The organism is Streptomyces sp. NPDC048417, assembly GCF_040651615.1.
GTDB lineage: Bacteria > Actinomycetota > Actinomycetes > Streptomycetales > Streptomycetaceae > Streptomyces.
In genome coordinates, this window is record NZ_JBEZKI010000027.1 from 111,664 (window position 1) to 169,090 (window position 57,427).

45 protein-coding genes and 3 pseudogenes are annotated in these 57,427 nt (G+C 71.3%); 28 read left to right on the top strand and 20 right to left on the bottom strand.

Annotation, left to right across the window (positions count from 1 at the left end):
• Window positions 1-285 precede the first annotated feature (285 nt).
• On the top strand, window positions 286-1,344 hold the full coding sequence (locus AB0D59_RS36300) for a hypothetical protein (protein WP_362574887.1): 1,059 nt from the start codon (window positions 286-288) through the stop codon (window positions 1,342-1,344).
• Window positions 1,345-1,350: 6 nt separating this feature from the next.
• On the opposite strand, the gene AB0D59_RS36305 is transcribed toward AB0D59_RS36300, so the two are convergent.
• The 3 genes and pseudogenes from AB0D59_RS36305 to AB0D59_RS36315 form a co-directional block, all read right to left on the bottom strand.
• The gene (locus AB0D59_RS36305) at window positions 1,351-1,884 is read right to left on the bottom strand and encodes a YbjN domain-containing protein (protein ID WP_362574797.1); all 534 of its coding nucleotides are present in this window, start codon (window positions 1,882-1,884) and stop codon (window positions 1,351-1,353) included.
• A gap of 219 nt (window positions 1,885-2,103) precedes the next feature.
• Window positions 2,104-4,680 (bottom strand): annotated as a pseudogene (gene clpB / locus AB0D59_RS36310) (ATP-dependent chaperone ClpB); the annotation flags it as partial.
• A gap of 591 nt (window positions 4,681-5,271) precedes the next feature.
• Window positions 5,272-5,607: a hypothetical protein gene (locus AB0D59_RS36315; protein WP_020941262.1), complete on the bottom strand. Its 336-nt coding sequence runs from the start codon at window positions 5,605-5,607 to the stop codon at window positions 5,272-5,274.
• Between the two features lie 294 nt (window positions 5,608-5,901).
• Here AB0D59_RS36315 and AB0D59_RS36320 point away from each other — a divergent pair, with 294 nt between their 5' ends.
• Window positions 5,902-6,933 carry a helix-turn-helix transcriptional regulator gene (locus AB0D59_RS36320; protein WP_362574799.1) on the top strand — a complete coding sequence of 344 codons (1,032 nt, stop codon included), beginning with the start codon at window positions 5,902-5,904 and terminating at the stop codon, window positions 6,931-6,933.
• Window positions 6,930-7,636, top strand: a pseudogene (locus tag AB0D59_RS36325) (helix-turn-helix transcriptional regulator). The gene AB0D59_RS36320 and the pseudogene AB0D59_RS36325 overlap by 4 nt, the downstream one beginning before the upstream one ends.
• Here the strand turns inward: AB0D59_RS36325 and AB0D59_RS36330 are convergent.
• Entirely contained in the window at window positions 7,599-8,651 is a 1,053-nt protein-coding gene (locus AB0D59_RS36330) for a helix-turn-helix transcriptional regulator (RefSeq protein ID WP_362574801.1), read from the bottom strand. The pseudogene AB0D59_RS36325 and the gene AB0D59_RS36330 overlap by 38 nt on opposite strands.
• A gap of 395 nt (window positions 8,652-9,046) precedes the next feature.
• On the opposite strand from AB0D59_RS36330, the gene AB0D59_RS36335 reads away from it, so the two are divergent.
• The 3 genes from AB0D59_RS36335 to AB0D59_RS36345 are packed head-to-tail and all read left to right on the top strand — an operon-like array spanning window position 9,047 to window position 12,367.
• A complete protein-coding gene (locus tag AB0D59_RS36335; protein ID WP_362574803.1) occupies window positions 9,047-10,594 on the top strand; it encodes a circularly permuted type 2 ATP-grasp protein in 1,548 nt (515 codons plus the stop codon).
• The gene (locus tag AB0D59_RS36340) at window positions 10,591-11,523 is read left to right on the top strand and encodes an alpha-E domain-containing protein (protein ID WP_362574805.1); all 933 of its coding nucleotides are present in this window, start codon (window positions 10,591-10,593) and stop codon (window positions 11,521-11,523) included. Before AB0D59_RS36335 ends, AB0D59_RS36340 begins: the two co-directional genes overlap by 4 nt.
• A 1-nt stretch (window position 11,524) precedes the next feature.
• Window positions 11,525-12,367, top strand: a complete 843-nt coding sequence (locus tag AB0D59_RS36345; RefSeq protein WP_362574807.1) for a transglutaminase family protein — start codon at window positions 11,525-11,527, stop codon at window positions 12,365-12,367.
• Window positions 12,368-12,567: 200 nt separating this feature from the next.
• Here the strand turns inward: AB0D59_RS36345 and AB0D59_RS36350 are convergent, their stop codons facing one another.
• On the bottom strand, window positions 12,568-13,680 hold the full coding sequence (locus AB0D59_RS36350) for a substrate-binding domain-containing protein (protein ID WP_362574809.1): 1,113 nt from the start codon (window positions 13,678-13,680) through the stop codon (window positions 12,568-12,570).
• A gap of 292 nt (window positions 13,681-13,972) precedes the next feature.
• On the opposite strand from AB0D59_RS36350, the gene AB0D59_RS36355 reads away from it, so the two are divergent.
• Window positions 13,973-16,390: a PA14 domain-containing protein gene (locus AB0D59_RS36355; protein ID WP_362574811.1), complete on the top strand. Its 2,418-nt coding sequence runs from the start codon at window positions 13,973-13,975 to the stop codon at window positions 16,388-16,390.
• A 58-nt stretch (window positions 16,391-16,448) separates the two neighbouring features.
• On the opposite strand, the gene AB0D59_RS36360 is transcribed toward AB0D59_RS36355, so the two are convergent.
• The 5 genes from AB0D59_RS36360 to AB0D59_RS36380 form a co-directional block, all read right to left on the bottom strand.
• A complete protein-coding gene (locus tag AB0D59_RS36360; protein ID WP_362574813.1) occupies window positions 16,449-16,910 on the bottom strand; it encodes a helix-turn-helix domain-containing protein in 462 nt (153 codons plus the stop codon).
• 5 nt (window positions 16,911-16,915) lie between these two features.
• Window positions 16,916-18,091, bottom strand: a complete 1,176-nt coding sequence (gene dnaJ, locus AB0D59_RS36365) for a molecular chaperone DnaJ (RefSeq protein ID WP_362574815.1) — start codon at window positions 18,089-18,091, stop codon at window positions 16,916-16,918.
• A 36-nt stretch (window positions 18,092-18,127) separates the two neighbouring features.
• A complete protein-coding gene (gene grpE / locus AB0D59_RS36370; RefSeq protein ID WP_362574817.1) occupies window positions 18,128-18,787 on the bottom strand; it encodes a nucleotide exchange factor GrpE in 660 nt (219 codons plus the stop codon).
• Window positions 18,784-20,628: a molecular chaperone DnaK gene (dnaK, locus tag AB0D59_RS36375; RefSeq protein WP_362574819.1), complete on the bottom strand. Its 1,845-nt coding sequence runs from the start codon at window positions 20,626-20,628 to the stop codon at window positions 18,784-18,786. Before dnaK ends, grpE begins: the two co-directional genes overlap by 4 nt.
• A 94-nt stretch (window positions 20,629-20,722) precedes the next feature.
• Window positions 20,723-21,742 (bottom strand): MraY family glycosyltransferase, encoded by a 1,020-nt coding sequence (locus AB0D59_RS36380; protein ID WP_362574821.1) that lies wholly within the window; start codon window positions 21,740-21,742, stop codon window positions 20,723-20,725.
• Between the two features lie 243 nt (window positions 21,743-21,985).
• Between AB0D59_RS36380 and AB0D59_RS36385 the strand changes: the two genes are divergently transcribed.
• Window positions 21,986-24,268 (top strand): (Fe-S)-binding protein, encoded by a 2,283-nt coding sequence (locus AB0D59_RS36385; RefSeq protein ID WP_362574823.1) that lies wholly within the window; start codon window positions 21,986-21,988, stop codon window positions 24,266-24,268.
• A gap of 69 nt (window positions 24,269-24,337) precedes the next feature.
• Here AB0D59_RS36385 and AB0D59_RS36390 read toward each other — a convergent pair whose 3' ends face one another.
• Window positions 24,338-24,553 (bottom strand): DUF4177 domain-containing protein, encoded by a 216-nt coding sequence (locus AB0D59_RS36390; protein WP_351740622.1) that lies wholly within the window; start codon window positions 24,551-24,553, stop codon window positions 24,338-24,340.
• A gap of 173 nt (window positions 24,554-24,726) precedes the next feature.
• Here AB0D59_RS36390 and AB0D59_RS36395 point away from each other — a divergent pair.
• Window positions 24,727-24,855: pseudogene (locus tag AB0D59_RS36395) on the top strand (CGNR zinc finger domain-containing protein); the annotation flags it as partial.
• Here the strand turns inward: AB0D59_RS36395 and AB0D59_RS36400 are convergent.
• A complete protein-coding gene (locus AB0D59_RS36400; protein ID WP_362574825.1) occupies window positions 24,800-25,441 on the bottom strand; it encodes a TetR/AcrR family transcriptional regulator in 642 nt (213 codons plus the stop codon). The pseudogene AB0D59_RS36395 and the gene AB0D59_RS36400 sit on opposite strands and share 56 nt — an antisense overlap.
• A 137-nt stretch (window positions 25,442-25,578) precedes the next feature.
• On the opposite strand from AB0D59_RS36400, the gene AB0D59_RS36405 reads away from it, so the two are divergent.
• The gene (locus AB0D59_RS36405; RefSeq protein ID WP_362574827.1) at window positions 25,579-26,349 is read left to right on the top strand and encodes an SDR family oxidoreductase; all 771 of its coding nucleotides are present in this window, start codon (window positions 25,579-25,581) and stop codon (window positions 26,347-26,349) included.
• A gap of 393 nt (window positions 26,350-26,742) precedes the next feature.
• Here the strand turns inward: AB0D59_RS36405 and AB0D59_RS36410 are convergent, their stop codons facing one another.
• A complete protein-coding gene (locus AB0D59_RS36410; protein WP_362574889.1) occupies window positions 26,743-27,849 on the bottom strand; it encodes a substrate-binding domain-containing protein in 1,107 nt (368 codons plus the stop codon).
• Window positions 27,850-28,324: 475 nt separating this feature from the next.
• Between AB0D59_RS36410 and AB0D59_RS36415 the strand changes: the two genes are divergently transcribed.
• Complete coding sequence (locus tag AB0D59_RS36415) at window positions 28,325-29,209, top strand: carbohydrate kinase family protein (protein ID WP_362574829.1); 885 nt, start codon at window positions 28,325-28,327, stop codon at window positions 29,207-29,209.
• Window positions 29,210-29,353: 144 nt separating this feature from the next.
• Here AB0D59_RS36415 and AB0D59_RS36420 read toward each other — a convergent pair whose 3' ends face one another.
• Both AB0D59_RS36420 and AB0D59_RS36425 read right to left on the bottom strand, forming a co-directional pair.
• The gene (locus AB0D59_RS36420) at window positions 29,354-30,295 is read right to left on the bottom strand and encodes an AraC family transcriptional regulator (RefSeq protein ID WP_362574831.1); all 942 of its coding nucleotides are present in this window, start codon (window positions 30,293-30,295) and stop codon (window positions 29,354-29,356) included.
• 4 nt (window positions 30,296-30,299) lie between these two features.
• Entirely contained in the window at window positions 30,300-31,166 is an 867-nt protein-coding gene (locus AB0D59_RS36425) for a phytanoyl-CoA dioxygenase family protein (protein ID WP_362574833.1), read from the bottom strand.
• 267 nt (window positions 31,167-31,433) lie between these two features.
• Between AB0D59_RS36425 and AB0D59_RS36430 the strand changes: the two genes are divergently transcribed.
• The 10 genes from AB0D59_RS36430 (at window position 31,434) to AB0D59_RS36475 (ending at window position 45,927) form a co-directional block, all read left to right on the top strand.
• Window positions 31,434-32,696 carry a substrate-binding domain-containing protein gene (locus AB0D59_RS36430; protein ID WP_362574891.1) on the top strand — a complete coding sequence of 421 codons (1,263 nt, stop codon included), beginning with the start codon at window positions 31,434-31,436 and terminating at the stop codon, window positions 32,694-32,696.
• Window positions 32,693-33,619 carry an ABC transporter permease gene (locus AB0D59_RS36435; protein WP_362574835.1) on the top strand — a complete coding sequence of 309 codons (927 nt, stop codon included), beginning with the start codon at window positions 32,693-32,695 and terminating at the stop codon, window positions 33,617-33,619. The genes AB0D59_RS36430 and AB0D59_RS36435 overlap by 4 nt, the downstream gene beginning before the upstream one ends.
• Complete coding sequence (locus AB0D59_RS36440) at window positions 33,619-34,500, top strand: ABC transporter permease (RefSeq protein WP_362574837.1); 882 nt, start codon at window positions 33,619-33,621, stop codon at window positions 34,498-34,500. Before AB0D59_RS36435 ends, AB0D59_RS36440 begins: the two co-directional genes overlap by 1 nt.
• A gap of 49 nt (window positions 34,501-34,549) precedes the next feature.
• Window positions 34,550-36,088 carry an ABC transporter substrate-binding protein gene (locus AB0D59_RS36445; protein WP_362574839.1) on the top strand — a complete coding sequence of 513 codons (1,539 nt, stop codon included), beginning with the start codon at window positions 34,550-34,552 and terminating at the stop codon, window positions 36,086-36,088.
• On the top strand, window positions 36,085-37,119 hold the full coding sequence (locus tag AB0D59_RS36450; RefSeq protein WP_362574841.1) for an ABC transporter ATP-binding protein: 1,035 nt from the start codon (window positions 36,085-36,087) through the stop codon (window positions 37,117-37,119). Before AB0D59_RS36445 ends, AB0D59_RS36450 begins: the two co-directional genes overlap by 4 nt.
• Entirely contained in the window at window positions 37,116-37,952 is an 837-nt protein-coding gene (locus AB0D59_RS36455) for a dipeptide/oligopeptide/nickel ABC transporter ATP-binding protein (protein WP_362574843.1), read from the top strand. The genes AB0D59_RS36450 and AB0D59_RS36455 overlap by 4 nt, the downstream gene beginning before the upstream one ends.
• The gene (locus AB0D59_RS36460) at window positions 37,949-40,162 is read left to right on the top strand and encodes a trehalase family glycosidase (protein WP_362574845.1); all 2,214 of its coding nucleotides are present in this window, start codon (window positions 37,949-37,951) and stop codon (window positions 40,160-40,162) included. Before AB0D59_RS36455 ends, AB0D59_RS36460 begins: the two co-directional genes overlap by 4 nt.
• Window positions 40,159-41,772 carry an FAD-dependent oxidoreductase gene (locus AB0D59_RS36465; protein ID WP_362574847.1) on the top strand — a complete coding sequence of 538 codons (1,614 nt, stop codon included), beginning with the start codon at window positions 40,159-40,161 and terminating at the stop codon, window positions 41,770-41,772. The genes AB0D59_RS36460 and AB0D59_RS36465 overlap by 4 nt, the downstream gene beginning before the upstream one ends.
• 248 nt (window positions 41,773-42,020) lie before the next feature.
• Window positions 42,021-42,917: a dihydrodipicolinate synthase family protein gene (locus AB0D59_RS36470; RefSeq protein WP_362574849.1), complete on the top strand. Its 897-nt coding sequence runs from the start codon at window positions 42,021-42,023 to the stop codon at window positions 42,915-42,917.
• Window positions 42,918-43,794: 877 nt separating this feature from the next.
• Window positions 43,795-45,927 carry an exo-alpha-sialidase gene (locus AB0D59_RS36475; RefSeq protein ID WP_362574851.1) on the top strand — a complete coding sequence of 711 codons (2,133 nt, stop codon included), beginning with the start codon at window positions 43,795-43,797 and terminating at the stop codon, window positions 45,925-45,927.
• Between the two features lie 112 nt (window positions 45,928-46,039).
• Here AB0D59_RS36475 and AB0D59_RS36480 read toward each other — a convergent pair whose 3' ends face one another.
• The 4 genes from AB0D59_RS36480 to nac all read right to left on the bottom strand — a co-directional run bounded on the left by AB0D59_RS36480 (window position 46,040) and on the right by nac (window position 49,857).
• Complete coding sequence (locus AB0D59_RS36480) at window positions 46,040-47,071, bottom strand: L-idonate 5-dehydrogenase (RefSeq protein WP_362574853.1); 1,032 nt, start codon at window positions 47,069-47,071, stop codon at window positions 46,040-46,042.
• 20 nt (window positions 47,072-47,091) lie between these two features.
• Window positions 47,092-47,859, bottom strand: a complete 768-nt coding sequence (locus AB0D59_RS36485) for an SDR family oxidoreductase (RefSeq protein WP_362574855.1) — start codon at window positions 47,857-47,859, stop codon at window positions 47,092-47,094.
• Complete coding sequence (locus AB0D59_RS36490; protein ID WP_362574857.1) at window positions 47,856-48,851, bottom strand: D-glycerate dehydrogenase; 996 nt, start codon at window positions 48,849-48,851, stop codon at window positions 47,856-47,858. The genes AB0D59_RS36485 and AB0D59_RS36490 overlap by 4 nt, the downstream gene beginning before the upstream one ends.
• A gap of 88 nt (window positions 48,852-48,939) precedes the next feature.
• Window positions 48,940-49,857: a nitrogen assimilation transcriptional regulator NAC gene (gene nac / locus AB0D59_RS36495; RefSeq protein ID WP_362574859.1), complete on the bottom strand. Its 918-nt coding sequence runs from the start codon at window positions 49,855-49,857 to the stop codon at window positions 48,940-48,942.
• A gap of 266 nt (window positions 49,858-50,123) precedes the next feature.
• Between nac and AB0D59_RS36500 the strand changes: the two genes are divergently transcribed.
• From AB0D59_RS36500 to AB0D59_RS36530, 7 genes are all read left to right on the top strand, one after another.
• Complete coding sequence (locus AB0D59_RS36500; RefSeq protein WP_362574861.1) at window positions 50,124-50,909, top strand: 5-oxoprolinase subunit PxpA; 786 nt, start codon at window positions 50,124-50,126, stop codon at window positions 50,907-50,909.
• Window positions 50,906-51,619, top strand: coding sequence for a carboxyltransferase domain-containing protein (locus tag AB0D59_RS36505; RefSeq protein WP_362574863.1), 714 nt, complete (start codon window positions 50,906-50,908; stop codon window positions 51,617-51,619). The genes AB0D59_RS36500 and AB0D59_RS36505 overlap by 4 nt, the downstream gene beginning before the upstream one ends.
• A complete protein-coding gene (locus AB0D59_RS36510; RefSeq protein ID WP_362574865.1) occupies window positions 51,612-52,592 on the top strand; it encodes a biotin-dependent carboxyltransferase family protein in 981 nt (326 codons plus the stop codon). Before AB0D59_RS36505 ends, AB0D59_RS36510 begins: the two co-directional genes overlap by 8 nt.
• A gap of 75 nt (window positions 52,593-52,667) precedes the next feature.
• Window positions 52,668-53,978, top strand: a complete 1,311-nt coding sequence (locus AB0D59_RS36515; RefSeq protein WP_362574866.1) for an MFS transporter — start codon at window positions 52,668-52,670, stop codon at window positions 53,976-53,978.
• 73 nt (window positions 53,979-54,051) lie between these two features.
• The gene (locus AB0D59_RS36520) at window positions 54,052-54,795 is read left to right on the top strand and encodes an SDR family oxidoreductase (protein ID WP_362574867.1); all 744 of its coding nucleotides are present in this window, start codon (window positions 54,052-54,054) and stop codon (window positions 54,793-54,795) included.
• A 1-nt stretch (window position 54,796) separates the two neighbouring features.
• On the top strand, window positions 54,797-56,029 hold the full coding sequence (locus AB0D59_RS36525; protein WP_362574869.1) for an aspartate transaminase: 1,233 nt from the start codon (window positions 54,797-54,799) through the stop codon (window positions 56,027-56,029).
• Between the two features lie 41 nt (window positions 56,030-56,070).
• The gene (locus AB0D59_RS36530) at window positions 56,071-56,745 is read left to right on the top strand and encodes a 4-carboxy-4-hydroxy-2-oxoadipate aldolase/oxaloacetate decarboxylase (protein ID WP_362574871.1); all 675 of its coding nucleotides are present in this window, start codon (window positions 56,071-56,073) and stop codon (window positions 56,743-56,745) included.
• 45 nt (window positions 56,746-56,790) lie between these two features.
• Here AB0D59_RS36530 and AB0D59_RS36535 read toward each other — a convergent pair whose 3' ends face one another.
• Window positions 56,791-57,300: a DinB family protein gene (locus tag AB0D59_RS36535; protein ID WP_362574873.1), complete on the bottom strand. Its 510-nt coding sequence runs from the start codon at window positions 57,298-57,300 to the stop codon at window positions 56,791-56,793.
• Between the last annotated feature and the right edge of the window lie 127 nt (window positions 57,301-57,427).

Sequence of the window (57,427 nt, forward strand, 5' to 3'; positions counted from 1 at the left end):
GGGTGCCGGCGGCACGACTTCACGGCCCGTCCGGCGGCGCGCACCACGCCAGCGGCCGTGGCCCTCCGCTACCCCATCGGGCGCATATTTCTCGCACTTCGTCCCGGCCCCCCGCAGGGTGCGAATGTGAGCCACGCCAGCACCACCGCCAGTTCGGCCACCGGCACGACCACCGGCACCGCCGCTCTCGCCCCGTCCCTCGCACAGCGACCCGGCACCCGGTTGTCCGTCCTCACCGCGGGCGGCGTCGCGGTGGGGCTGTTCGCGGCGGCCCGGCTCACCGGCATGGCCGTGGTCGCGCTGGCCGCCTGGGCGGCCGGCAGGCACCCGCTGACCCTGCTCGGCCGGTCCTGGGACTCGGTCTGGTACCTGGGCATCGCGGCGCACGGCTACGGCCGCACCCTGTACTTCCGCCCCGACGTCATCCACAGCGACCTGGCGTTCTTCCCGCTCTACCCGGCCCTGGTCCGCATCCTCACGGCTGTCACCCCGCTGAGCGGCGCGGGTGCCGGCCTGCTGGTGTCCTGGACGGCGGCCGCCGTGGCCGCCGCCGGCATCTACGCGGTGGGCGCCCGGCTGCACGGCCGCGCGGTGGGCACGGCCCTCGTCCTGCTCTGGGGCCTGCTCCCGCACTCCGTGGTGCTGTCCATGGCGTACACGGAACCGGTCCTGACCGCGTTCGCCGCCTGGTCCCTGTACGCGGTCCTGGCCGGGAACTGGCTGTGGGCGGGCGCGCTGGCCGCCCTGGCGGGCCTGTCCCGGCCGAACGGCTTCGCGGTCGCGGTGGCCGTCCTGCTCACCGCCGGCCGCGCGATACACCGCTCCCGCGGCCGGGTTACCCACAGGCTGTGGACGGGCGCGGCACTCGCCCCGCTCGGCTGGCTCGGGTACGTCCTGTGGGTGGGCCGCCGCACCGGCGATCCACTCGGCGGCTACTTCGGCGTGCAGCGCCTGTGGGGCTCACGCTTCGACTTCGGCCGGGGCTCGCTCCGTTTCGTCCGCGACCTGCTGCTGCGCGGCGACCGCTTCGTCTTCCCGATGGCCCTGGTGATCGTGGCGACGGCGGTGGTCCTCTACGCGCTCCTGCTGCTGGACCGGGCCCCGCTGCCGCTGCTCGCCTACACCGCCGTACTCCTGCTGATCACGCTCGGCGGCTCGGGCTTCTTCGAGTCCAAGCCGCGCTTCCTCCTGCCGGCCTTCCCGCTCCTCCTCCCCCTGGCCCGGGCACTGGTCCGCACGGCGAGAGCCCGGCCCTGGCACGCGTCCGTGGTGGTCGCGGCCCTGGCCGGGCTCTCGTTCGGCTACGGCGCGTACCTGGTCGTCCTCGCCGGCACGCCCCTGTAGGGCTGCTTACTCCTCGTCGTCGCCCTCGGGCTGGTCGGCCCCGTTGACGGCCTCCTCCAGGCCGAGCTGCTCGACGAGCCACTTGTCGAACTCGATCGCGGCCCGCACCCAGCTGACCGTGGACGACACGAAGTGGTTGATGTCCACGCCCATGCCGATCAGCATCTGGGCCTCACCGATGAGACGGACGGTGCCGTCGTCATGGGTGTGGGTGTAGACCTTGGGCCACAGCGTCCGACGGTTCCAGTCGTCGATGGACTCCAGGAGCTGGGGCTTCTCGTCGATCTTGTGGGGACGGTCGTAGAACGTCCGCACCGAGAAGACCGACTGCTCGTCCTCACCACGGAACATGAAATACGTACGGAACTGCTCCCACGGCGCCGCGAGGTCACCCTCGTCGTCGACGACGTACTTCAGCTCCATCTGGTCGAGGAGCTGCTTCACAAGATCCTGATCCGGGACGACGGGGCCCGCCGGTCCTTGGGGCTGCGGCTCGGGCTGGCCCCCGAAGTTCGGAATCGAGGACGGGTCGATGGTCACCGTGATTTTCCCTTCATACGGATCCCGCCATCCTCCCCCATCCGGGGAGGGGGGTGGCAACCCCCGCCCCGGCGGGTTCATCTCCCGTTGGCGGAATTCCGCTCAGAGCGTCTTTCCGGTCTCCTGACCGGTGCTTTCGACGGCTTCCCCGGCCAATTCACCGGCCGATTCACCGGCCGGTTCGACCACCGGTTCCCCGGCCGCATCGTCCGCCGTCACCGGGCCCACGATCAGGCCCTCGCCGAAGGCGTCCACGCGGATCGTGTCGCCGTCCTTGACCTCGCCGGACAGGATCTCCTTGGCCAGGCGGTCGCCGATGGCGGTCTGGACCAGGCGGCGCAGCGGCCGGGCGCCGTACGCCGGGTCGTTGCCCTCCTCGGCGAGCCAGGCCAGAGCCTCGGGAGTGATCTCCAGGGCGAGGCGGCGGTCGGCCAGCCGCTTGGCCAGCCGGTCGATCTGGAGCCGGGCGATCCGGGCCAGCTCGTCCTTCGCCAGGGCGGAGAAGACGACCAGGTCGTCGAGGCGGTTGAGGAACTCCGGCTTGAAGGACTGCCGGACCGTCTCCAGAACCTGCCGCTTCTTCTCCTCCTCGCCGAGCACCGGGTCGACCAGGTACTGGCTGCCCAGGTTCGACGTCAGCACCAGGATGGTGTTGCGGAAGTCGACGGTGCGGCCCTGGCCGTCGGTGAGCCGGCCGTCGTCCAGCACCTGGAGGAGGATGTCGAAGACCTCGGGGTGGGCCTTCTCCACCTCGTCCAGGAGGACCACGGTGTAGGGCCTGCGGCGGACCGCCTCGGTCAGCTGGCCGCCCTCCTCGTAGCCGACGTATCCGGGCGGGGCGCCGACCAGCCGGGCCACGCTGTGCTTCTCGCTGTACTCCGACATGTCGATCCGGACCATCGCCCGCTCGTCGTCGAAGAGGAAGTCGGCGAGGGCTTTGGCCAGTTCCGTCTTGCCGACACCGGTCGGGCCGAGGAAGAGGAAGGAGCCGGTGGGGCGGTCCGGGTCGGCGATACCGGCACGGGACCGTCGTACGGCGTCGGACACGGCCCGTACGGCCTCGGTCTGGCCGATGAGGCGGCGGCCCAGCTCGTCCTCCATGCGGAGCAGCTTCTGGGTCTCGCCCTCCAGGAGACGCCCGGCGGGGATGCCGGTCCAGGCGGCCACCACGTCCGCGATGTCGTCGGAGCCGACCTCGTCCTTGACCATGGTGTCCCGGGAGGTCTCCACCTCGGCCTCGGACGCGGCCTCCAACTCCTTCTCCAGCTGCGGGATCTCGCCGTACAGCAGCTTGGAGGCGGTGTCGAAGTCGCCGTCGCGCTGGGCGCGTTCGGCGGTGCCGCGGAGTTCGTCGAGCTTCTCCTTCAGCTCGCCGACCCGGTTCAGCGACTGCTTCTCGCGCTCCCAGCGGACGTTGAGGCCGCGCAGGTCCTCCTCCTTGTCCGCGAGGTCGCGCCGCAGCTTCTCCAGGCGCTCCCGGGAGGCCGGGTCGGTCTCCTTCTCCAGCGCCAGCTCCTCCATCTTCAACCGGTCGACGGAGCGCTGGAGTTCGTCGATCTCGACGGGCGAGGAGTCGATCTCCATACGGAGCCGCGAGGCCGCCTCGTCGACCAGGTCGATGGCCTTGTCGGGGAGGAAGCGGGAGGTGATGTAGCGGTCGGAGAGGGTCGCGGCGGCCACCAGCGCGCTGTCGGCGATCTGGACCTTGTGGTGGGCCTCGTACCGGCCCTTGAGGCCGCGCAGGATCGCGATCGTGTCCTCGACGGTCGGCTCCGCCACCAGCACCTGCTGGAAGCGGCGCTCCAGCGCCGGGTCCTTCTCGATCCGCTCCCGGTACTCGTCGAGAGTGGTCGCGCCGACCATGCGCAGCTCACCGCGGGCCAGCATCGGCTTCAGCATGTTGCCGGCGTCCATGGCGGAGTCACCGCCGGCTCCGGCGCCGACGACCGTGTGCAGCTCGTCGATGAAGGTGACGATCTGCCCGTCGGAGTCCTTGATCTCGGCGAGTACGGTCTTCAGCCGCTCCTCGAACTCGCCCCGGTACTTCGCGCCCGCGACCATCGCGCCCAGGTCCAGCGCCACCAGCCGCTTGTCCTTCAGCGACTCCGGCACGTCCCCCTTCACGATCCGCTGGGCGAGCCCTTCGACCACGGCGGTCTTGCCGACGCCCGGCTCACCGATGAGCACGGGGTTGTTCTTGGTACGGCGGGACAGCACCTGCACGACCCGCCGGATCTCCTGGTCCCGTCCGATGACGGGGTCGAGCTTGCCGTCCCGGGCGGCGGCTGTGAAGTCCGTCCCGAACTTCTCCAGCGCCTTGTACTGGCCCTCCGGGTCGGCGGTGGTCACCCGGCGTCCGCCGCGCGCCTTCTGGAAGGCCCCCACCAGCTTCTTCGCGGTGGCCCCCTGCCGATCGAGCACCTCGCCGGCCGCGCCGCCCTTCGCGGCGATGCCGATGAGCAGGTGCTCGGTGGAGAGGTAGTCGTCGCCGAGGTCCCGGGCACGGTCGGCCGCGTCGGCGAGGACCGCGAGCAGTTCGCGGTTGGGCTGCGGAGGCGCGACCGTGGAGCCGGTCACGCTGGGCAGCGCGGCCAGCGCGCGCTCGGCGCCCTGGCGTACGGCGGCCTGGTCGGCGTCGACGGCCGCGAGCAGGTCGGTGATGTTCTCGTTGTCCTGCCCGGCAAGCAGAGCCAGCAGCAGGTGAACAGGCGTCAGGTCCGCATTCCCCTCGGTCACGGCCCGGCTGCTGGCCGCGTTGATCGCGTCCCGGCTCCTGTTGGTCAGCTCGGCGTCCACGTTCGCGTTCTCCTCCTCGGCATCGTTCGGCTGACTCAGCCAACGTACACAAAGTTGAGTCTATTCCACTCAAGGTAGAGACGGGGGCCTTTCCCGGGACCAGCTTCGGGGGCGTGAGGGCCCCTCGGCGCGGCAAGGGGGTTGGGGAAGGGAGGGCGGCGAGGGGCCGGGAGGAGGGCGGGCCGGGAACGGGCACGGGCAGGCGGTCGGGAAGCGGCCCGGGCGGTCAGCCGGACAGAGGGGGGAGAGGCAGCGGATGGCCGGGAGGGGCGGCAACGGCTGTCGGAGGAGGTGCGGGGAATCGGGTGGGAGAGCGCTCTGGGCGAGAGGGCACTCTCCGTGGCGGGCAGCGGAGGCACGGCGGCGTGGACCCCGAGACACAGGGGGCGGGATCAAGTCGGCGCCCCCGGGGTGACCGCCCTGTTCTATCGGCGTTCCATCGACGGATTTCAGCCACCGTAAACCTGGCCGAAACCGGCCGATACGCCGAAATGTCCCCAGAAAACTGCAGCGGCGTCACCGTGTTCAGGTCACGGTGACGCCGCTGCGGGGGGAAGCACCTGAGCGATCTTTTACGACGGGGGAATCGCGTCAGGCACTGCGGGGGGTGGCCGAGATGGTCCTCACGTCCGGTACCTCCGGCTCAGCCAGCCGGTGGTCCCGTTGGTCCAGATTCACAAAAATCATTCCGTAGCGGACGGCACACCGCACGGGCTGCGGCGCACCCCGGGGCTTGCGCAGACACCGGTAGGCCCGTACGTCCTCTTCGTCGTCCCGCGTCACGACGACCGGCTCACCGAAGACGGTCACCATCAGCGAGTCACCGCTGTGGGGGATGGCGGTGACCAGATCGATGAAGTGCCAGCCGGAGCGGTAGGCGGTGGCCATCTCGCGTCGGAAGGATCGGTCGTCGGGTGGGGTGGTCACTTCAGCTCCCGGCTCCATCGGTCACGGAATCAGCAGTGCCAGTAGTCTCGGAGTCCGCGGCCACCGCCGGCCAGCTGCTGTTCGCACGAACCTCACTCTTCCCAGTGGACGAAAAGCCACTGAGCGCTCCGAAGGCTGCGACGACGGAGAAGGCGGCGACAAGCACCGAGCGAAGCAATTTGTTACGCATCTTCGGCTTCGTCCTCACTTGAAAGTCCCCTTTCCCCCCGTCAGGTACGACGATGGCTCATTCGGGCACGTCGTGGCCACACAATCGGTGCATCATGTTCCTGCATGTTCAGGACCCTGGGGGGTGGAGTTTTGGTAACAAGTCACTCAAATACGACACATCCCCACGCCTTGAACGAGTTGTGCACGGAGGGTAATCGCCTGTATGCGGCCGCACTCCGCGCGGGACGGATCGCTCGCGCGGACGCGGAACCGGCTCCCTGCCTGATGGATTCTGCCCTGCTGCACCCCGACCCCGACGATCCGAACTGGTTGCGTCCGGTGCCGCCGGCGATCGCACTGGCCCAGCGTCTCAATCCCATCGAGCGTGAGATCAGCGCACGCCGTCAGCTGGCCACCGACATCGCCGGCGCCTTCGAGCCCTTCCTGTCCATCGGCGGTCAGTCGGAGTCGGGCGGCGGTTCGATCACGGTGCTGGAGGGCGGCGAGCGCATCAACGCCGCGCTCAACCTGGCCACGGCCCAGTGCCATACGGAGATGCTCACCGTCCAGCCGAGCGACCGGATGCCCGAACGCAGCATGCTGCGCGGACTGGAACGCGACAAACCGCTCATAGAGCGGGGCGTACGGATCCGCACCCTGTATCAGCACACCGCCCGCTACAGCCAGGAGAAGCTGGCCTACGCGGCACAGCTCGCCGACGGCAAGGTGGAGTACCGCTCCATAGACGAGCTGGTGGAGCGCCTGATCATCTGTGACGAGACGGTCGCCTTCATCCCCATCCGGGACGACCAGCAGGTCGCTCTGGAACTGCGTCATCCGGGCCTGGTCCGCTACCTGGTCAAGGTGTTCGAGTTCATGTGGACCCGAGCGGTCCCGCTGAGCGCCGGCGCCCCCTACGAAACCGCTCCCGACGGCATCACCGACATCCAGCACTCCATCGCGAAGCTGCTCGTCGAGGGCCATGTCGACGAGGCCATCGCTCGCCGCCTGGGCATGAACGTCCGCACCTGCCGTGCCCACATCGCCAAGCTGGCCCAGGTGCTCGGCAGCGGCAGCCGCGCACAGCTCGGCTACCTGATCGCCCAGTCCGGGATCCTGGACCACAGGCTCCCCGAGGAGGGCGGTGTCGGGTGACATCGGCTCCGCACACCGAGCACGGCATCGAGAGCCTGTGCGCCGCGGGGACCGAGCTGTACGAACGGGCCCTGGGCAAGGGGCACATATCGGCCGGAGAGGCCGCCGAGGCACCCTGTCTCGTCGACCTCGGTCTCCTGCACCCGGCGCTGGACGGTCTCGGCCGACTGGAGCCCGTGGCGCCCGCCATCGCCCTGAACCGGCTGCTGCGCGCCACCCGCGCCGACATCGCGGACGCCCACCGCCGCGAGAACCTCCTGGTGGACACGTGGGAGCCACTGCTGCGGCTGGGCCTCCGCCCGATCGCGGACACGAGCACCGACATCCCGCTGCTGCTCCTGCACAGCGGCACCGCACGGATCAATGACGCCATCACCGCGGCACGCTCGCCCTCGAAGTCCGGCACCCCGCCTTGATCCGCTACCTCGTCACCACCTTCGACCGTCTCTGGCGCCTGGCCACCCCGATGTTCCCCAAGGCCGAGCAATGCCCCACCGTCAACGGCATCACCCCCCGCCAGCAAGCCATCGCCGCCCTCCTCGTAGAAGGCCACACCGACGCCGTCATCGCCGAGCGCCTCGGCATGAACATCCGCACCGCCCGCGACCACATCGCCAAGCTCGCCACCACTCTCGGCAGCGACAGCCGCGCCCAGCTCGGCTACCTCATCGGACGCTCGGGGATCCTTGATCAGGAAGGCTGATCACGGTCGGCGTCCCGCTCGCCTCGCCCGGCGGCCGGTCCAGCCCCACCTGCGCTATCCGCACGCCCAGTTGGGTACGGCTGGCCGCGCCCAGGGTCTCCGAGAGGCGGGCGATGTGGGCGCGGCAGGTACGGACGCTGATGCCCAGGCGCTCGGCGATCACCGCGTCCTGGTGCCCCTCCGCAAGGAGCGCAGCGATGGACTGCTCCCTGTGCGAGATGCCCTCGATACCGGTGTCGGGGAGCGGGGCGGTGAGGGGGATCGCGAGGCGCCACAGCCGTTCGAAGACGGTGACGAAGTACGCGACCAGGGCGGGGTGACGCAGCTCCAGGGCCATCGTGCGGTCGGCGTTCGCGGGAATGAACACCACCGTGCGGTCGAAGAGGATGAGGCGGTCGATGACCTCGTCGAGCGTCCGGGCCTCCACCGCGTCGCCCATCAGCTCCAGGTAGTTGAGCAGCCCCTGGCCGTGCCGGGCGACATGCGTGTACAGGTCCCGCATGCGCACGCCCCGGCCGCGCAGGGCGACCGCCCGGTGCAGTCCCTCGGTCAGCTCCGACTCACGGCGGATACCGCCCGGCTGCACGGTCAGCACCTCGCTGGTGCACGCCTCCGTCGCCTGGTCCATCGCCGCCTGGATCCGTGACAGCCCGTCCAGGACCCGGATCGCCGCCGTGCCCTCGGCGGAGGCCGACACGGCCTGCAGCTGCCGGCCCAGACCGGCGTACCACTCGAAGGCCTCGACCGCCGAGCCCACCCGCCGCTGGCTGTCGGTGACCTCGTCGTAGACCCCGCGCAGCAGCCGGGTCATGACCTCCTGCGGGGAGGTCGGCACCAGCCAGTCCATGTCGTCGGGGTCCGGGTGCAGCAGTGCCAGCTCCAGCAGACAGGGCACCGCGTCGGCGTCCGTGCGCGGTACCCGGCCCCGGCGCACGGCACGGGAATACACGCGATCCCCGGCGGCGCACAGTCGGTCGGCACCGTGTGGATGCTTCTCCGTCCCGTGCCCGGCCATCGCCCATTCCACCCCCGGTTTGCTGCCTCTTCCGCAGCGCAACTATGAGCGGTCCGTGCCGGGTCCGCAACACGGCTCTCCTCGCACCGGGCGTCGTAATCCACGCATACGCCCTGCTATCTCCCGGCCTCCGCAGCCCGCACTGCAACAAGATGACGGTGGTGGTGGAGGGGCCACCGGGGCATCGTGGAGATCGCTTCCCACGGGTGTTCGCCGGACACCCGGAGGGGCCCCGGTCCGCCCTCCCCCGATCGGTTCCGGGGCCCCCGCAACGCGCTCACGGGGATGGCGCGTTGCGAGGAGGGCCGCTCGCGGACACGTCACGCGGGGGACCTGGCGGATCCCCGAAATCCGCCGGTGATCACCGTGTTACGTGCCCGCTCTAACGTCCCTTCATGGCGGACATATTTGACGCGTACGCGTTGGCCGACGCGTGGGACGAGATGTTTGTGCGGCCGGGGGAGGTCAGGACCGCCTACGAGCCGGTACTGGCGGCACTCCAGCCGATCGAGCCCGGTGAACTGCGCTTCCGGGCCGACCAGATGGCCCGCGCCTTCACCGACCGCGGCGTGACCTACGCCTTCGCGGGCGAGGAACGGCCCTGGCCGCTGGACCTGGTGCCCAGGATCCTCGACGCCCTGGAGTGGGATCTCGTACGAAGAGGCGTGGCTCAGCGGGTCAGGGCCCTGGAGGCCTATCTCGCCGACGCCTACGGGCCCGCCCGGGCCTTCGAGGACGGGGTGGTGCCCTGGCGGCTGCTGCTGTCCTCGCCCCACTTCCACCGGGCGGCGCACGCGGTGGAACCGCCCGGCGGGGTACGCGTCCACGTGGCCGGAATCGACCTGGTGCGGGACGAGGCCGGGGAGTTCCGGGTGCTCGAGGACAACGTGCGGGTGCCGAGCGGGGTGTCGTACGTCATCGAGAACCGGCGGGCGATGACCCGGATCTTCCCCTCGCTCTTCGCCGAGCAGCATGTGCTGCCGGTGGACGGCTACGCCGGGCGGCTGCTCGCCGCGCTGCGCGCCGCCGCGCCCGGCGGAGCGGCGAGCGATCCCCGGGTCGTGGTGCTCACTCCGGGGCCCGGCAACGCGGCCTACTTCGAACACGCCCTGCTGGCCCGGCTGATGGGCGTGCAGCTGGTGGAGGGCCATGACCTGGTGTGCCGCAACAACCGGGTGTGGATGCGGACGACGCGCGGCGAGGTGCCCGTGCACGTCGTATACCGGCGCCTCGACGACGACTTCCTCGACCCGCTGCACTTCCGCCCCGACTCGGTGATCGGCTGCCCCGGCATCCTGAACGCCGCCATCGCCGGTCACGTCACACTCGCGAACGCCGTGGGCAACGGCATCGCGGACGACAAGCTCCTCTACACCTACGTCCCGGATCTCATCCGCTACTACCTCGGCGAGGAACCGATTCTCCCCAATGTGGAGTCCTACCGACCTGATGAACCCGGCCAGTTGGAGGCGGTCCTCGACCAGCTCGACCAGCTGGTCGTGAAGCCCGTCGACGGGGCCGGCGGACAGGGCATCGTGATCGGGCCGAAGGCCGACGCCGAGACCCTGGAACGCACTCGCAAAGCCGTTGTCGCCGATCCGCGCGGCTACATCGCGCAGCGTCCGGTCGCCCTCTCCACCTCTCCCACCCTCGCGGGTGAACGCATGGCACCCCGCCACATTGACCTGCGCCCGTTCGCCGTGAACGACGGCGACGACATCTGGGTGCTGCCCGGCGGACTGACCCGGGTCGCCCTCCAGGAGGGCAACCTGATCGTCAACTCCAGCCAGGGCGGCGGCTCCAAGGACACCTGGGTGCTCGCCGAGGGCCCCGCCGAGCGGCCCGCACCGGCCCCGGCCGGCGCCGTCCCGGAGATCGTCCCGCGCCTCCTGGGCCCCGACGGCACCCGTCCCGACGTACCGGAAGGAGCGCACCAGCAGTGAACGACGTGATCCTCTCCCGCATCGCCGAGGCACTGACCTGGACCGGACGGTACGTCGAGCGTGCCGACGCCACCGGCCGCATCCTCGACGCCTACCTGCACCGGATGCTGGAGGACCCCTGGCGCGACGAGGACACGGCCTGCCGGTCGCTGTACGCGATCCTCGGCGTCGACGCCGGCCCGGAGCCCGTGGACATGCAGCAGGTCCTCGACCAGCTCGCCTTCGACGCCCGCTCGACCGGGGCGATCGAGGGGGCGCTGGGCGCCGCCCGCCGGAACGCGCGCAGCGCCCGTGAGGCCGTCTCCTCCGAGATGTGGGAGTGCCTCAACTCCACCTGGCACGCCCTCGCCGGGCAGCGCCTGGCGGCCCGCCGCACCGGCCCCTACTCCTACCTGGAGCTGGTACGGCGCCGGGCCGCCCTCTTCTTCGGTCTCGCCGACTCCACCATGAGCCGCGACGACAGCTGGCGGTTCGTCGTCCTCGGCCGGAGCCTGGAGCGGGTGGACATGACCGTACGGCTGCTGTCGGTGCGCGTGCTGGACGCGGCGCACGCGCCGGACTGGCCGACGCTGCTCAGCGCGAGCGGCGCCGACGAGGCCTACGCGCGGGTGCACAGCGGGTTCGGGGACACCCCGAGAGTGGCCGGGTTCCTGCTGCTCGACCGGGACTTCCCGCGCTCCGTGCTGCACGCGCTGACCACGGCGGAGGAATGTCTGGCCGCGCTCGGCCGGCCGCGTCAGGATCCGGCGCGGTCGCCGGTCGGGCGGCTGCGGACCCGGCTGGAGTACCTGGACACGCACACCCTGGAGGACCAGCTGCCGGTGCTGCTGCGGGATCTGCAGCAGGCCTGCACGGCGTGCGCCGACGCGGTGGCAGAACGGTTCTTCCCGTACCAGGGGCCCGTCGAGTGGGCCCAGGAAGGAGCCTGAGATGGCTCGTCGCCTCCGGATCCGGCACGTCACCCGCGTCGCGTACGCCCGGCCCGCGGCCTCCTCGCACAACGAGGTCCGGATGACCCCGCTGACCCTGCCGGGGCAGACCACGCTGGACGCGCGGGTCACCGTCGCTCCGGCGACCGCCGTCTGGTCGTACTGGGACTACTGGGGGACCCAGGTCACCGGGTTCGACCTGCTGGAGCCGCACGAGGATCTGACCATCACGGCGTCGAGCCTGGTGGAGACCTCGGCGCCGGGGCCGTTGCCGCAGCCGCCGGCCTGGGCGGAGGTGGCCGAACGGGCGGGCGGGTCACGGCTGTTGGAGTTCGTGACCGGGACGTCACGGACGACGGTGCCGAAGAAGCTGGTGAAGAAGGCGCGGGAGGCCGCCGCCGGGCTGGGGCCGCACGAGGCCGCGGTGGCCGTCTCCGGGATGGTGGCCGACCGGGTCGCCTACCTCCCGGGCGCGACCAGTGTGAACACGTCACCGGCCGAGGCATGGGCCCAACGGGCGGGGGTGTGCCAGGACATCACGCATCTGACGATCGCCCTGCTGCGGGGGCTGGGGCTGCCCGCCCGGTACGTCTCGGGGTATCTGCACCCGGAGCGGGAGGCGGAGCTGCACCGCCCCGTCGCCGGGCAGAGCCATGCCTGGATCGAGTACTGGGCGGGTGACTGGTGCGGCTACGACCCGACGAACCGGGTGCGGGCCGACGAGTCGCATGTGGTGGTGGCCCGGGGACGGGACTACGACGACGTCACGCCCCACAAGGGGATCTACCGAGGGGTCCCCGGCGGGGCTCCGGAGGTGACGGTGGAGTTCACCAGGGTCGCGTGACCGAGGGGTCCCCGGCGGGGCTCCGGAGGTGACGGTGGAGTTCACCAGGGTCGCGTGACGGCCGTGGCCGTGGTGACGGCCCTGGCCGTGGTGAGGATCGTGGCCGTGGTGAGGATCGTGGCCGTGGTCTCGGTCCGCGGGCCAGCGGCGGCCGGACCCGCGGCTGCGGCGGGCCGGCGGCAGCGGTCGGGGGGCGGGGCCTACCTGAGGCCGGCCGCGTCGCAGGCCGACTTGTAGTCGGCGGTGCAGATCTGCGAGATCTTGTAGATGCCGTCCGCGACGACGGTGTCCTTGATCTTGCTCTTCGTCACGGCGCTGACCTGCACCAGCTGGGCCGGGATGTCCTTGTTGGACGGGCTGTCGACCTGGTCCTGGGTGAGCGCGTCGAACTGGATGTCCTTGCCCTGCACCTTGTAGACGGCCATCTCGGCGGCGGCCTCGGCCTCGGCCGGGTAGGGCTTGTAGACGGTCATGTACTGCTGGCCGGTGAGGATCCGCTGAATGGCGTCGAGGTCCGCGTCCTGGCCGGTGACCGGCGGGATGTCGGTGATGCCGGCCGCCTTGAGGGCCTTGATGATCTCGCCCGCCATCGCGTCGTTCGCGGAGTAGACGGCGGCGACGTTGTCCTTGCCGATCGCGTTGATCGCCTTGGTCGTCTCTTTCCCGGCGGTCGGCGGGTCCCAGTCCTTGGTGTCGAACATGGCGTCGGTCGGAATCGTCACCTTGCCGGTCAGCTCGGACAGGGCACCCGTCTTGAACTGCTTGGCGTTCGGGTCCGTCGGCGAGCCGTTGATCATGATGACCTTGTCGGAGGTGTCGACGTTCGACCCGATGCCCTCCAGGAGCGTACGGGCCTGCACCTCGCCGACCAGCTCGTTGTCGAAGGAGACGTAGGCGGCGATCGGGCCCTCGGCGAGGCGGTCGTAGGCGATGACCGGAATGCCCGCGTCCTTGGCCTTCTTCACCGTGCCGGCGATGGCGTGCGAGTCGACCGAGTCCAGGATGACCACGTCGACCTTGTCGTCGATCATCTTCTGCAGCTGCTTGGCCTGCGTGGGGGCGGACGACGCGGCGTTCTGGTAGTCGACCCGGCCCTGCTTGTTGGTGAGCTCGGCGATCTTCGACTTCATGATCGGGTAGTCGAAGTTGCTGTACCGGGTGTTGATCTTGTCCGGCATCAGCACACCCACCGTGATGTCGTTGCCCTTCGTCGGGGTCGCGGACGTCGACGATCCTGTCGCGTTGAGCATGCCGCAGCCGGCAAGCGGAAGGGTCATCGTGGACGCGGCCACAAACATGGCTATTCGACGCATACGGGGGCTCACTTCAGGTGCGTTCCGGACGTGGGGCTGCTTGCGACCCAGATGTCTCAAAAGCCAACGCGTACGCCACACCCGGCGTCAAGCGGAACCACTTAACGAGTGCGCAACACTACGCTCCGCTGTGTCTGTGAAGGGTATGCGGAATCATCTCCAAACACCCTTTACGGGCTCTCCATCCAAAGGGAGTTCACGAGCAGGCAAAGATCAGTACAACCAACTCCTTTCCTCATGAGTCGACATCGGGACGGCTCGGCCCGTCACACGGACACGACCAGAGGATCGAATGAACCCAGCCAGACGCACCGCGGCCGGCGCCGTGGTGCTCGCCACCGCCGGAACCCTGCTCGGCGGTGCCACGCAGTCCGCCTCGGCGGCCACGACAAGCTGCACCGCACCGGTCTACAAACGGCAGTTGTTCGCGAACACCACGTTCAAGGGCACCCCGAAGAAGACCGCCTGCGACTCCACGATCAGCGAGAGCTGGAGCGGCGCCCCCGCCTCCGGCCTGCCGAAGGACAACTTCGGCGTCCGCTGGAGCGTCACCCGCGACTTCGGCTCCGGCGGCCCCTTCGCCCTCGCCGCCTCCGGACTCGACGGCATCCGCGTCTACGTCGACGGCAGCCGCAAGGTCGACCTGTGGAAGAACACGTCCAAGACCGTCAGCAAGACCGTCAACGTGACCGTCCCCAAGGGCAGGCACACCCTGCGGATCGACTACGTCAACTGGACCGGCGCCGCCAAGGTCAAGTTCACGTACACGCCCCGCACTTCGGCGAGCATCGACAAGGTCAGGCCCCTCGCGCCGAGCGGGACCTCCCTCTCGTACGACACGGCCACCGGCAGGGCGAAGCTCACCTGGTCGAAGAACAGGGAACCGGACCTCGCCGGCTACCGGGTCTACCGGCGGCTCAAGGGCGGCTCCTTCGGCAGCAAGCCGCTGGCCACGACCGCCTCCGCCACGTACACCGACACCCCGCCGAAGACCGGCGCCACCTACTACTACGAGGTCCGCGCCCACGACAAGGCGGGCAACCAGTCCCCCGGCAGCGCCGACCTGGGCGTCACGACCCCCGACAAGACCCCGCCGGCCGCGCCGTTCGTCGAGATGGACGGGTGCCCGTCCGACCGGCCCTACGCGGCCCCGGAACTCGTCACGACCGCGGAGAACGCGGCGGACATCGCGTGGTACGAGATGCAGCGACGGAACCCCGTCACCGGCGCCTGGACCACCGTGTACACCGGCGCCAAGGGCGCGATCTGCGACACCGGTTACCCGGCCGACGGCAGCAAGGTGACCTACCGGGGCCGGGCCCGCGACGCCGCCGGGAACTGGTCCGTGTACTCGGCCGCCACCACGTTCACCACCAGCGACCTGACGCCTCCGGCGACCGCGGCCGACGCCCGGTCCGGGTACCGCTCGGGCGTGCCCCACCTGGTGTGGTCCCCGGTCGACGGCGCCGCCTCCTACCAGGTCCTCCAGTACGACCCGGCGACCGGCGGCTATGTCGACGCCCTGCCCGGCACCGGCACCGCCGTCCACACCACGAAGGACACCGACGTCGTCCCGCTCCAGCGACTCGCGGTCGCCGACAGCTACCGGTACGCGGTGCGCTCGGTGGACGCACAGGGCAACGCGGCCGCCCCGGTGGAGGTCACGCTGACGATGGCGGACCGCACCGAGGCCGTCCCCGCGTTCCGGACCACCGCGAACCGCTTCGACGAGGGCGTGATGGTCGAGTGGAGCAGCGCAGACCCGTGGACTTTCGGCGAGGACCGGCCGCTGCTCACCTACCGGATCGTCCGCACCGACAAGGCGACCGGTGTCAGCAGCACCGTGACCGGGTGCAAGCCGAACAACTCGCAGGACCTGCCGCCGGCGGATCCCGAGACGTACTGGACCTGGACCGGCGACGACGCCCCCGCGTACGCCGGGGACCGGCAGATCAACGGCGTCTGCTGGGACGTCTCCGGCGCCTCCGAGACGACGTACGACTACACGGTCGTGACGATCGACCCGTACGGCCACGAGTCGCGGCCCGGTCCGGCCGCCACGGCGACCACGCCGGACACCGTGCGCCCCGCTCCGGTGGAGAACCTGACGGCCGAACCCGTCCCCCTGGGCGTCCGCCTGACCTGGACACCGCCCGCCGACGACGACGTCACCGAGTACTACGTGTGGCAGGGCATGACCGACCCGGACACCGGCGAGACGGTCTGGAAGAAGAACTGCTGGACCTCTAACTCCGCAGCCACCGGGATCCTCTGCCCGACCGTCCCCGACGGCGCCACCCACGTCTACCGCGTGGCCGCCGCGGACGGTTTCCACCTGTACGAGAACGAGGGCCCCGACTTCTTCCACACCACCACCGTCTCCGTCACCCTGCCCGACACCCGGCCGCCCGGCTGGACGAAGACCGAGATCCGTGCGGACCGTTACCCGGAGCTGTACGTGAACTGCTCCGCGAGCTCCGGCCTCGGCGACTGCTCCCGGTTCGCCGCCTACCGCGTGGAGCGCTGGGACCCGGCCGCGGCCGCCTACGTCACCCTGTCCGAGGGCCCTACGGGCAACACCGCGTACTACATGGACACCACGGTGTCCGGGGACTCGCTGGGCCTCTACTACTACCGCGTCGTCCGCCTGGACGCCTCGGGCGCCGAGGCGTCGGTCACCTCCACGGCCTACGGCATCTGGGACTACTGACCACATGACGAAAGGGGCCCGGAGGACATGTCCTCCGGGCCCCTTCGCGCAGCTACCGCTAGTCCTTGGCCTTCTTCGGCCGCCACACCACCAGCGCGCTGGTCTGCTGGACCTCCTGGTACGGGACCAGGTCACGGCGGTACGAGGCGTGCACCGCCGCTTCGCGCTGCCGCATCGCGGCCGCCGCGCCGTCCAGGGCCGCTTCCATCTCGGCCACGCGGGCCTGGAGCGCGGCGACCTGGTTCTCCAGTTCGATGATGCGCTTGATGCCGGCCAGGTTGATGCCCTCGTCCTGCGACAACGCCTGTACCTGGCGGAGCAGTTCGATGTCGCGGGCCGAGTAGCGCCGGCCCCGCCCGGCCGTGCGGTCCGGGGAGACCAGGCCCAGGCGGTCGTACTGGCGCAGCGTCTGCGGGTGCAGTCCGGAGAGCTGGGCCGCCACCGAGATGACGTAGACCGGAGTCTCCTCGGTCAGTTCGTACGGACCTCGGAAATTGTCACTGCGTCGACGGCCGTCCATCTCTGTCATGCTCCCTTCGCGGCCTCGAACAGCTCGGCGCGCGGGTCCTCGCCCGCGGTCGCCTCGCGATACGCCTCCAGCGCGTCACGAGCATTCCCCGACAGGTCCTTCGGGACACTCACCTCGACGGTGACCAGAAGGTCGCCACGGGTGCCGTCCTTGCGGACCGCGCCCTTGCCACGGGCGCGCATGGTGCGGCCGTTGGGCGTGCCCGGGGGCAGCTTCAGGGTGACCGGCGGTCCGCCCAGGGTGGGCACCCTGACCTCGCCGCCGAGCGCCGCCTCGGTGAAGGTCACCGGGACGGTCACCGTGAGGTTGTCGTCCTTGCGGCCGAACACCGGGTGGGTGTCGACGTGGACCATGACGTACAGGTCGCCCGCCGGACCGCCGCGCTCGCCCGGTGCGCCCTTGCCGCGCAGCCGGATCCGCTGGCCGTCGGTCACCCCGGCGGGGATGCGGACCTGCATGGTCCGGGACGACTTGGCGCGGCCGCTGCCCTTGCAGTCGAGGCAGGGGTGCTCCGCGATCAGGCCGCGGCCCTTGCAGTCCGGGCAGGGGTCGGTGAGCGAGAAGCCGCCTCCGGATCCTCGCGCCACCTGGCCGGTGCCGACACAGGTCGGGCACACGCGCGGTGTGCCGTTCTTGTCGCCGGTGCCCGAACAGGCCTTGCAGGGGGCCTGCGAGGACATCCGCAGCGGGACCGTGGCGCCCTCGATGGCCTCCGTGAAGCTGAGCGTGACCTCGGACTCGATGTCCTGGCCGCGCCGGGGCTGGGTGCGCGTGCCCGCGCCGCCGCCCCGGTTGAACAAGCCCCCGAGGACGTCGCCGAAACCGCCGCCGAAGCCGCCCCCGCCCTGTTGCTGCGGGTTGCCCCCGAAGAGATCGCCCAGGTCGAAGTTGAAGTTGCCGCCGCCCGCGCCCGGCCCGGGGCGGAAGCCGCCGTTGCCGAAGAGGGCGCGTGCCTCGTCGTACTCCTTGCGCTTCTTGGGGTCGCCGAGCACGTCGTTCGCCTCGGAGATCTCCTTGAAGCGCTCCTCGGCCTTGGCGTTGCCCTTGTTGGCGTCCGGGTGGAACTCGCGGGCGAGCTTCCGGTACGCCTTCTTGATCTCGGCCTCGGTGGCGTCCTTGGGGACGCCGAGGACCTTGTAGTAGTCCTTCTCGATGAAGTCCTTGGTGCTCATCCCCGACGCCCCTCCTTCCGCTCGGTCCTTATTACGTCAGCCCTCCTCAGGGCCGTTGTCCTTCTCGTCGCCGGCCGCGGGGGCCTCGTCGGTCCCCTCGGCCTTCGCCGGCGTCGCTCCCGGCTGCGGTTCGGCGACCGCCACCCGCGCGGGGCGGATGGTGCGCTCGCCGATGCGATACCCGGGCTGAAGAATCGCCACGCACGTCGTCTCGGTGACGTCCGGCGCGTAGCTGTGCATCAGCGCCTCGTGGATCGTCGGGTCGAAGGGCTCGCCCTCCTTGCCGAACTGCTGGAGTCCCATCTTCGCCGCGACCGTTTCGAGCGACTCGGCCACCGACTTGAAACCGCCGACCAGTTCGCCGTGTTCCCGCGCGCGGCCGATGTCGTCGAGCACCGGCAGGAGTTCGGTCAGGAGGTTCGCGATGGCGATCTCCCGGACCGTGATCCGGTCGCGCTCCACTCGGCGGCGGTAGTTCTGGTACTCGGCCTGGAGGCGCTGGAGGTCCGCGGTGCGCTCGCCGAGCGCGGTGCGCACCTGGTCCAGCTGTGCCGTCAGGCCGGCCACTTCTGCTGCGTTTGCGTCCCCGGCCGGGGCCGCCCCCTGTGCGGGAGCGGCCTTCGGCTCGGCGTCGTCGGAGGTGGCGCCGGAGGGGACGTCGGGCTTCTCCTCGAAGCCCGGGGTCTCCTCCGTCACGCGGCACCGTCCTTGCGCTCGTCGTCGACGATCTCGGCGTCCACCACGTCGTCGGCGGCGTCACTCTCACCGGCACCGGCAGCGGCACCGCCGGCGGCCTGGGAGGCCTGGGCGTCGGCGTACATGGCCTGGCCCAGCTTCTGGGAGACGGCCGCGACCTTCTCGGTGGCGGTGCGGATCTCGGCGGTGTCCTCGCCCTTGAGCGTCTCCTTCAGCTCGGCGATGGACTCCTCGACCTCGGTCTTGATCTCGCCCGGGACCTTGTCCTCGTTGTCCTTGAGGAACTTCTCGGTCTGGTAGACGAGCTGCTCGCCCTGGTTGCGGGTCTCGGCGGCCTCGCGGCGGCGGTGGTCCTCCTCCGCGTACTGCTCGGCCTCCTGGCGCATCCGGTCGACCTCGTCCTTCGGCAGCGAGGAGCCGCCGGTGACGGTCATCTTCTGCTCCTTGCCCGTGCCCAGGTCCTTCGCGGTCACGTGCATGATGCCGTTGGCGTCGATGTCGAAGGCGACCTCGATCTGCGGGACACCGCGCGGGGCCGGCGGCAGACCGGTCAGCTCGAACATGCCGAGCTTCTTGTTGTACGCCGCGATCTCGCGCTCGCCCTGGTAGACCTGGATCTGGACGGAGGGCTGGTTGTCCTCGGCGGTGGTGAAGATCTCGGACCGCTTGGTCGGGATCGTCGTGTTCCGCTCGATGAGCTTGGTCATGATGCCGCCCTTGGTCTCGATGCCGAGGGACAGCGGGGTCACGTCGAGGAGCAGGACGTCCTTGACCTCACCCTTGAGGACACCGGCCTGGAGGGCGGCGCCGATGGCGACGACCTCGTCCGGGTTGACGCCCTTGTTGGCGTCCTTGCCGCCGGTCAGCTCCTTGACGAGCTCGGCGACGGCGGGCATACGGGTGGAGCCGCCGACGAGGACGACGTGGTCGATCTCGCCGAGCTGGATGCCGGCGTCCTTGATGACGTTGTGGAACGGCGTCTTGCAGCGCTCCAGGAGGTCCGCGGTCAGCTGCTGGAACTGGGCCCGGGTGAGCTTCTCGTCCAGGTGCAGGGGGCCCTCGGCGGACGCCGTGATGTAGGGCAGGTTGATCGAGGTCTCGGTGGACGAGGACAGCTCGATCTTGGCCTTCTCGGCGGCCTCGCGGAGGCGCTGGAGGGCCATCTTGTCCTTGCCGAGGTCCACGCCGTGGCCGGCCGCGAACTGCTTGACCAGGTAGTCGACGACGCGCTGGTCCCAGTCGTCACCACCGAGGTGGTTGTCGCCGTTGGTGGCCTTCACCTCGACGACGCCGTCACCGATCTCCAGGAGGGACACGTCGAAGGTGCCGCCACCGAGGTCGAAGACGAGGATCGTCTGGTCGTCCTTGTCGAGGCCGTAGGCGAGCGCGGCCGCGGTGGGCTCGTTGACGATGCGCAGGACGTTCAGGCCCGCGATCTCGCCGGCCTCCTTCGTCGCCTGGCGCTCGGAGTCGTTGAAGTAGGCCGGGACGGTGATGACCGCGTCGGTCACCTTCTCGCCCAGGTAGGCCTCCGCGTCTCGCTTCAGCTTCTGCAGGATGAACGCGGAGATCTGCTGGGGGTTGAAGTCCTTCCCGTCCAGCTGGATCTTCCAGTCGGTGCCCATGTGACGCTTCACGGACCGGATGGTGCGGTCCACGTTGGTGACCGCCTGGCGCTTGGCGACCTCGCCGACCAGCACCTCGCCGTTCTTCGCGAAGGCGACGACGGACGGCGTGGTCCGGGCACCCTCGGCGTTGGTGATGACGGTGGGCTCGCCGCCTTCAAGAACGCTGACGACAGAGTTAGTCGTGCCCAGGTCGATGCCGACCGCACGTGCCATGGTGATTTCCTCCAGCTGACTTGAGTGGAACGGACTCAAGTGTGCATCAAGCCTGGCCATGGGTCAACAGACCTGAGTCGTGAAGACTCAACTCTTATCCGTTCCTTACACGCAAGTGCCCGCTGACCTGCGAGGATTCCAGGCGCCGGGGTCCATAAACCGACACCCGAAGGAGTAGCAGCACGACGCTGACGGTGACGCAGGCGACGCATGTGGCGCCCGTCCGCCCGATCCAGCCGCCGTGCACGAGCACCCCGACGAGCACCCCCGCGAAGGATCCGGCCCCCAGGACGACGGTCGCGCCCGGCGGGGTGAGCCCGAGCCGCCGCAGCCGGTGCGCGAGATGGTCGGGCCCCTGCCGCAGCACCGGCCGCCCGGCCAGCAGCCTCGACAGTACGACGAGCAGCACGTCGGCGCTCGCGACGGCGGTGAGCGCGAACAGCACACCCGCGCTGGCGAACGGGTCGTGCCCGGTTCGGGTGATCAGCGCGGCCGCGGCCAGCACGAACCCCGCGAACAGCGCGCCGGTGGCGCCCAGCGCGATCCGCGCGGGATGCCAGTTGTGCATCAGGAACCCGGTGAGCGCGGCCGCGAGCACGCTCAGCAGCACGGCCAGCCCGTCCATGACCTCGGCGGTGGCACAGGCCCCCACCCCGAAGGCGGTGATCACTCCCACGGTCCCGGCCAGCCCGTCCGCGTGGTCCAGCCCCTTGAAGGCGACGGCGACGAAGGCGATCCATCCGACCCCGAGCAGCCCCTCGGCCACACCGAACTCCCCGTACGGCACCACACACGCGGCCGCCGCCGCCGTACCGATCAGCAGGAACCGGGTCTTCAGCCGCCACACGTCGGCGACCAGCCCGAGCAGCGCCACGGCTCCCCCGGCGATCAGCAGCTCCCCGACCCCGGTACCGAGCGGGGCGACCCCGGTCCACTCGCCGGCGCCGGCGACCAGACAGGTGGCACCCACGACGGCGAACCCGCCCAGCACCGGGACGGGCCGCGTCCGCCGGCGGTCGACGAGCCCCAGCCGCAGCGCGAGCGGCCGGATCAGCGCGGCGAGGACGGCGGCGAGCAGCAGGGCGGTGGTGGCGGCGGCGATCCCGTAGAGCACAGGTCTAAATTAGACCTGAATGTAACAATTCCGTACGAGTAACACGAATAACACGATCACTTTGCCACCGCAAGGCAGCGGCAGGTCAGGCACACCTCAGCGATTCAGATCACCCCGTACCTGACTACAGTGCGAGTAAAGATGCGGGTAGTCTCAGACCGACTGCATAAGTTACCGCTTAGTAATTTCGGGAACCCTCGTGTAGAGACCCGAAGAGACCCCTCGCAGGCCCGAGGAGCCCCCATGCAACTCGCCGCGATCATCGTGTCGCTGGTTCTGATCGTGGTCGGCGTGGCGTTGTTCGCCCGCGCCGTCCTGCAGATCTACACCTTCATGCGGCTCGGCCAGAACGTGCCCGCCGGCACCCGGACCGACGAGCCCGTGCAGCGGACCGTCACGGTGGTCAGGGAGTTCCTCGGCCACACCCGGATGAACCGGTGGGGCATCGTCGGCGTGGCGCACTGGTTCGTCGCGGTCGGCTTCTTCTCGCTGCTGCTGACGATCGTCAACGCCATCGGCCAGCTGTTCCAGGCCGACTGGCTGCTGCCGGTCATCGGCGAGTGGCCGCCGTACAACGTCTTCGTCGAGTTCATCGGCACCATGACGGTCCTCGGCATCCTGGTGCTGATCGTCATCCGCCAGCTGAGCAAGCCGAACCGGCCGGGCCGCAAGTCCCGCTTCGCCGGCTCCAACTTCGGCCAGGCGTACTTCGTGGAGACGGTCATCCTGATCGTCGGCGTCTGCATCTTCATGCTGCACGCCCTGGAGGGCGCCCAGCACCACGTGGACTCCTACGAGGCCTCCTTCTTCATCTCCTACCCGGTGGTCTCCTGGCTGCGGGGCATGGACGTCTCCACGCTCCAGAACCTCACCTACTTCTTCGCCGGCCTGAAGATCGCGACCTCCTTCATCTGGATGATCGTGGTCGCCCTCAAGACCGACATGGGTGTGGCCTGGCACCGCTTCCTGGCCTTCCCGAACATCTGGTTCAAGCGCAACGCCACCGGTGAGACCTCCCTGGGCGCCCTGCTGCCGATGACCTCCGGCGGCAAGCCGATCGACTTCACCGACCCCGGTGACGACGACGTCTTTGGCGTCTCCCAGGTCGAGCAGTTCTCCTGGAAGGGCCTGCTGGACTTCTCCACCTGCACCGAGTGCGGCCGCTGCCAGTCGCAGTGCCCGGCCTGGAACACCGGCAAGCCGCTCTCCCCCAAGCTGCTGATCATGTCGCTGCGGGACCACGCCCACGCCAAGGCGCCCTACCTGCTCGCGGGCGGCGGCAAGACCATGGAGGGCGAGGAGAAGGCGAGCGAGGAGCAGCTGGCCGGTGTGCCCGCCGCCGCCCTCGCCGAGGCCGAACGCCCGCTGATCGGCACCGCGGAAGAGAACGGCGTCATCGACCCGGACGTCCTGTGGTCCTGCACCACCTGCGGCGCCTGTGTCGAGCAGTGCCCGGTGGACATCGAGCACGTCGACCACATCGTCGACATGCGCCGCTACCAGGTGATGATCGAGAGCGCCTTCCCCTCCGAGGCGGGCACGATGCTCAAGAACCTGGAGAAGAAGGGCAACCCCTGGGGCCTGGCCAAGAAGCAGCGCCTGGAGTGGCTCAAGGAGGTCGACTTCGAGGTCCCGGTCGTCGGCAAGGACATCGAGGACCTCACCGAGGTCGAGTACCTCTACTGGGTCGGCTGCGCCGGTTCCCTCGAGGACCGCGCCAAGAAGACCACCAAGGCCTTCGCCGAGCTGCTGCACATCGCGGGCGTCAAGTTCGCGATCATGGGCGGCGACGAGAAGTGCACCGGCGACTCCGCCCGCCGCCTGGGCAACGAGCCCCTGTTCCAGGAGCTCGGCATGGAGAACGTCATGGCGCTGAACACGGCGTTCGGCGAGGAGCTGGACGACGACGGCAAGGTGACCGAGGAGTCCCGCAAGCCCAGGTCGGCCAAGAAGATCGTCGCCACCTGCCCGCACTGCCTCAACACCATCGGCAACGAGTACCCGCAGCTCGGCGGTGACTACGAGGTCATCCACCACACCCAGCTGCTCCAGCACCTGGTGGACGAGGGCAAGCTGGTCCCGGTCACCCCGGTCGAGGGCATCATCACCTACCACGACCCCTGCTACCTGGGCCGCCACAACAAGATCTACACGCCGCCGCGCGAGATCATCGCCAACGTCCCGGGCCTGCGCAACGAGGAGATGCACCGCCACAAGGAGCGCGGCTTCTGCTGCGGCGCCGGCGGCGCCCGGATGTGGATGGAAGAGCGCATCGGCAAGCGCATCAACAACGAGCGCGTCGACGAGGCCCTGTCGGTCAACCCCGACATCGTCTCGACGGCCTGCCCCTTCTGCCTGGTGATGCTCACCGACTCGGTCAACGGCAAGAAGAACGACGGCAAGGCCAAGGAGTCCATCCAGGTGGTGGACGTGGCCCAGCTGCTCCTCGACTCCGTGCGGACCCCGGTCGACCCGGCCGGCGAGGCGGAGCAGGAGAGCGCGCCGGAGCCGGAGCCGGTGAAGTAACCCGCGCACAGCGGAACGCCCCCCGACCCACTGCGGGTCGGGGGGCGTTGTGGTGTGGTCCGCCTCGTATCAGGCGCGCGGGCGCTCGAAGGTCAGCAGCAGGCCCTCGACGGCTCCGGGACCTATCCGGCCCTTGACGTCGGCGGAGGTGATGGCCTTGAGGCCCCAGCCGTCCTCGGCGTGCTTGTTGAGGACCTTCTCCAGCTTGTCGCTGTCCAGCGCGTCGCCGATCAGCGACTCCCGGAAGGTGACGACCTTGTACTCGTACGCGTAGGCACTGCTCATGACTGCGGGATCCTCCTGCGGCGGGGCCGGGTCGGGACGGGGTTGCCGGAGCCAGACAATCACCCCGGGGCGCCGCCGCACACCGCGGGACCGGAATTACGGGGCGCCGGTCGCGTCAGAGGTCGCGTCAGACCGTGGTGGTGGCGGTGGCGGCCGGTGGCGTTGACGGTCGCACCCGCACCCGCATCGACCGCTCCCGGGTTATGCGCCGGCAGTGGTGCGGAACGGAGTCCCGCGGCAACAGGATCAAGGCAGCCGCGTACCGCGCCCGTGAGAAGACCGCTCCATCGCCTGGCCGCTGACGCGGAGGTACTCGATGCCGGTGTCCAGCGCCGCCTTGAGGTGGGTGGAGTCACCGGTGGACATCATGATCGAGACACCGCCCTGGATGCCCGCGAGCAGTGCGGTGGACGTCCGGTCGACGTCGAGGTCCGGTGACACCAGACCGTTCGTCTGGAGCGCGCGCATGCCGCGGGCGAGCTGCCCCCGCCACTGCCGCATCAGCTCCGCGACGATCGCCCGTGCGCCGGGGCTGGACCGCCCGACCTGGAGGAACAGGGAGCCCAGGGGGCACCGGTCGCCCTGGAGTTCATAGCGTTCCACCACCACGTCCCGCCACTGCCGCCAGGACTCCCAGGAGTCCAGCCGCCCCAGGTGCGGCTGCTGGTCCGCCAGCACGCGGTCCGCCTCGAACCGGGCCACCGCGAGCAGCAGGGCGTCCTTGCCGTCGGGGAAGTAGTGGAAGAGCTGGCTCTTGCTGGTGCCGGTGCGGCCGCGGATGTCGTCGAGCGTGGTGGCGGCGACACCCTGCGCGCGCAGTACCTCGGCGGCACCCTCGACGATCCGGGCCCGGGTGGCGCGCCCCTTCGCGGTCAGCGTTTGCGACATCCGGCTCCTCCCTCCGAACTCCGGTGGCGTGAGTCGCCCCGACGGTCGACTTTCTGGACTTGCCGGTCCATTTTATGCGACGCACAGTGGACCGCACACCGCCCGTCGCGGGACAACGGACTTAGGGAGACTGCGTCATGAGTGAACGGCTGCGGAACAAGACGGCCCTGGTCACGGGGTCGACCAGCAACATCGGGCAGGCGATCGCCGAGGCCTTCGCCGCCGAGGGGGCGCATGTCATCGTGTCCGGGCGCAATGCGGAACGGGGCGCACAGGTCGTGGCGGGGATCCGCGCGTCCGGCGGCCGGGCCGACTTCGTGGCGGCGGACCTCGACGGCAGCCCGGAGGCTTCCCAGGACCTGGCCGCCCGCGCCCGGGAGACCCTGGGCGGGCGCATCGACATCCTGGTGAACAACGCCGGCATCTATCCGTCCGCGAGCACCGCCGGCACCGACGAGAAGACGTTCGACGAGGTCTACGGGGTGAACGTGAAGGCGCCGTTCTTCCTCACCGCCGCCGTCGCCCCGGCGATGGCCGAGGCGGGCGGCGGGGCGATCATCAACCTCGGCTCGTGGATCGCCCGGCTCGCCGTCCCCGTCGGCGCGCTCTACAGCTCCACCAAGGGGGCGATCGAGACCCTCACCCGGGCCTGGGCGGCGGAGTTCGGCCCCCAGGGCGTGCGGGTCAACGCCCTTTCGCCCGGCGTGATCCTGCCCCCGACCCCGGCGGGCGTGGAGCCCCACCCGGGCGAGGTCATGATGAAGGGCACCCCGGCCGGCCGGGTCGGCACCCCGGACGCCGTCGCCCAGGCCGCGGTCTGGCTGGCCGGCGACGAGGCGTCCTTCGTGCACGGGACCGTGGTGGACGTCGACGGGGGCAGGACCGGGGTCGCCGTCATCGCCGCGTAGCGCGGCCGCTCGGTTGACGGACCGGCAGCCGTGCCACCCCGTCGCGAGCGTCGCGCGGGCGCCGAAGGCGCCCTTGCCGGTGCTGGTGCTGGTGCTGGCGCCCCGGTAGAGGTACACCGCACCTGTGGCGGCGGCCGGGCCGGGGCAGGGGGCGAAGGCGCGGCACCAACCGAGAGCGCGGGCCGGGCAGGGGGCGAAGGCGCCGCACCGGCCGAGAGCGCGGGCCGGGCAGGGGGCGAAGGCGCGGCACCAACCGAGAGCGCGGGCCGGGCAGGGGGCGAAGGCGCCGCACCGGCCGAGGGTGAACCCCGCACCCTGCTTGCGGACTTCCACGGCTCCGGCTCCGCCGAAGTGCGCCGCGACGACCGATTCGCGGGTGCGGCGGGCCGTTCGCTACCTCAGGCCGATCGCCGCGCAGTCCGCCGCGTACTTCGGCGTGCAGATCTGGTCGACGGAGTAGACGCCGTCCGCGACCACCGTGTCCTTGATGTTGTCCCTCGTGAGGGAGACCACCGGCACGAGCGTCGCGGGGATCTTCCGCCGGGTCGGGCTGTCGACCGTGTCGCGGGTCAGCGCGTCGTACTGGATGTCCTTGCCCTGCACCTTGTACACCGCCATCTGGGCGGCCTGGGTGGCCTCGTCCAGGAACGACTTGTAGACGGTCATGTACTGCTCGCCCGAGACGACCCGCTGCACCGCGTCCAGGTTCGCGTCCTGCCCGGTCACCGGCGGGATCGTGGTGGCCCCCGCCTCCTTCATCGCGCCGATGACGGCGCCGGCCATGCCGTCGTTGGCGGAGTAGACGGCGGCGATGTTCTTCAGGCCGACGGCCTGGATCGCCTTCTTCATGTTCGCCTCGGCGACCGCCGGCGACCACTTGTCGGTGTCGTACGACTTCGCGATCCGGACCTTGTTCTGGAACTCGCCGAGGGCACCCTCCTTGAAGCTGGCGGTGTTCGGGTCCGCGGGGTCGCCGTTCATCATGACGATCTCGCTGGTCGCCGCCTTGTCGCCGAGCGCCTCCATGATGGCGCGGCCCTGCACCTCGCCGACGAGTTCGTTGTCGTGGGAGACGTACGCGTCGATCGGTCCCTGGGCGAGGCGGTCGTAGGCGATGACGGGGATGCCGGCGTCCTTGGCCTTCCGGACGTCCGGTGCGATGGCCTTGGCGTCGACCGAGTCCACCAGGATGATGTCGACCTTCTGGTCCACCATCCGCCGGAACTGCCGGCTCTGGGTGGCCGGGCTCGCCTCGGCGTTGGCGTAGACGACCTTGCCCTTGCCGTGGGTGAGGGAGGCGACCTCCTTCCTGAAGATGGGGTGGTCGAAGGTCTCGAACCGGGTCGTGTCCTTGTCGGGCAGGAGCAGTCCCACCGTGATGTCGTCGCCCTTCGTCGCGGACGGGGAGCCACCGCTCCCGCCGATGCTGTCGACGACACCGCACGCGGTGAGCGTGAGAGCGGACGTGGCGGCGGCCAGGGCCAGGGCGATACGGGACACGGGGGTGCCGCAGAGGACAGGAGCGCTCACATCAGGCGCCTTCCGAGTGGGGGGAGCATCATGCGCAACCGATGACGTGGAGGAAGCAAACGCGGAGCGGCCGGGCACGTCAAGACGTAAGGACAACAAGGCTGTTGGGGTGAGCGGGGCGCAACGCGGCGGGACGGGGCGGCGGGATGGCGGTTGCCGCTGGTCAGGCGGTTGCCGCTGAAGGTGCGGGGTGAGCCTCCGGGTTGCTGGATTTCGGCGGGGCCGGGCCGGGGGACCGGTCGAAGCCGCGAGAGCCCCCGGTCACTTCGCGAGCGCTATCGCCATGACGGTGTTCTCGGCCGCACTCCGATGTCGCCGTTGCCCATTGTCGCCGTGCGCTCCGGTGCGGTTGTGGTGCACTGGCAAGGACACGGCGAAGGCATGGCGGAGGCACGGCGAAGACATAGCGAAGGCACGGCAAGAGGTGTCGCGAGGGGGTGCGATCATGGCGTTGGCCTTGTTCTGCGGAGACATCGCGTTCGACGTCGCGCTGCGCGTCGCCCGTTTTCCCGAACCGGACGAGAAGACGCACGCGTTCGAGAACCTGGTCGGTGCCGGCGGAGTCGTCGCCAACTCGGCGGTCGCCTGTGTCCGGCAGGGCGTCGGCGCGGCTCTGCTCGCCGTCGTCGGGGACGACGTGTTCGGTGCCTACGCCACCAGCCACCTCGCGGCGCGCGGCGTCGGGGTCACCGGCGTCACCACGACACCGGGCAGGACGGCGGTGTCGGTGTGCACCCTGGCCGAGGACGGGGAGAAGCGGCTCGTCTACACCTCGTCGGTCTCGCAGTATCCGCCGCCGGAACGGCTGCGCGAGGCCGATCTGGACGGCGTGGACTGGATCCACACCTCGTGCCTGCACCCCGGGGCCGCCGCGGTCCTCGCGGAGCGGGCGCGGGCCGCCGGCATCCCCCTCTCCGTCGACCTGGAGCCCCCTGCGCTCGGCCACGGCGTGGCGGCGCTCGCGCCGGCCCTGTACGGGGCGGAGGTGGTCTTCCTCAACGACCGGGCCGCGGCCGAGGTCGGCGACGTCCGCGGTTTCTCCGCCCGGCACCGGCTCGGGTCGGTCGTGCGCACCCAGGGGCCGCGTGGGGCGGTCCTGACGGACGGGTCCGGGGAGGTCGCCGTCACGCCGCCGCCCGCCGCCCGGATCGTCGACACCACCGGAGCGGGCGACTGCCTGGCCGGGGTCTACATAGCCCGCACCCTGTCCGGCCAGGATCCGCACACGGCGTTACGGGCGGCGGTGGCCTCGGCGACGTACGCCTGCGGCCACCTCGGAGCCCAGGGGGGCTACCCGGACCGGAAGACGACGGACGGGCTCCTGCGCTGAGGCCCTGGCCGGTGGCCGGGAGCAGCCGTCACGGCGGCAACAGTGTTGGGCACTCCATTGACGGCAGCAGGAAATCAGCCCTGCATTCCTGGACGCCGGGGCGGCCTACGTGCCGTACCGGCCCGCCCGGTTGACGGTCGGCGGTCACCGTCCCGGGTGTGAGGGCGGCGCCAGGGCCTGGAGCGCGGACAGCGCGCCGTTCGTGATCGGGGACGGCGGTGCCGACTCGGGCGGGACCGTACGGAAGGCGCTCGGGGGCATGCCGTAGACCGCGCGGAACCGGCGCGAGAAGTGGTAGGCGTCGGCGAAGCCGCACTGGACCGCTATGGCGCGCAGGGAGAGGTTGCTGAGCCACAGCAGCGGCTCGGCCCGTGCGAGGCGCAGCCGTTCCAGGGCTTCCACGGGGCTGACGCCTAGCCGCCGTCGGCAGAGCCGGCACAGCGTGCTCTGCGAGACCCCGGCCGCCCGTGCCAGCCGCTGAAGGGCGAGCGGCCGGGCGACGCCGTCCGACCAGTGGGCGCTGACCTCGGCCATCATGGCGACCAGCGGTTCCGGGAGCGTGCCCGCGCCGGTCTCGGGGCCGGGGCCGTGCACGAAGGTGAGGAGCAGCAGCCGCAACGTCTCCTCGGCGTGCCGCTCCCAGGCCGGCGGGCGGCTCGCGCCGAGCGTCAGGAGGTACTGGCAGAGCGCGGCCATCGGATCGCCGCGCCCCGTCAGGTCCCGGACGACCGGCCAGCCGCTGTCGTCGGGGAGGTCCGTGCCCCGCCCGGCGGCGGGCAGCAGGAAGTGCGTGTAGCCGTGCCGGGTGGGCCGGCCCGGGTCCCAGTGGAAGGTGTCGCGCATTCCGGGGCGTACGAGCAGCAGCGCGCTCGGCGTCAGGGGCACGGTCAGACCGCCGCAGACCCAGCGGGCACTGCCGTGCAGCAGCCAGACGAACTCGTAGGATCCCGCGTCCCGGGGGCCGAAGACCGAGCCGGGCGGGTAGTCGGCGACGGCGGGGCCGAGCCGGGCGACGAGCGTGGGGGCGAGGGGCGGGCCGTACCCGGCGCGTTCCGTCGTCGCCTCACCGAGCGCGGCCTCCGTCATGGCCTCACCGGTCGCAGCCCCCGGACCGGTCGCGGCGTACCCGGGGTGTACGGATGTCGGTGGTGCCCTTGTAGGCGTACGGGTCTCGGCCCGCGACCAGCACGATGTCCCTGAAGTCGGCCTGGGCCATGGGCACTTCGGACCCGGGGGGCGCCCAGGGGAGCAGGGACGAGGCGCTCATGTAGTGGTTGACCAGGGCCCGCCGGAAGCCTCGCCGGCTCGTGTTGGGCAGCGACTTGTGCAGCAGGTAGCCGTTGAAGAGCAGCACCGATCCGGCGGCGATCTCGACGGGTACGGCGTCCGTCTCGTCGTAGGGGAAGCCGTAAGACTGGACCGTGCAGTCGTAACGGGCGTCGTCGTGCTCGCGGTTGGGGTAGATGACGCCGGGCCGGTGCGAGCCCGGCAGGACCCAGAGGCAGCCGTTGTCGACGGTGGCGTCGTCCAGGGCGAGCCAGGCGGCGGTCAGAGACCGGTCCCGGGTGGGGATGAACATCTCGTCCTGGTGCCACGCCTGGCCCGGCCTGCCCTCGGACTTGACGAACAGCATCGACTGCATCGACTTGATGTCGGGTCCGATCACCTCGGTCAGCGGCCCGACGACGGCGGGATGGCGCATGGTGTCGAGCATGAGCGCCGACAGCTTGTGCGGATAGTGCACGCACAGAAACCGGCGCACGGTGTCGTCGTCGCTCTCGCCCGCCACCGGCGCCGGCGCCCCCTCGACGGCGCCCCGTTCGCCACGGCAGATCCGCAGGGTCTCCGCGCGCAGCTCCGCCACCTCCGCCGCCGTCAGGGCGCCCGGCAGCACGGCATAACCGTCCCGGTCGAAGCGGGCGGCGAGATCGTTTTCCACAGCGGCGCGGACGGTCATCGGACTCCCTTTCCTGCCGGGACGTCGGCGCGACTTCCCGCCGGACCTCGGCACAACGGAAAAACGGTCGTGTTCCCGATGTTCCTGAACGCCGCGTCCGGCTGCCATGGCTCGCCCGTGCAGGGGGATGGCGAATCCTGTCACGCGGCATGATCGAAGTATGCGGGAAACGGTCCCGCCAAAGGGAGTTCACGCGTCTTGACGCGTTTCGCGGCGTCCGAGTAGCGTCTTTCGGCACCTGCTAATACGTATTAACCGGGGGTGCTCATGGTCCCTCCCGAACGGCGTAGACGCTCCACCCAGCGGGACATCGCCCGCCATGCCGGCGTCTCCCAGGCAACGGTGTCACTGGTGATCAGCGGCGGTGCGGCCAGTGCGCAGATCGCGGAATCGACCCGCCGGGCCGTGCTGGCGGCGGCCGCGGAACTGGGCTATGCGGCCAATGTCGCCGCACGCAGTCTGAAAGGCGGCCGGAATCGGCTGCTCGGGCTGTACACGTTCGAATCGGTGTTCCCGACCGACCAGCGCGATTTCTACTACCCGTTTCTGCTCGGCGTGGAGGCGGAAACGGCACGGCAGGGATACGACCTGTTGCTGTTCTGTTCCGACGGCGGTGAATCCGGTCCTTCGGCGGCCGAGCGGTCGATCTATGTCGGCGGGGCCAACCGGCTGAAAATCGCGGACGGTTGTGTCCTGCTCGGCCGGAACGTCCGCCGCGAGGAGCTGTCCGCCCTGGTCCGGGAGGACTTCCCGTTCGTCTTCGTCGGCCGCCGCGAGGTGGACGACGGTGAACTCTCCTACGTGGCCGCCGACTACGTCTCGGCGACCGCGGCGCTCGTCGCCGAGCTGGCGCTCCTCGGCCACCGGCGGATCCTGTACCTGCGGGCCCTGGAGGACAGCGAGCCCACCCGGGACCGCGAGGAGGGATACCGGCGCGGGCTGGCCGAAGCCGGCATCGCCCTGGACGAGGCGCTGATCCGGAGCCTGGCCGATCCGGCGGACCTGACGGCCGAACGCCTCGAGGGGTGGATCGGCGACCTCGGGATCACCGCGCTGCTGGTCGAGCCGACCGAGGACAACCGGCTCACCGAGGCGCTCGCGACGATGGCCGGCACGGAGCGGGTCCGGTTCCCCCAGGACTGCTCGCTGGCCCTGCTGGGCGATCCGCCGTCCTGGACACCGGAGCTGCGGAACTGGACCCGGTTCTCCCTGCCCCGCGCCCGGATGGCGGGCGAGGCCGTACGGCTGCTGATCGAACTGCTCGACCAGGAGACCTGCGAGCCACGCCGGCTGACGGTGCCCTGCACGTTCGTACCGGGCGACTCGATCGGACCGGTCCGCGCGGGCGCCGGCCCGGCCGGTACGAGCCTCCCGCCCCACACCGGCGACCCGGCTCCCACCGACAGCAGCCCGGCCCCCACCGACGACCCCGCACCGACCGACAGCAGCCCGGCCGCCGCCGGACCCGGACCGGTACGCCCCGGGCTCGACGGCAGCCGGTCCGAGCCCGGCGGGAGGCCCGGCGGATGATCCGGATGATCGTGCACCGGTTGCTCATCGGCGTCTTCGTGATGTGGGGCGCCGCCTCGCTGATCTTCCTCATCGTCCGGGCCGCACCCGGCGACCCCGCGACCGTGCTGCTCGGCCCGGACGCCGATCAGAGCCAGATCGACAGCCTGCGCGCCTCGCTGGGGCTCGACCGGCCGCTCGGCGCGCAGTACCTGAGCTATCTCGGTGACGTCTCCCGCCTTGACTTCGGCGAGTCGCACCGGCTCGGCAGGCCCGCCATGGACGCGGTCCTCGACCGGCTGCCCGCCACGATCGACCTCACGCTGACGGCCACCGTGATCGCGGTGCTCGTGGGGCTGACGCTCGGCATGCTGGCCGGCGGACGGCCGGGCGGGGTGGTGGACCGGGTGGTGTCGGCCTGCACGATCGCCCTCCAGTCGTTCCCCACGTTCTGGATCGGCATCATGCTGGTGCTGGTCTTCGCCCTGGGCCTGCGCGTACTGCCCAGTTCCGGGTCCGGCACGCCCCAGCATCTGGTGCTGCCGGCCGTCACCCTCTCGTTCCCGTTCATCGCGATCATCGCCCGGCTGACCCGGACCAGCCTCGCGGAGACGATGCGCGAGGGCTACATCCAGACCGCGCTCTCCAAGGGACTGACCGAGCGTCAGGTGCTGCTCGGGCACGCCCTGCGCAACTCGCTGATCCCGGTGGTGACCGTGGTGGGCGTCCAGGTCGGGGCGCTGGTCGGCGGCGCCGTGATCGTCGAGAACGTCTTCGCCTGGCCCGGCCTCGGCTCGCTGGTGGTGGACGCGGTGGCCAACCGTGACTACGCCGTCGTCCAGGGCGCCACCCTCCTGGTCGCCGGCATCGTCGTCGTCCTCAACCTGGTGGCCGACCTGCTCATCGCCCAGCTGGACCCGCGGATCCGGACGGGAGCCGTCTGATGGCCGACCTCGCCACCGCCCCCGAGACGCTGACGGCGGCCCCACCGCGGGCGCGACGCCGCGGGCTGCTCTCCCGGGCCCCCGCCGTGGTCGTGGGCTGCTACCTGCTGGTGGCCGTCGTGGGGCCGCTGCTGATCCACTACGACCCGGTGCACACGTCCCTGGACGACCGGCTGCTCTCCCCCGGCTCCCGGACCTCCACCGGGGGCACGGCCTGGCTGGGCACCGACGGGCTCGGCCGCGACCTGCTGGCCCAGATCGTCTACGGGGCCAGGACGTCGGTGCTCATCGGCGTGTCCACGGTCGCCCTCTCCTGTCTCGTCGGGGTCCTCCTCGGCGCCGTCGCCGGATACTTCCGCGGTGCCGTGGACGCCGTACTCGCCCGGGTCTTCGACATCCTGCTGGCGTTTCCCGCGATCCTGCTGGCGATCGTGATCGCGGGCGCCTTCGAGCGCAGCGTCCTGCTGGTCGTCCTCGCGCTCTCGGCGACCGGCTGGATCACCTTCGCCCGGGTCACCCGCGGTGTCGCGCTCTCCCTCAGGGAACGGCCCTGGGTCGACGCCGCACGGGTGCTGGGAGTGCCGGGCCGGAAGATCCTCGCCCGGCACGTCCTCCCGTTCACGGCGGGGCCGATCGTCGCCCTCGCCACCCTCGAGTTCGCGCTGGTGGTGCTGGCGGAGGCGGGGCTCAGCTTCCTCGGCATCGGGCTGCCCCTGTCGACCGTGTCCTGGGGGCAGACCATCGCCAACGGCAAGGAGTACCTGGAAACGCGGTGGTGGATCTCCACCCTGCCCGGCATCGCCCTGTCCCTCCTGATCATCAACATCGGCATCCTCGGCGACCAGCTCACCGCCCGCTACGGGCGGCGCCGCTCCGACTGACCTTCCCGAACTCCGCGCACCGCTCTCGTTCCCAGACAGGAGCACCTCCATGACCAAGACGCGTGCGTACGGGCGGAGCCGGCTGATCCGGCTCGCCACCACCTGCACGGCGGGCGCGGCCCTCCTCGCCGCCTGCTCGACGACCTCCGGCGGCGACGACAACGGGGGCGGGAACTCGGGCGACCTGACGGTCGCGGGCACCTACCCGATCGAGAGCCTGGACCCGCACGGCACCCAAGGGGCCTCCACCGGCACGCAGTTGGCCGCCCAGGAGATCTTCAGCAGACTGGTGAAACCCACTGCGGACGGCACCCTCAAGGGCGACCTCGCCAGCTCCTGGAAGCCCAACAAGGACGTCACGCAGTGGACGTTCACGCTGCGGTCCGGCGTGACCTTCTCGGACGGCTCCGCGCTCGACGCCGACGACGTGGTGGCGTCCTTCCAGCGGATGATCACCCTGAACGGCCCCAACGCCGGCAACTTCCCCGGCTACACGATGACCAAGGTCTCGCCCACCGAGGTGGTGCTCAAGAGCCCGGCGCCCGACGCGTCCGTCCCGGGCAAGCTCGGCACCTTCTACGTCCTGCCCTCCGGCGTCGGCAAGGAGGACACCGCCTTCTTCGACCACCCGGTCGGCTCGGGCCCGTTCACGGTCCACGGGTTCACCCCGGGCCAGTCGCTGGTCCTGGTGCCCAACAAGAAGTACGGGGGCACGAAGCCCGTGCTCCACCAGGTGACCGTACGCAACGTCCCCGACCTGTCGGCGCGCCTGACCGCGCTGCGCACCGGCGAGGTGGACGTCGTCTGGGGCATCCCGGACGACCAGCTGGCCTCGCTGAAGGGCGACAAGAAGCTGACCGTGCGGACGGTGCCGAGCAGCGCCGAGTTCACCATGTGGTTCAACTCCTCGACCCCCGCCCTCAAGGACGCGAAGGTACGCCGGGCGATCTGGCAGGCGGTCGACTTCAGGACCATCATCGCCAAGCTCTATCCGGAGACCGGCAAGCCGGCCGACGCCCCCGTCACCGGCGTCGTCCTCGGCCACGTACCGCAGTCGCCCGTGGCCTACGACCCGGCCGCCGCCAAGGCCGCGCTCACCGCCGCGGGCTTCGACTTCTCCAAGAAGCTGCGGCTCCAGTTCGCCAACGACGAGTTCCGGCCCTTCATCCAGGCCGTCGTCTCCGACCTGCAGAAGGCCGGCGTGCGGGCGGACCCGCTGGAGAAGGAGCAGGCCACCTTCACCGAGGACCTGATCGCCCTCAAGTGGGACATCAACTTCCAGCAGCTGGCCACCCCCAGCTACGACGCGGCCAGCAACCTCGGCCGCCTCTACACCTGCGCCGCCAACCGGATGGGCTACTGCAACAAGCAGCTGGACGGGCTGCTGGCGTCGGCGGGCGCGACGGCCGACAAGCAGAAGCGCACCCACCTCTACGGCCGGGCGAGCCAGATCATCTGGCGGGACGCCGTCGGGATGTACCCGATGTCGGTGAGCATCGCCTACGCCTGGAACAGCGACCTGAAGGGCTTCGTCCCCGACGCCAGCGGCCTGCCGGACTTCGCCACCGTAGGGACCGACGGCTCGTGACCCCCGCTGGAACCGCACCCGAACGCGGGGCCGCCGCACCGGCCCCGCCCGCGACCGGCGGGCCGCCGCTGCGCGTCGACGACCTGGTGGTGGAACTGCCCGGCCCGCACGGCACCCGGGTACGCGCGGTGGACGGCGTCTCCTTCGACGTGCCACGCGCCACCACCGTGGGGCTGATCGGCGAGTCGGGCAGCGGAAAGACCATGACCGCGCTCGCGGTCCTGGGCCTGCCGCCCGAGGGCGCCACCCTGGCGGGCCGGCTGCTCTGGCACGGCGAGGACCTGCTCGCCGCCGACCCGGCCCGGCGCCGGGCGGTACGCGGCCGGGAGATCGCGATGATCTTCCAGGATCCGCTCGCCGCGCTCAACCCGACCCAGCGGATCGGCCGCCAGGTCGGCGAGATCCCCCGCCGTGACCGGCTGCCGCGCGCCGAGGTGAACCGCCGGGTCGTCGAACTCCTCGACCGGGCCGGCGTGCCGGAGCCGGAGCGGCGGATGCGCGCCTACCCGCACGAACTCTCCGGCGGCCTGCGCCAACGCGCCATGATCGCCATGGCGTTGGCCGGCCGGCCCACCCTCCTGCTCGCCGACGAGCCCACCACCGCGCTCGACGTCAGCGTGCAGTCCCGGATCCTGCGGCTGCTCGCCGACATCCAGACGGCGGACGGCCTGTCGATGCTGCTGGTCAGCCATGATCTGCGGGTCGTGTCGCACGTCGCCGAACAGGTCGTGGTCATGTACGCGGGGCGGGTCTGCGAGCGCGGCCCCGCCCGCGACGCACTGCGCCGCCCCGCCCACCCCTACACGGCCGCCCTGGTGCGCAGCGTGCCCGCCGTCAGAACCCGTACCGCGCTCGCCGACCCGCTGCCGGGCGCCCCGGCGACACCGGCGAACCGGCCGCCCGGTTGCGCCTTCCATCCGCGCTGCCCGCTCGCCCGTGCCCGCTGCCGCGCCGAGGTGCCGAAGGTGCGCGAGGTGGCACCGGGCCGCCGGAGCGCCTGCCACTTCGCGGAGGAGGTGCTGACGTCGTGAGTACGAGTGAGCACGCCCTCCTCGAGGTGCGTGATCTGCGCGTCAGGTACGGCGGGCGGGGGCTGGGCCGCCGGGGTGGTCCGGTCGCCGTCGACGGGGTGAGCCTGTCGGTCGCACCCGAGGAGACACTCGGCCTGGTCGGCGAGTCGGGTTCCGGCAAGACGACCGTGGCCCGGTGCGTGGCCGGACTCCTGCGGCCCGGCGCCGGAACGCTCACCTTCGACGGCCGGCCGCTCGCCCGCGCGGGACGCAGGCCACCCGAGTTGCAGCGCGCGGTGCAGATGGTCTTCCAGGACCCGCGGTCCTCCCTGAACCCGCGGATGACGGTCGCCGCGATCATCGCCGAGGTGTGGAGCACCCATCCGGTCACCGCGCCCGAGGGCGACCGCACCGAGGCGCTGCACCGGCTCCTCGCCGACATGGGGCTCGACCCCGAGGTGGCGTCACGGCGCGCAGGGGACCTGTCGGGCGGCCAGTGCCAGCGGGTCAGCATCGCCAGAGCGCTGGCGGTACGGCCCCGGCTGCTGGTCTGCGACGAGGCGGTGTCGGCGCTCGACGTGTCGGTGCAGGCCCAGATCCTGCGGCTGCTGGTGGACCTGCGGGGCAGGCACCGGCTCGCGATGCTGTTCATCTCCCACGACCTGGGAGTGGTGCACCAGATCGCCGACCGGGTGGCGGTGATGCACCGGGGCGTGCTCGTGGAGGAGGGCCGGACCGGCGAGGTGCTGACCGCACCGCGGCACGCGTACACCCGGGCACTGCTGGACGCGGCCCTGGACCTGGACGACTCGGTGCCCGGTGAGGGCACCGCCGACGACGAGGCGGTCGTATGAGCGAGAGGCCTGCCGCCGTGACTCCGGCGCCGACCGGCTGGAACACCTGGGACGTCCGTACGCACACCGGTATGAGCCGGCTGCCGCGCGGCCCGCGGGTGCGTTTCGGCGTACTCGGCCCCGACGGCCCGGTACTCGACGGCTTCACCTGGCGAGACGGCCTCGACCGCCTGGGTCCGCACACCGTGGACGGCAGCTACGCCGAGGTGACGGTACGCGCGGCCGGCCACCGCCTACGGCTGACCTTCGCCGGCGGCCCGGGGGACGTACTGGACGCGCGCGCCGAGAGTACGGGGGTGGTGGTGCTGTCGGTGGAGGGCCTGGACGCCATCGAGGAGCCGACGGACAGTTCGTACCTGACCACCACCGTCCGCGCGGGGGACATCCGTTGGACGGTCACCACCTCGGCACGGGGCCGCAGGGTCGGGGGCCCGGCAGATGCACTGCTGCTGGCCTTCGACGCCGAAGCGAGTGAGAGCGCCGTAGACCTGCGGATGGCGCCGGAACACGCACCGGCCACGATGGCGCCCCAAAGGGGCGCGGGGAACTGCGCGACCAGCCACAGCGGCACCGCAGACGACCGACCGCACATCACGGCGCTCACAGCGGGGCGCCTCGCGGCCCACCGCGCCGCCGCCGACCGGACCCGGCTCTGTTCCACCGGCTGGCTAGGCCCCGCCGCAGACGCCCTGACCAGGGCCGTCACCTGGAACACCGTCTACGCCCCGGACATCGGCCGCGTCCTCACCCCGACCTCGCGGGACTTCGTCTGCGCCGAGCGCAAGGGCTTCTACGGCACCTGGGCCCTGCACGCCTGGGACACGTTCTTCACCGGTCTCGCCGCCTCCGCCGTCGACCGGGACTACGCGCGCGGCATCTTCGGGCAGATCCTTCCGTACGCCGACGCGGCCGGGATGGTCCCGAACCGGGTCTCGGACGAGCGGGGCCGCACCGACGACCGTTCGCAGCCGCCGGTCGGCGCACACACGGTCCACCAGGCCTATCTGGCGGGCGGCCTGTCGCCCGGGACCCGCGACACGACCCTGCTCACCGACACCTTCCCGGCACTGCTGGCCTGGCACGACTGGTGGCCCCGGGCCCGGCGCGGGCCGCACGGGCTGCTCGCCTGGGGTTCCGACCCGATCGCGGACGACCCCGCGTCGGCGACCCTGGACCGGGCCAGACGGGAGTCGGGCCTGGACGATTCACCGATGTACGACGAGGCCCGGTACGACCCGGCGACCCACACCATGGACCTGGCCGACGTCGGCCTGAACGCCCTGCACATCGCCGACGCCGAGGCCCTGGCGGACATCGCCGGCATCGTGGGGCAGGGAGCGACGGCCGACCGGCTGCGCGCCGAGGCCGCCACGGCCAGGGCGGTCGCCGACCGGCTGCTGTGGGACGAGGAGCGCCGCGGCTACCGCAATCTCACGGCAGCGGGTGCGCACGATCCGCATGTCTCGCCGACGATGCTGTACGCGCTGCTCGGCGGGTTGCCGGACGCCGATCGTGCGGCGGCCATGGCCACCGACCTGCTCCGGCCCGAAGTACTGGGCGGCGCACGCCCGTTGCCCAGTGTGGCGCGCAACGACCCGGGCTTCGCCGCCACCTACTGGCGCGGCCGGATCTGGGCGCCGATGGCCTACCTCGCCGTCCGCGGGCTACGGCGTTACGACCTCACCGAGTTGAGCCGGCCGGTGGTCGGCGCCCTGCTGCGGCTGTTTCTCGACGAATGGCGGGAGTACGGCCATGTCAGGGAGAACTATCCGGCCGTGGCGGGCGAGAACCTGACGGGTCTCCAGAAGCGGTCTGACGGGCTGATGGCCTGGGGCGGCCTGCTGGCGTGTCTCGCCTTCGGCGAGCTGGCCGACGCGCGTCCCGACGGCTGGCGGTTCGCGCACCCGGGCGAGCCGGCCGAGCTGTGCAACCTGCCGCTCGGCGAGGGCCGCCTCGACGTCCGGGCGGCCGACCGGCTCACCGTCGGCGTCGACGGACGGACCCTGCTGGACATGGCGCCCGGCGTCGTCGTACGCGGTTACCTGCTGACCGGCGACCGCGTGAGCGGGACCGCCGAGGGCGTCGGCGACCTGCTCGTCACCCCGCCGGGCGGTGGTCCGCCGGTGCGTGTGGAGGTGGCGGGCGGCCCCCGGAGCTTCACGTTCGGCCCGGCTGGAGGACGTAACGCACAGGAGGGGATCGGCACATGAGCGCGGAGACAGCGGCAGCCACGGACATCCTCGTCGTGGGCGGGGGCCTCGGTGGCGTGGCCGCCGCGCTGGCCGCCCTCGACCGGGGACGTTCGGTGCTGCTCACCGAGGAGACCGACTGGATCGGCGGCCAGCTCACCAGCCAGGGCGTACCACCCGACGAGCACACCTGGATCGAGCAGTTCGGCGCCACCCGCACCTACCGCGCGCTGCGCGAGGCGATCCGCGACCACTACCGGACCTGGTATCCGCTGACCGAGGAGGCCCGGCGGCGCCGGTATCTCAACCCGGGCGAGGGACGGGTGAGCGCGCTCTGCCACGAGCCGAGGGTCGCCGCCGCCGTGCTGGAGGCCATGGTCGCGCCGTATGTGGCGGCCGGCCGGCTGCGAATCCTCTACGGGCACCGGCCGGTGGCCGCCTCCGTGGACGGCGACCGGGTGCGGTCCGTGGTCGTCGAGGGCCCGGACGGCACCCTGCTCGAGGTGTCGGCGCCGTACGTGCTGGACGCGACGGAACTCGGCGACCTGCTGCCGCTGACCGGCGCCGAGCACGTGACGGGCTTCGAGTCGCGTCGGGACACCGGGGAGCCGAGCGCGCCACAGGAGGCGCAGCCGGCCAACATGCAGGCGTTCTCCTGGGTGTTCGCCGTCGACCACCGGGCCGGCGAGGACCACACCGTCGACCGCCCGGCCGGTTACGACGGCTGGGCCGCCTACCACCCTGCGCAGTGGCCGAACCGGCTGCTGAGCCTGAGCGCGCCCGACCCGAGGACGCTGGAGACCCTACCGCGCGGCTTCACCCCGAACGCCGACTCGGGGCCGGTGGTCGCCGACCAGAGCAAGGACGCGGGGGACAAGGAGCTGTGGGAGTTCCGCCGGGTGGTCTCCCGGAAGCTGTACCGGCCGGGCTTCGCCGCGAGCGATGTGACCATCGTTAACTGGCCCATGATCGACTATCTGCCCGGTCCGCTGATCGGGGTGGACGACAAGGACCGGGACCGGCATCTGGCGGGCGCCCGTGAGCTGAGCATGAGCATGCTCTACTGGCTGCAGACCGAGGCGCCCCGCCCCGACGGGGGCACCGGCTGGCCGGGGCTCCGGCTGCGCGGCGACGTGTTCGGTACGGCCGACGGGCTGGCGAAGGCGCCGTACATCCGGGAGTCGCGGCGGATCGTCGCCCGGCGCCGGATCGTCGAGCAGGACCTGTCCCTGGCCGTCCGGGGCGAGCAGGGCGCGGTGCGCTACCCGGACTCCGTCGGCATCGGGATGTACCGGATCGACCTCCACCCCTCCACCGGCGGCGACACCTACATCGACGTCGCCAGCTGCCCCTTCCGGATCCCGCTGGGCGCCCTGCTCCCCGTACGGCTGCGCAACCTGCTCCCCGTGTGCAAGAACATCGGCACCACCCACATCACCAACGGCTGTTACCGGCTGCACCCCGTCGAGTGGAACATCGGCGAGGCGGCCGGATCACTGGCCGCGTACTGCCTCGACCACCGCCTGGAGGCCGAGCAGGTGTACGAGGACGCCGAGTTGCTGAGCCGCTTCCAGACCGAACTCGTCCACGCCGGGGTCGAACTGGCCTGGCCCGAGGTCAGGGGGTACTGATGGACGGTCAGCACAGCCAGGACACAGGGGGCGACGGGGGAGGAAGAGGTTCGGGCGAAGCGCCCCGAAGGGGCGCGGGGCCGGATCAATGTGCGCCTCCGCCGCGATGGGGGTCCCCCCGCTCGAGCGAAGCCGAGAGTGGGGAAGCGACCAGCCACGACGGCGCAGCGGCCGAACGACGGCACGTCACCGCACTTGCGGCGAAGCGTCCGGTCGGCGACGAGAACAGGCAGACCGGCGGACGAGCCTTGCTGGCCGGTGTGGTGGTCCCGCTGGTCACCCCCATGGACCGGCCGGGACGGCCCTCCGCCCCCGCCGCCGGCGCCCTGCTCGGCGCGCTGGCGGCGGCAGGCGCCCGCGGCCTCATGCTCTTCGGCAGCAACGGCGAGGGCCCGCTGCTGCCCACGGCGGAACTGGCCGAGTTCGCCACGGGGGTGGCCAAACGCTGGCGTCAACTGGTCGACGGAGGCCCGGTGTTGGTCAACGTCACCGCTCCCGGCACCGCCGAGGCGCTGGCGCGGGCGGAGGCCGTCCTGCCCGCCGCGCCGGACGCGCTGGTGCTCAGCCCGCCGATCTACTTCCACCACCGGCACGACGAGATCGTCGCCCACTACACGGCCCTGGCCGGCCTCGGCGTTCCCGTCGTCGCCTACAACGCCCCCCGCTACAGCAACCCGCTGACGCCCGCCCTGCTCGACGAACTGACCGGCCTCGCGCACCTCGTGGGCATCAAGGACAGCTCGGGCGACCTCACGCTGTTCGGCCACGCCCTCACCGCGGCCCGCCGGCGCGACGACTTCGGGGTCAGCCAGGGCGCGGAACGGCAGGCGCTCGACGCACTGCGCCTCGGAGCCGACGGGGTGGTCCCCGGAGTGGCCAATCTGGCGCCCGCCGCCGCCGTCGAGCTGTTCCGGGCCCACCGCGACGGCCGGGACGATGCCGCGAGCCGCGCGCAACAGCTGCTGGACCGGGTGCTGGCGCTGCACACCGTACGGCCCGGGGTGCCGGCGGTGAAGGCCGTCCTGGCCGCACGGGGGCTGTGCCCGCCGCATGTCGCGGCGCCCTTCACCCCGTGCTCCGACGAGGAACGACACGCCCTGCTCGACCTGCTCGCGCCCCTCGACGCACATCTCATACGCGCCTGATCCCGCACGCCCCGCGCTCCTGAACCGGTACGGGCCGCCACCCGCTCCGCCGTACCGCCTCCTCCGTACCGTCCGAAAGGGGTTGTGAACAGCTGGCGATCGGCGTCGATTGAACGCGTTCTGGCGCGCATGAGCGAGTGTCCCGGGCACTGGCAGGCGTGCTCCGGCAGGGAACGGGAGTTCTTGCGTCGAATGCGTGACCTTCACCGTTGGTGGTCGTTGGGTGGGGTGGCGGGTTTCGGCGACACCGGGGCGGGGTGCGGGCGGTGGGTGGACTGCGGGAGGTGGCGGCGCCGTTCGTGGTGCCTGGCCCTTCGAGGGTCGCGGTCCGGCTGTCCCTGCCCCTGGGCGAGAAGGGCGGCAAACACGCTCCGGGCGGCTACCGCTCCCGCGAGGAATGGCATGCCAAGACCCGCCGCCTGCACGTCCTCGAAGACCGACCGAAGGCGGCGCAGGCCGACTGGCAGGCAGGCGTCGTGCACGTGGTGCGCGGCGGCAAGCGCCTGCTGACCACCCGCCACCACCTGAAGGCAGCGCAGCTCACCGAAGAGGAAACAGGAAGACCACTCGCCACGACGCAGCCGCCGTGGCGATCGGAAGGCGCGCCCTGGGACACCCGATCCGGCGACGGACGGCACGGCCCCGCACCCACCAGAGCGATGGATGCGGGCATCGGACCGTCCAGGCCAGTTCGGTGGCCCCAGGACGTGAGGGACACCGTCCCCGCATTCCCGGACGACGGACACGATCCGTCGGCGCCGGACGCGGAGCGAACGCGGTCGACCAGAATGCCCAACACCGTCCGGGGCGCTCGGCTGAGCATGAATCCTGGCAACAGGACTCACTCCCGCTCAGCCTCTAGGAACGGTGGCCCACCATGTCCGACAACGGACCGCAGCGCACCGCCATGAACCGCAGATCCTTCGCCCTGGGCGTCGCCGGTGTCTCGGCGGCCGCCGCTTTCGGCCCCACGGCCCTGGCGTCCCCGGCCCACGCCGCCGACCGGTCGTCCGCGTCCGACGGGCACGGCACCTTCTTCCAGGAGCAGACCCTCTGGGACTCCGCCGCGGGCCCGCTGGTGAACTACCACGTGCACGCGCTGGCCGTGCTGCCGGACGACACCATCCTGGCGGTCACCGAGGGCCGGCACGAGGTGTGCGATGCCGGACCGCGGGACCTGCTGCTGCGCCGCAGCACCGACGGCGGCCGGACCTGGGAGGAGAGCCGCACCCTGGTCACCTCCGTCGACGGCGAGTCCTGGGGCAACCCGGCGCTGGTCGTGGACCGGCGGACCCGGGAGGTCTTCCTCTTCTACATGCTCTCGCTCCGGCTGCCGCAGAACACCTCCTGCTCGGGCGACTCGGGCGACCTCTACCTGATCTCCAGCCAGGACAGCGGCCGGACCTGGGGCGAGGTGCGGCACCTGGCCGGCGTGTTCGACGGGTTCCCCTACACCTGGGCGCTGCACGGCCCCGGTCCAGGCCACGGACTCCAGCTGAGATCCGGCAGGCTGCTGCTCAACTGCCTGCACCGCAGGGTGATCGTCGGCAACACCGTCGCCGAGCGGTACTACGGCGTCGCGCCGATCTACAGCGACGACCACGGCGCCACCTGGCAGGCGAGCGGCGAAGTGCCCGTACAGGTCGCCTACCCCATCAACGAGGCGCGGATGGTGCAGCGCGCGGACGGCAGCGTGCTGGTGAACGGCCGCGCCGCGGCGGGCGGGGAGGGCCAGCGGATCGTCTCCGTCAGCTCGGACGACGGCCTGACCTGGTCGCAGCCGGCGCTCGACGGGGGCACCGGCTCGCTCAACGCGGTGGACGCGAGCCTGTTGCGGCACACCGGCGGCGCCGGCGGCCACGACACCGACCGGGTGCTGTTCAGCCGCCCCGACTCCCCCGTCCGACGCAACATGACGGTGTCGGTCAGTTACGACGAGGGCTACTCGTACCGCTACTCGCGCGTCGTCAACGAGAATCGTGCCTTCTACTCGGACCTCGCCCACCTCTCCGACGGCACCGTGATCCTGCTCTACGGCTGCGACGGCGACTCGGCGAGCGTCCCGCTCCGGGTCAACGTCTGCCGTTTCTCGCTCGGCTGGCTGACCCGCGGCCGCGACAGCCTGCGTCACGGCCCCCATTACCGGGAGACCGTCGTCGTCCTGGCCGACACGCACCACGAGGTCACCGGCGGCGGCGCCGTGACCACCGTCGGCGACCCGCTGGCGCGCGGCGGCGAGCGACTGGTCCTGGCCCCCGGACAGGTGGGGGACGCGGTCGAGTTCACGATCCGGGTGCCGCGCACCGGCGAGTACGAACTGCTCCTGCGCCACTACCGCTCGGCGGACGGCGGCCTCGCCACCGTCACGGTGGACGACGGCACCGTCCTGCCCGCCTACGCGATCGACACCACCGCGCAGACGGCGGCCGGCTTCGATCTGGCCCACCTCGGCTCGACCCGGCTGCGGGCCGGGCGGCACACCGTGCGGTGCGCGGTGACGGGGACCGGCAGGGGCGGCGGGACCCTGCTCGGCCTCGACTCGCTCAGCCTGATCGAGGCGCCGGGCTCCGCCGACGTCCGTGCGGAGGTGGTCGTGGACAACGACCGGCTGGGCTTCGAGGTGGTCTCCGGCAGCTGGCCGACGGCGACAGCGGACCCCGGCTTCTGGTCGGGCAACTACCGTACGGCGCCCGCCGGTTCGGGAGCACGGAAGGTGCGCTGGCGGCCGGCCGTGCCCCAGGACGGCGTGTACGAGATCCAGGCGTCCTGTCCCCCGGCGGCCACCCGCGCGAGCAACGCCCCCTACACCGTCGTCCAGGCGGACGGCACGACCACCACCGTCCGGATCGACCAGCGGACGGCGGGAGCCGCCGATCCGCGCGGCGGCACCTGGATCTCCCTCGGCGAGTACCACCTGGCGGCCGGTCTCGGCACGTCGGTCGAGCTGACCAACGACGCGGACGCCACGGTGGCCGCCGACGCGATCCGCCTGCTGGGCCCGCGGACCTGAACTCCCGGGGCGCCGCGGGAGCGGCGGCCGGCGGCCACAGGGCGACGATGAGGTCCTCGGGCGCTTCGACGTACCGACCTCTGAGGAACTGAAGGCCGCGTCCTGACCGGGATCATTCGCCGCCCAGGTCCAGCAGGACCTTGGACGCCCTCGTGCGGTCGCCGGCCAGGTCGAACGCCTCGACCGCGCGGGCCAGGGGCAGGGTGTGGCTGATGACCGGGCCGACGTCCGGGCCCGAGGCCAGGAGCGCGAGCGCGTCGTCGAATTCGTGGTCGAAGCGGAAGGCGCCCCGGAGGGTGATCTCGCGGGTGACGACGACGTTGCCGAGGAAGCCGGTCTCGCCGGGCGGGAGCAGTCCGAGGAGGACGACCGTGCCGCCCCGGCGGACCCGCTGCACACAGGTGCCCAGACCCGCCCCGGAGCCGGACGCCTCCACCGCCACGTCGACGTCGTCCGGCCAGGCCGGGTCGTCGGGGCGGTCCGCCCGGACGGTGGCCGTGGCGCCGACGCTCCTGGCGACGTCCAGCGGGGCGTCCAGCAGATCGCTGACGATCACCTCGGCGGCTCCCGCGTGCCGCAGCGCGGCGACCACCAGGGAACCGATCGGACCGGCGCCGGTGACCAGCACCCGCCTGCCGGCCACCTCCCCGGCGCGGCGCACCGCGTGCAGGGCGACGGAGAACGGCTCGGCGAGTACGGCGCGGCCAAGGTCGAGCCCGGCCGGCAGCGCCCGTACCTGGTCGCCGGGGACGACGAACCGCTGGGCGAAACCGCCCTGGACGTGCGGCATCCGGGCGGCGCTGCCGAGATAGCGGGCGTGACCGCACACGTTGCGCCGGTCACGCGCGCACTCCGGGCAGGTCCCGCACGGGGTGGCCGGGTGGATCGCCACCGGGGTGCCGACCGCGGGGCCGCCCTCGGTACCGGGGCCGAGTGCGGCGACCCGGCCGACGACCTCGTGGCCCAGTACCAGCGGTTCGCGGAGCTGGAAGTCGCCGACCGAGCCGCGGTGGTAGTAGTGCAGGTCCGAGCCGCAGATGCCGCCCAGGGACGCGGCCACGAGCACCTGCCCGGGGCCGGGCAGGCCGGGGTCCCACTCCTCGACCCGGAGATCGCCCGCCTTGTGGACCACGCATGCGTACATGTGATGCTCCTTGCCTCGGGTCACAGGACCGACAGCATGCCGCCGTCGACGTACAGCACCTGCCCGTTGACGAAGTCGGACGCGGGGGACGCCAGGAAGATCAGGGCGCCGATCAGGTCGGAGACCCTGCCCCACCGGCCGGCCGGGGTGCGTCCCCGTACCCATGCGCTGAACTCCTCGTCCGCGACCAGTGCCGCGGTGAGTTCGGTCTCGAAATAGCCCGGTCCCAGGCCGTTGACCTGGATGCCCGAGGGGCCGAGGTCCGCGCACATGCCCTTGGTCAGCAGCCTCAGCCCGCCCTTGGTGGCGGAGTAGGGGGCGATGCCGGGCCGTACCGTCTCGCTCTGCACCGAGAGGATGTTGACGATCTTCCCGTGCCCGCGCGGGACCATCCGGCGGGCGACCTCCCGGCCCATGAGGAAGGCGCTGGTGAGGTTGGTGCCGAGCAGGCGGTGCCAGTCGTCGTCGGTGAAGTCGACCAGCGGCGCGCGATGTTGGGCCCCGGTGTTGTTGACGAGGATGTCGATCGGGCCGACCTCGGCCTCGATCGCGGCGACGTTCGCGGCCACGGCGGCGGAGTCGGTCACGTCGAAGGCGTAGGCGAACACGGGGACCTGTCCGGCGAGTTCGTCGCGGGTGCGGGCGAGGGCCGTCTCGTCCCGGCCGTTGAGGACGACCGTGCAGCCGGCCTCCAGCAGCCCCTGGGCCAGTGCCCGCCCGATGCCGCGGCTGGAGCCGGTGACCAGCGCGACGCGCCCGGTGATGTCGAACAGGGGACTGGATGTCATACCGGCTCCGCCTTCGTGCCCGGCAGCGGCGTGCGGGCCGGGCGCCCGTCGAGGACGTCCAGGACGTTGTCCACGGCGAGGTCCACCATCGCCGCGCGGGTCGCCTCGGTGGCCGAGCCGATGTGCGGCAGCGCGAACAGGTGCGGCCGGGCGGTCAGGTCGGCCACCTCCGCGCCGCGCGGCTCACGCTCGTACACGTCGAGCCCGGCCGAGTGCAGGCGGCCCTCGTCGAGGGCGCGCAGCAGGGCGGCCTCGTCCACGACCCCGCCCCGGGAGGTGTTGACCAGGGTCGCGGTCGGCTTCATGACCCGCAGTTCCGCGGCGCCGATCAGGTGGCGGGTGGCGTCGGTGAGCGGGACGTGCAGCGAGACGATGTCGGACTGGGCGAGGAGCTGCGGCAGCGCGACCGGGGTGGAGAGGCCGTCGGCGGCCGGGCCGAACGGGTCGTGGTGCAGCACGCGCATGCCGAAGCCGGCGGCGCGCCTCGCCACCGCCCGGCCGATCTGCCCGTAGCCGACCAGGCCCAGGGTGGCACCGTGCACGTCCAGGCCGAGGTAGTCCTCCATCCGGAACAGGTCCCACGCCCCAATGTGCAGCGCGTCACGGGCGGCACCGAGCCGCCGGCGGGCGGCCAGGATCAGCGCGAACGTCAGGTCGGCGGTCGTCTCCGCCAGCACCCCCGGGGTGTGGGTCACCACGACCCCGCGCTCGGCCGCGGCCCGCTGGTCGACGCCGTCGAACCCCATGCTGGCCAGGGCGACCACCTTCAGGGCAGGACCGGCCGCGTCCAGCAGTTCGGCGTCGACGCGGTCGTTGCCCAGAGCCAGGACGGCGCTCACGCCGCCCGCGCCCGCGGCGAGCGAGGCCAGTTCGGCCGGTTCCGGCCGGCCGGTGGCCGTCCAGTGCACGACGTCCGTGTCCGGACGGGACGCCAGCCGGGACAGCCCCCCGCCGGGCAGAGTGCCACGAGTACTGAGCACGCGCTCTTTCATCCACCACTCCCACGCTGCTTTTGCGTTACGACGGTGAAAACGTTAGTCAGCGCTCAGCCGACGCGACCAATACCGGATTCGTGTGACGTCATCGGGTGTCGGGATTCCCGCCGAATTCGTTGATCAGCTCGTGAAAGAGATCGTGCACGGCGAGGGCGGGTTCCGACAGCGGCTGGTGATCGGACGTACACAGGGAGAGCTTGACCTCGATCGTGGGGTCGACGATCCGCCGTACCACCAGACTCCGTACGTCGAGGATGGCCTGGGCGGCCGACCACGGCAGCACGGTGGCGCCGAGACCGGCACCGACCGCACTGGTCAGGGTCAGGACCGACTCGATCTCACCGACGACCCTCGGTTCGAGGGAGACATGGCGGAAGGCGGCGTCCACGACGTGCCGGATGGTGTGGATCCGGCTGGGCAGCAGCAGGCCCACACCGGACAGCTCGGCGATGGAGACCTCGTCCCGGTCGGTCGCCGAACCGGTGCCCGGCGCGGCGACCAGGTACAGGTCCTCGGTCCGCATCGGCTCGAACTGGACACCGCGTACCGGACCGGCGTCGTAGATGAACGCCATGTCCATCCGGCCGGTCATGATCGCCTCGCTGATGACACCGCCGAAGTTCTCGTTGATGTGCAGCAGGATGTCCGGGTAGCGCTCGCGCACGGCCCGCAGCAGCGGCAGGGCCAGCGCGGCGCCGGTGCTGTACGGGGCCAGGCCGACGGAGACGCTCCCGGCCGGCGCCCGCCCGGACACGTCGACCGCCGCCTGCGCGTGTTCGAGCTGGCGCAGGATCAGCTGGGCGTGGCGGTAGAGGGCGCGTCCGGCCTCGGTCGGTGCCACCCCGCGCTTGCTGCGGATCAGCAGTTGCTGCTTGAACTGCGTCTCCAGCATCGAGACCTGCTGGCTCAGCGCGGGCTGCGCGATGTGCAGGATGTCGGCGGCGCGCGTGATGCTCCCGGCGTCGACGATCTTCACGAACGAGTACAGACGCCTGGTGTCCATCGGCGACCTCCAGCCTGACAGGAGGGCTCATCGTACGGGCGGCCCGGGCGGCCAGAGCGGAAGCGGTGTCATACCCCGCCCTTATCACGTCACACACAACGGTTATTTGATGCGCCGGTCCCCCGGTACTACGGTCACCGAAACGCGGAATTCCCGGCCGGCGGCGACCCGTCGAATAAATTGCAACAGCCACGTTAATCGCGTTTCGGATTCATTTCCCCGGCCCCCTTCTCTCTCCTGTTTTTCCATTCCTGGCGGAGGACGACATGACGCACACGGTCGATCTCGTGGCCGACCTCGGCGAGGGGTACGGCCCCTGGACCATGGGGGACGACGAGGCCCTCCTCTCCGTCCTCACCTCGGCCAACATCGCCTGCGGCTTCCATGCCGGCGACCCACGGATCATGGACGCCACCGTCCGCCACTGCGTGGACCGCGGAGTCGCCGTCGGCGCACACCCCAGTTTTCCCGACCGCGTCGGCTTCGGCCGCCGCGCGATGGACCTGACCCCGGACGAGGTCCGCACCGACGTCCTCTACCAGGTCGGCGCGCTCCAGGCGTTCGCCGCCGCGCACGGCACCCGGGTACGGCACGTGGCCCCGCACGGCCGGCTCGGCAACCTCGTCGCCACCAGGCAGGACTACGCGGTCGCCGTGGCCGAGGCGATCGGCTCCCTCGACCCGTCGCTGATCGTCCTGGCGCAGGACGGCGAGCTCGCCGACGCCGCCCGCGCCCGCGGCCTGCGCGTCGCCGTCGTCGGCATCGCCGACCGCGCCTACCAGGACGACGGCACCCTGGTGCCGCGGAGCGAACCCGGAGCGGTCATCCACGACGAGCGGGAGATCGCCGAACGCACGGTCCGGATGGTGACCGAGGGCGTCATCCGCAGCGTCGGCGGCCGGGACATCTCCGTCGACTGCGACACCGTCCTGCTGCACGGCGACACGCCCGGCGCCATCTCCCTCGCCCACCTCATCCGCAAGGAACTCCTGGCGGCGGACGTCGGGATCGCCCCGCTGACCGCCGTACTCGACGGCAGGAGCGCCCGATGAACGGCGACATACGCGTCGCGGACTGCGGTGACTCGGCCGTCGTGGTGCAGGCCCAGGGCGCGGGGGCCTGGCGGCTCGTCCACGCCCTCGCCGACGCGGTCGAGGCGGCGGCGGTGGCCGGCGTGTACGGCATCGTCCCGGCCTACGACTCCCTCCTCGTCGAGTTCGACTGCGCCACCACGGACCACGACACGGTCCGCCGCGCCCTGCGGCGGGCGACCGCCCGGCTCACCGACGGCACACCCCCGTTGCCGTCCCCCCGGCGCTTCACCGTCCCGGTGGTCTACGGCGGCGAGCACGGTCCCGATCTCCCCGTCGTCGCGGACCGGCTCGGCCTGACCGAGCGGGAGGTGGTGGAGCTGCACACCGCCCAGGACCTGACCGTGCGCTGTCTGGGCGCACCCGTGGGGGCGCCGATGATGGACGGTCCCGCGTTCCCGGCACCGGTGCCGAGGCTGGCCTCGCCGCGGACCAGCGTGCCGCCCGGCTCGGTCGCGGTGGCCGGCCGGCAGGCCGTGATCTGCCCGATGCGGTCTCCCGGCGGCTGGCCCCTCCTCGGCCGTACCCCGCTGCGCGTCCTCGACCTCGACGCCGAGCCGCTGACGCCGTACCGGCCGGGCGACACCTTCCGGTTCGTGCCGATCACCGCGCGGGAGTGGCGCGACCACGACGGCGCGATGCTCTCGGCCGAGGCGGTGGCCCATGGCTGACACCCTCACCGTCCACCGCGCCGGACTCACGACCCTCCAGGACCTCGGCCGCCCCGGCCGCTCCCGCCACGGCCTCCCCGTCAACGGCGCCCCCGACCAGTACGCCGCCCGCGTCGCCAACGTCCTGACCGGCAACGACGAGAGCGCGCCGCTGCTGGAGATCACCGCGACGGACTTCGGCTGCACGCCCTCCGCCGACGTACTCGTCGCCGTGACCGGCGCCCCCGCCGACCTCACCGTCGACGACGTCCCGCGCCCCCGCTGGGAACCCGTCGTCGTCCGCGCGGGCGAGACGATCCGCGTCACCGGCATCAGGGTCGGCGTCCGCGCCTACCTCGCCGTCCACGGTTCGGTGGAGTCGCCGTACCTGCTGGGCAGTTGTGCCCCCGACACGATCCTCGGCTTCGGCCGCACCCTGCGCGACGGCGACCAGATCGCCGTGCGTACGACCCTTCGCGCCCCGATCGGCCACCCGGTCTACGGCATCCCGCTGTTCCGTGTGCAGGCGTCCGTACCGCGTCTCGCCGAGACGACGGCATGGACGATCGACGTCACCGACGGCCCCGACCTGGCGGAGTTCGGCGACTCGGCGGACCGGCTGTTCCGCTCGGAGTTCACCGTCACCCCGCAGAGCAACCACATCGGCCTGCGCATGTCCGGCGACGTGCCGCGCAGGACCGCGAGGGGCGAGGTGCTCTCCCGTGGCGTCCCCGTCGGCGCGATCGAGGTGCCCGCGGGCGACGAACTCCTCGTCCTGCACCGGGGCCGCGGTGTCACCGCCGGCTATCCCGTCCTCGCGGTCGTCACCTCGACCGGCCTGGACGCGCTCGGCCAGGCCCGCCCCGGCCAGGCCGTCCGCTTCCGGCGCCGGACGGTCGCCGAGGCGGTGGCCGCGTACCGCTTACAGCGCACCGGCCTCGAGGCCCTGAAGACCCGCGTCCGCACGGTGTTCGACGCCCATCGCATCCCCTGACTCCCCATGCACGTCCCCGCACGTCAGTGACACCCCGTCCCCGAAAGCGCACGAACGTCATTGAAGGAGACCGCCATGGCCACCGTGGCCGCACAACCGACCCCCAACACGGTCGATCCGAGAACCGCTCGCAAAGTCACCCTCGCCGGCTGCGTCGGCATCTTCGCCGAGCTCTACGACAACGGCATCTTCGGCTTCATGGCGGGCACCCTCGGTGCCGTCTTCTTCCCCGACTCGGCCAACGCCGTCCAGCTGGTCTTCCTCGGCTACGCCGTCTCCTTCTTCTTCCGCCCGCTCGGCGGTGTCATCTGCGGCAACCTCGGCGACCGCATCGGCCGGCAGCGGATGCTCGTCTTCGTGATCATGCTGATCAGCGCGGCGACGGCGGCCATCGGTCTGCTGCCGACCTACGCGGCCATCGGTATCGCCGCACCCGCGCTGCTGATCCTGCTCCGGGTCGCCCAGGGCTTCTCGGTCGGCGGTGAGGCGTCCGGCGCGATGAGCTTCCTCGCCGAGCACGCGCCGGAGGGCAGGCGCGGCCTCTACACCAGCTACGCCCAGATCGCCTCCTTCCTCTCGCTGCTCACCGGCACGCTCATCGCCGCCGCGCTGACCAGCGGCCTCGGCGCGGACCGGATGGAGTCCTGGGGCTGGCGGATCCCGTTCCTGCTGGCCATCCCGCTCGGCGTCACCGGCATCCACATCCGCAAGCGGATCAGCGACACCCCGAACTTCACCCGCCTCCAGGAGAGCGGCGGCCTGGCGAGGAACCCGCTGAAGGAGGCGTTCTCCTCCGCCGAGCACCGCCGCGCGATGCTCCTCGCGCTCTTCATCCCGCTGATGAACGGCTCCGGCTACTACGTCCTGTTCAGCTACATGCCGACCTTCATGAGCAGCGAACTCCACTTCAGCAAGGTGCAGGGCCTGCTCGTCACCGCGAGCAGCCTGGTCGCCATCTCGATCGCCATCCCCTACATGGGCCGGCTCTCCGACCGGGTCGGGCGCAAGAAGGTCCTCGCGGGCGCCGCGATCGCCATGGCGGTCGTCGCGATCCCCTGTTACCTGCTCATCGGCACCGGCAACGTCCCCCTCGCCGTCCTCGGCGCGTGCGTCATGGCCGTCGTCTTCGCGGGCCACACCGGCGTCATCCACATCCTGCTCGTCGAGCTGTTCCCGACCCGGGTGCGCTACTCCGCCTACGGCCTTGGCTACAACATCTCCTCCGCCCTCTTCGGCGGCACCGCACCCCTGCTGATGACGTGGCTCATCGCCGAGACCGGCGACGTCAACATGCCCGCCTTCTACGCCGTCGTCACCGCACTGGGCACGCTCGTCGCCGTGTCCAGGGTCCAGGACAGGGCGCACCAGCCCCTGCGCGACGCGTAATCACGCCGCCCACGCCCGCACGCCCCCACTCCAACCCCCCACCCCGCACCCCGCACTTCTGGGAGTAGTTCACATGCCCTTCTCCGACTACAAGACCGCTCTCGTGACCGGTGCCTCCACCGGAATCGGTGCCGTGGTCGTCGAGCGCCTGGTGAAGCAGGGGCTCGAGGTCCACGCCGTGGCCCGCAACGCCGACCGCCTCGCCGACCTGGCGCGGCGCACCGGCTGCGTGCCGCACGCCGTCGACATCACCGACACCGCCGCCCTGACCGAGACCCTGCGGGACATCGAGGTCGACGTCCTCGTCAACAACGCGGGGGTCTCCCGCTCCGGAAACATCCTCACCGCAGACGAGTTCGCCGTCGACGAGCAGGTGGCGGTCAACATCCAGGCGGTACTGCACGTCGTCCGCCTGCTCATGCCGGGGATGGTGGAACGCGACCTCGGGCACATCGTCAACATCAGCTCGATCGCGGCCGTCTACAACTTCGGCGGCAACACGATCTACCACGCCACCAAGGCCGCCGTGCACACCCTCTCCCGCCAGCTCCGCGTCGACGGCTACGGCCACCGCATCCGCGTCACCGAGATCTGCCCCGGCCGGGTGGAGACGGAGATCTTCGGCCGGCTGCTCGGCGACATGGAAGAGGCCCAGCGCGTCTACTACGACGGCTACGAGTCCCTCAAGCCGGAGGACATCGCCGACGCCATCGACTTCGCCATCGACTCACCGCGCCACGTGAACATCGGCCACGTGGAGATCCTGCCGACCTTCCAGGTGCCGGGCGGCCTCAACTTCGAACGGCGGGCCGACTGACATGAGTGACACGGCAGTCACGGCGGCCCTGGCCCGGCGGGTCGACCGCATCAAGCCCTCCCCCAGCACCGCGGCCGCCCAACGCGTCCGCGAACTCAAGGCGCAGGGCCATCGGATCCTCGACCTCACGGTCGGCGAACCGGACTTCGACACCCCCGACCACGTCAAGGCGGCGGCGATCGAGGCGATCGGCCGGGGCGAGACCAAATACACGCCCGTGAACGGCACTCCCCGACTCCGCGCCGCCATAGCCGACAAGCTCACCCGCCGCCACGGACTGACCTACGCCCCCGACCGGATCACCGTCGGCGGCGGGGCGAAGCAGATCATCTTCCTCGCCCTGATGGCCACGCTGGACGCGGGCGACGAGGTCATCGTCCCCGCCCCGTACTGGGTGTCGTATCCGGACATGGTCCTCGCCAACGACGGCACCCCGGTCGTCGTCCCGTGCCCGGAGGCCGACGGCTTCAAGCTGACGCCGGACCGCCTGGAGTCCGCGATCACGGACGCCACCCGCTGGCTGATCCTCAACGCCCCGAACAACCCGACGGGCGCGGCCTACACACCGGACGAACTCCGCGCCCTGGCAGACGTGTTGCTGGCCCACCCGCACGTCCTCGTCCTCACCGACGAGATCTACGACGAGATCTGGTACGGCGACGAGGGCCCCGGCGAACTCCCCACCACCCTCGCCGCGGTCGAACCCCGCCTCACCGAGCGGGTGTTCCTCACCAACGGCGTCTCCAAGACGTACGCCATGACGGGCTGGCGGATCGGCTACGGCGCCGGCCCGGCCGACCTGGTCGGCGCCGTCAACAAGCTCCAGTCCCAGATCTCCTCCTGCCCCTCGTCGATCAGCCAGGCGGCCGCCACCGCCGCGCTCACCGGCGACCAGGGCTTCATCGACGACTGTGTCGCCGTCTACCGGGCCCGCCGGGACGAGACGGTGAAGATGCTGACCGACATCCCGGGACTGACCTGCACGCCACCGAGCGGCGGCTTCTACGTCCTGGTGAACTGCGCGGGACTGCTGGGCCGGCACACCCCGGCCGGCGAACGCATCGCCACGGACGAGGAGTTCGCCGCCCACCTCCTGGAGTCGCAGCAGGTGGCGGTGATCCACGGGACGGCCTACGGAGCCCCCGGCTACTTCCGCATCTCCTTCGCGACGTCGAGCGCGGTCCTGACGGAGGCCTGCGAACGCCTCTCCGCCGCCTGCGCCGCCCTGACCTGACCTGACCCCTGCCCCTTGTTCCGCCTCTCGGAGAGAGACCCATGCTGCGTGTGAACACGAAGTTCGACCGCCCCGATCCGGACCTGGTCGAGCGACTCGGCGCCTACTCCTCGGCCACCATCCACGAGGCGCAGGGCCGGCTCGGCGCCCTGAGCTCGAAGATCAAGCCGGTGTCGGACACCATGTCCCTGTGCGGCCCGGCCTTCACCGTGCGCTGCGCGCCCCGGGACAACATCATGCTCCAGGTGGCCATCGCGCACGCCCGCCCCGGCGACGTCGTCGTCGTGTCCGCCGGTGAGTACGCGGAGGCGGGCTCCTTCGGCGACGTACTGGCCAACGCCTGCGTGGCCAAGGGCCTCGGCGGGCTGATCACCGACACCGGTGTCCGCGACACCCGGGAACTGCGCGATCTCGGCTTCCCGGTGTTCTCCCTCGGCGTCTCCATCAAGGGCACGGTCAAGGAGACCGTCGGCCCGATGGCGGAGCCCGTCCTGGTCGGCGGCGAGGTGATCCGCCCGGGCGACGTGGTGCGCGGTGACGCCGACGGTGTCGTGGTCGTGCGCCGCGAGGACCTGGCCGACGCCGTCCGCCTCTCCCAGGAACGCGTCGACGCCGAGACCGCGTACATCGCCGCCTACCGGTCCGGTAAGAGCGTCATCGAGGTCAGCGACCTCGCCGCGGTCCTCGCGGCGAAGGGCCTGGTCATCGAGGAGTGACACCGACCGGCCGCGGGAAGCGGCGACGCGTCCGGGCCCCGGCGCTCAGGCTCCCACGGTTCCGTCGACGCCCTCCCGCAGGAGGTCGGCGTGTCCGTTGTGACGGCCGTACTCCAGGAGGACGTGGGTCATCACCATCCGCAGCGACACCTCCTCCTGCCACCTCGGCTGGTATCCGGCCTGGTCCAGGGAGGCGGCCTCGCGTTCGATCCGGCGCGAGGTCTCCACTTCGGCCTCCCAGGCCGTGAACGCCTCCTCCCGGGTCGACCCGCTCGCGTCGTACGCCGCCTGGAAGTCGACCTTGTCGGACCAGACCATGGGCGCTTCGTGGTCCTCGAACACCCGCCGGAACCAGGCCCGTTCCACCTCCGCCAGGTGCCGCACCAGGCCGAGCAGCGAGAGCGTGGACGGCGGCATCGGCTGCCGCCGCAGCTCCTCGTCGGTGAGCCCTTCGCACTTCATGGCGAGGGTGGCCCGGTGGTAGTCGAGAAACGCCCGCAGCGTGTCGCGTTCACTTCCGAAAGCGGGCGGTCCTATGCGGTTGTCGCTGGTCACTGACCGTACTCCTTGTCCGTTCCGGCATCCGGGGGGGTGCCTCTATGTCCTTCGTCAAGGCACTCCTGTCGGGTTTGGGGTGATTCGGGCTTGCTGGGGTTATGCGGCGAGCTCGACGTCCGCGGGC

Bases quoted from the DNA above. Each gene is read 5' to 3' on its own strand.
- AB0D59_RS36300 (WP_362574887.1), top strand. From the start codon at position 286: ATGGCCGTGGTCGCGCTGGCCGCCTGGGCGGCCGGCAGGCACCCGCTG.
- AB0D59_RS36320 (WP_362574799.1), top strand. From the start codon at position 5,902: ATGTTCAGGACCCTGGGGGGTGGAGTTTTGGTAACAAGTCACTCAAAT.
- AB0D59_RS36330 (WP_362574801.1), bottom strand. From the start codon at position 8,651: ATGGCCGGGCACGGGACGGAGAAGCATCCACACGGTGCCGACCGACTG.
- AB0D59_RS36335 (WP_362574803.1), top strand. From the start codon at position 9,047: ATGGCGGACATATTTGACGCGTACGCGTTGGCCGACGCGTGGGACGAG.
- AB0D59_RS36345 (WP_362574807.1), top strand. From the start codon at position 11,525: ATGGCTCGTCGCCTCCGGATCCGGCACGTCACCCGCGTCGCGTACGCC.
- AB0D59_RS36350 (WP_362574809.1), bottom strand. From the start codon at position 13,680: ATGCGTCGAATAGCCATGTTTGTGGCCGCGTCCACGATGACCCTTCCG.
- AB0D59_RS36355 (WP_362574811.1), top strand. From the start codon at position 13,973: ATGAACCCAGCCAGACGCACCGCGGCCGGCGCCGTGGTGCTCGCCACC.
- AB0D59_RS36360 (WP_362574813.1), bottom strand. From the start codon at position 16,910: ATGGACGGCCGTCGACGCAGTGACAATTTCCGAGGTCCGTACGAACTG.
- dnaJ (WP_362574815.1), bottom strand. From the start codon at position 18,091: ATGAGCACCAAGGACTTCATCGAGAAGGACTACTACAAGGTCCTCGGC.
- dnaK (WP_362574819.1), bottom strand. From the start codon at position 20,628: ATGGCACGTGCGGTCGGCATCGACCTGGGCACGACTAACTCTGTCGTC.
- AB0D59_RS36385 (WP_362574823.1), top strand. From the start codon at position 21,986: ATGCAACTCGCCGCGATCATCGTGTCGCTGGTTCTGATCGTGGTCGGC.
- AB0D59_RS36390 (WP_351740622.1), bottom strand. From the start codon at position 24,553: ATGAGCAGTGCCTACGCGTACGAGTACAAGGTCGTCACCTTCCGGGAG.
- AB0D59_RS36400 (WP_362574825.1), bottom strand. From the start codon at position 25,441: ATGTCGCAAACGCTGACCGCGAAGGGGCGCGCCACCCGGGCCCGGATC.
- AB0D59_RS36405 (WP_362574827.1), top strand. From the start codon at position 25,579: ATGAGTGAACGGCTGCGGAACAAGACGGCCCTGGTCACGGGGTCGACC.
- AB0D59_RS36415 (WP_362574829.1), top strand. From the start codon at position 28,325: ATGGCGTTGGCCTTGTTCTGCGGAGACATCGCGTTCGACGTCGCGCTG.
- AB0D59_RS36420 (WP_362574831.1), bottom strand. From the start codon at position 30,295: ATGACGGAGGCCGCGCTCGGTGAGGCGACGACGGAACGCGCCGGGTAC.
- AB0D59_RS36425 (WP_362574833.1), bottom strand. From the start codon at position 31,166: ATGACCGTCCGCGCCGCTGTGGAAAACGATCTCGCCGCCCGCTTCGAC.
- AB0D59_RS36430 (WP_362574891.1), top strand. From the start codon at position 31,434: ATGGTCCCTCCCGAACGGCGTAGACGCTCCACCCAGCGGGACATCGCC.
- AB0D59_RS36435 (WP_362574835.1), top strand. From the start codon at position 32,693: ATGATCCGGATGATCGTGCACCGGTTGCTCATCGGCGTCTTCGTGATG.
- AB0D59_RS36440 (WP_362574837.1), top strand. From the start codon at position 33,619: ATGGCCGACCTCGCCACCGCCCCCGAGACGCTGACGGCGGCCCCACCG.
- AB0D59_RS36445 (WP_362574839.1), top strand. From the start codon at position 34,550: ATGACCAAGACGCGTGCGTACGGGCGGAGCCGGCTGATCCGGCTCGCC.
- AB0D59_RS36460 (WP_362574845.1), top strand. From the start codon at position 37,949: ATGAGCGAGAGGCCTGCCGCCGTGACTCCGGCGCCGACCGGCTGGAAC.
- AB0D59_RS36465 (WP_362574847.1), top strand. From the start codon at position 40,159: ATGAGCGCGGAGACAGCGGCAGCCACGGACATCCTCGTCGTGGGCGGG.
- AB0D59_RS36475 (WP_362574851.1), top strand. From the start codon at position 43,795: ATGTCCGACAACGGACCGCAGCGCACCGCCATGAACCGCAGATCCTTC.
- AB0D59_RS36480 (WP_362574853.1), bottom strand. From the start codon at position 47,071: ATGTACGCATGCGTGGTCCACAAGGCGGGCGATCTCCGGGTCGAGGAG.
- AB0D59_RS36485 (WP_362574855.1), bottom strand. From the start codon at position 47,859: ATGACATCCAGTCCCCTGTTCGACATCACCGGGCGCGTCGCGCTGGTC.
- AB0D59_RS36490 (WP_362574857.1), bottom strand. From the start codon at position 48,851: ATGAAAGAGCGCGTGCTCAGTACTCGTGGCACTCTGCCCGGCGGGGGG.
- nac (WP_362574859.1), bottom strand. From the start codon at position 49,857: ATGGACACCAGGCGTCTGTACTCGTTCGTGAAGATCGTCGACGCCGGG.
- AB0D59_RS36500 (WP_362574861.1), top strand. From the start codon at position 50,124: ATGACGCACACGGTCGATCTCGTGGCCGACCTCGGCGAGGGGTACGGC.
- AB0D59_RS36505 (WP_362574863.1), top strand. From the start codon at position 50,906: ATGAACGGCGACATACGCGTCGCGGACTGCGGTGACTCGGCCGTCGTG.
- AB0D59_RS36510 (WP_362574865.1), top strand. From the start codon at position 51,612: ATGGCTGACACCCTCACCGTCCACCGCGCCGGACTCACGACCCTCCAG.
- AB0D59_RS36515 (WP_362574866.1), top strand. From the start codon at position 52,668: ATGGCCACCGTGGCCGCACAACCGACCCCCAACACGGTCGATCCGAGA.
- AB0D59_RS36520 (WP_362574867.1), top strand. From the start codon at position 54,052: ATGCCCTTCTCCGACTACAAGACCGCTCTCGTGACCGGTGCCTCCACC.
- AB0D59_RS36525 (WP_362574869.1), top strand. From the start codon at position 54,797: ATGAGTGACACGGCAGTCACGGCGGCCCTGGCCCGGCGGGTCGACCGC.
- AB0D59_RS36530 (WP_362574871.1), top strand. From the start codon at position 56,071: ATGCTGCGTGTGAACACGAAGTTCGACCGCCCCGATCCGGACCTGGTC.